Raw genomic sequence first — 55,198 nt, 5'->3', positions numbered from 1 at the left:
GTATCTGCTCAGCCTCAGTAATACTGAAATGAAATCCTGCTCTTTTCCATCCTCACCCCTATCCCCTGGCCCCTTCCCCCTCTCCTGTCATAAGTCAGGAGAGGGGGAAGGGGTTATGGGGTTGGGGGTGAGGATAGGGCAGGGACGGGGGGCTGAGGAGATACGGATTCTGATTATTCTCTTGCCCCCCAAGGCAGATGAGAAATGCTTTAGCGGAAAGAAGGATCCAGCGCATGGAAAACCCGCTTGGCACTTGGTGTGGTGCTGAATATTCCTCCTCACCCAGCGGCGGGAACAACAAGCCAAACCTGTAAATATCGGTTTGGGGCCGTGTCTCTGGAATGGGAGATCCGCCTTACGGTTTCCCCTCGACAAATAGAGCGCTTGTGATTAAAATCGCAATCATCCTTCCGGCGAATTGCCGGTGCCCCCGGAGGCTTCGAATGACCGATAAGAACAACACCCCTTCCTGGACGGTTCTGATCACCGACGGACTGCAGGCTTCCGCGGTTGCGATGCTGGAAAAATCCGCCAAGGTCCAGAACCAACCCGATATCTCGGCCGCCGACCTGCTTCCTGCGGTTGGAGCGGTCGACGCGCTGATCGTCCGGGGACGGACCAAGGTCACGGCGGAGGTCTTCGGAGCGGCCTCGAAATTGAAAGTGGTCGGGCGGGCCGGCGTCGGCGTGGACAACATCGACCTGAAAACGGCCAAAGCAAAGGGGATCGTAGTGGTCAACGCCCCGCAATCAACCAGCGTCGCGGTCGCCGAGCACACTTTCGCCTTGCTGCTTTCCCTGGCCCGGCAGGTGCCGCTGGCCGACGCGGGTCTGCGGCGCGGCGAGTGGCTGAAGAAGAAGCTTGAAGGGTTCGAACTTTCCGGGAAAACCCTCGGAGTCATCGGCATGGGCCGGATCGGCTCACTGGTCGTCGCCCGCGCCGCGGCTTTCGGGATGACCTGCCTGGGGTACGATCCCCTGATTCCCTCCGACGAGATCGCCAAACGCGGCGCCAAGCCGGCGGATTTGGAAACCCTGCTTGCCCAAGCCGACGTCGTCACCCTGCATATTCCGCTGACGGCGGACACCCGCGGGATCCTCAACGCGGACCGGATCTCGAAGATGAAGAAGGGCGCCTATATCGTGGACGCCGCGCGCGGCAACGTGGTCGACGAAACCGCTTTGCTGGCGGCGCTGGATTCTGGTCAGATCGCAGGGGCGGCGTTGGACGTATTTGCCGTGGAGCCGGTCGCGGATTCGCCCTTGGTTAAACATCCCAAGGTGGTGTGCACGCCGCACATTGCCGCCCAAACGGCGGAAGCCCAGGAACGGGCGGCCCGCGACATCGCCGAAGAGATCCTGACCGTCTTGCAAGGGAGAACTCCCCGCTGGCGGGTGGCCTGAAATAAAACAGCCGACTCCAAGGAGATGCTCTCGGAGCCGGCGTTCTTTTTCCGGCGGGGTTGGGTGCGCTTCTCCCTAAGGCACTTGGAAAACAAGCCGACCCCGGAGTATTCCGGGGCCGTTTTCAACGGTCCGGGTTCGAAATCCGTCTGCGGAGGAGGCCGCGGGGGGCTTCAGCAAGCGCTTTGCGAGTTTGCCTTGTTCGGCCCCATGCCCTGCTTGGCCGCTCCCAAGAGCAAGATGCCTGAGCCGAGCAAGCCGGCGACCTTGCCCCCGATCGTCGCCACGGCGGCGACCGTTGCTACGGCCCCCAATCCCAGCGTCGTCAAGGTGACGATCTCGCCCACGCGGTCGGCCTTTTCCAACTCGACGGGCATCCGCGGTCCGGAAAGCAGTTTTGCTTTCAGGATTCTTGCGTAGGCCTTGCGTGGGGCGACCGGGATGAGAGCCCGCCTCAGCTTGGCTTCCATGGATCGTTCCGTCGTCATTGCCGGTTTTCCTTTCACCTTATTTCTCTATTATCCACTTTTCCCTCAGGATGAGAAGAGTACGATGGTAGAGGCTTTTGATCGCGCCTTCCGAACGCCCCATGATCTTTCCGATTTCGGCGTTGGAATACCCTTCCGCGAATTTCAGAATAACCACCTGCTGTTTCTCCTCCGGCAGCTGTCGGAGGAGTCGCAACAGGGCTTCCCGTTCCAGAGTTTTTTCCGCCGAGGAACCGGTGCCCTCATCCGCGGTGTGGCGGACCGCCTCATCCAAACTTACGACTCTCCGGCGCCCTTGGTCTCGATACCAATTCGCCAGGATGTTGTGGGCGATCCTATACAGCCAAGCCGAGAAGGGCAGGCCGAGCGGTTCGTACCCCGGCAGATGCACGAACGCCTTGTGAAAAACCTTCGAAGTTAAATCCTCCGCGTCGGCATGGTTGCCTGTCCGATAGTATAGGTAGGTGTAGATCTTTTGGAGGTAGCGTTCGTACAACTCCCCGAAGGCCTGCCGATCGTATTTTGCCTTTTGGATTAATGCTTCTTCATCCTTCTCCGGACGCGGACCTTTGGGGGAACGTTTGTCCTCTGTCATGCTTAACACTTATGGCTTTCTTCCGTTCCGCGGATTCACCTTCCGGAGGGTTTTTTTAGCGCCGGAGCGACCCCCGCCGTCTTTTGAGCTTTCAGGAAGGCGCTGGTCAGGTTTTGAAAGTGCAGGTCCGGCGCCAGGCCGTTCAAGAGGATCCGGCTTTTGCCGCACTTTTCTATCGGAAGTTGGCGGAGATCTTCGAGGCTCCAATTCCAACGCACCGCATTCTGGGTTTCCTTGCGGATCCGTTCCAAATAGACCAAATGCGAAGAGATCATTTCGTCGATCTCGCCCCGCAGAATTACGTCGCCGTGGCCCTGAACGATGTTTTCCAGCCCCATACCGTTGATCGTTTTCAGGGTGGCCGCCAGGGTGTCCAAGTCGCCGTCGCGGAAAAAAGGCAGGGGCATCATAGCGTCTCCGGCAAACAGGATCCGCTCCTCCTCCAGCAAGACCCCGATCCCATCGGGCGAATGTCCGGGTAGGGGAAAAATCCGGATGGTTCGCTTGCCAACCAGAAAATATAGGGATCCGTCGCGGAAGGTCACGTTGGGCAGAATCACCTCAGCGTCGCTGAGTTCCTTGTTTTCCGACTTGGCCGATTCCAGCGCTTTTCGGCTCATGGTTTCCATTAAATTACGGCATATTTCATGCGAAATTATCTGGGCTTCCGGAAAAATGTAGTTGCCGCCGCAATGGTCGGCGTGGTAATGCGTGTTGATGACGAAGCGCACTTTGGTATTCATGCGTTGTTCGACGTATTCCCGGATTTCCCGGGTTTCCGAGGGAAGCGCCAAGGTGTCGATCAAGATCGCTCCGTCCGGTGTGCCGATCACGCCGGCGCATACCTGAGCGTATAAATCACTGGAAAAAAACGAAACATCTTCGGCAATTCTTTCTCGAAGCATGGCGCAGTTGCCTCCCAGACACCGTTCATGGCGATAAGGTCATGCGCGAGAATAGCATAGAAATAAAGAGAAATCAAGTTTTCGGACAGTTATTGTCCGATTACTTTTCCGGCTGAAACAACAAATCCCCAGGCATACTTCGGACCAGATAACTCCGAGGCCCTTGAAAGGCTTGGACCGGGTTGCTTTCTTGACGCAGGGGCGGGAAGCCGTTAGAATCTCGCGGCTTTCCCAAAAAACCTGGGAAAAATCCAAATGGAGCGAAGGGGGCCGTAAACCGGCCCGAGGCGCTCCCAGGAAGGTTGGCATGAGTGACATCGAACTTCAGGGCAATGCCCGAACCGCGGTCGGGAAAGGATTATTCGCATTGCGCAATTCCGGTAAGATTCCCGCCGTGATCTACGGGCCCGGGATTGAGGCTACCCCGATTGAATTGGACGCCAAGGCCGCATCCACCGTTTTAAACAGTCTTACCGGTTCGACCTTGGTTCGGCTGAAGGTCGGCCAAAAGGATTATTCGGTTCTTCTGCGCGATATTCAGCGGAATTCGGTACGACGTACAATCCTGCACGTGGATTTCTACGCCGTTCCGACCGACCGTGAGATCCGCGTCCACGTCCCGTTGCAATTTACGGGCATATCCGCCGCCGTCCGCGATTTCGGCGGTATTTTGGTGCCCGTGCTGAACGACCTCGAAGTGGAATGCCTTCCGAAGGATCTGGTCAACGTCATCCAGGTCGACCTCGCTCCGCTTGAAAAAATCGGGGATTCCATCGCGATTGAGAACATCGTCCTGCCCGCGGGCATCCGCGTGCTTATGGATCCCAACGAGACCGTGGTGACCGTCACGGCCCAAATGGCCGAAGAAGAAGTGGCGGCGGCGCCGGCGGCGGCCGTCCCGGCCGAAGTGGAAGTGATCGAGAAGGGCAAGAAACTGGAAGAAGGCGAAGAAGAGGAGGAAGCAAGCAAGGAGGCTCCCGCCAAGGAAGCGAAGCAGACGCAGGAGCCAAAAGAAGCCAAGAAATAGATTTCGCATTTCCCCAACAACCTCCAGCCATGTCGCCGCTAATGCAAGACCTCGAAGCGGGTCCATGGCTGGTTTTTTTTAATACTGGGTCCGCCCCGTTATTTGTAACGCCTGCAGGGGACCGATCGCTTGCGCGGATTTACGGAAAAGGGGATCGATACTATTCCTTTTTTCACTTTAAGGAGGCTTGCGGTAACCGGCAGAGTCCGTTGAATCACTCATGCTTTTCATACGTGTAAGTCATCTGTTCTTATTCCTCTATCCATATCCGGTACGGATTTCCTAGTATTCGCCATCCTTTGATGGCACCAAAGATTCGTCCCGCCATGTAGTTCGATCATTTGACTCCCCTGGGTGAGGCATAACTTATCCACAATCATTAATTTTTTAAGGTTCATGCCTTCCAAATCGGTTGATTCCGGTGTTTGCCGATGATAAAATGAAAATCTACCGGAGATGTCGGGATGAAGTTGACTGAATCCCCATTTTTGGCGTAGAATAAATGTTCTAATGCGCTGTGTTTTTTGTGGAAAGGAAGATGCAAAGGTCATTGATACCACCCATGATTCACGGGGTGGCGTCCGGCGACGCCGAGAGTGCTTGGATTGCCGACAGCGGTTTACGACATATGAAAGGCCGATCGTCTCGACGCCGTTGATCGTCAAACACGACGGCACGCGCGAAGAATTCGATCGGGAAAAGCTTTCCCGCGGGATACGCATCTCTTGCGCCAAGCGCCCCGTTCCGGCTTCGGAGATCGACCGCATCGTCGGTGAAGTGGAAGCCGCGCTGCAACAGATGAACAAACCCGAGATCTCCAGCCGCGTTATCGGGGACATGGTGATCTCCGCCCTGAAAGAGCTCGATCACATCGCCTACATTCGCTTCGCGATCGTCTACCTTCGGTTCGATGACCTGCGGTCGATCCGTGATGAAATCAACTCCTTGCTGCTGGAAAACGGTTGACGCGGCCGGGATTCACACCCTTTCCCAGGAGGAAGGCATGAGCCAAACCACCGCCGTCTCTGAAAAATCGAAGGTCAATGGAAACGGCCGTCCTTCATTGGAGCCGGTGGTTTTATCCCCCAACGCCCGGATCATCCTGGAGAAGCGTTATTTGCGCAGGGGCCCCGACGGAAAGCCGGCCGAGTCGGTCGAGGAAATGATTTGGCGCGTGGCCGGCTACGTTGCGCAGGCCGAAGCCGAATTCGGCGGCGACGTGACCGAAACGGCCAAGGCTTTTTATGAAATTCTCGCCGGCCTGCGGTTCTTTCCCAACTCCCCCACCTTCACCGGCGCCGGGACGCCGCTCGGTCAGCTGGCCGCCTGCTTTGTCCTGCCCATTTCCGACGACATGGGCCGCGAAGAATCCGGCATTTTTCAAACCCTGCGCAACGCCGCCCTTATCCAGCAGACCGGAGGCGGGAACGGTTTTTCCTTCTCGCGAATCCGGCCCAAGGGCGCGTTGGTCAATTCCTCCTCAGGCCAAGCCACCGGTCCGGTCGGATTCCTGCGGGTCTACGACAAGGCCTTCGGCGAGATCGCCCAGGGCGGAACCCGCCGCGGGGCCAATATGGCGGTGCTGCGCATCGACCATCCGGATATCGAGGAATTCATCACCTGCAAGACCGACGAAAAAGCGATCACCAACTTCAATATTTCGGTCGGCATGCTGGATTCCTTTATGGAAGCGGTAAAAAACGATGGCGATTGGTCCCTGCGGTTTCCGGACGTCTACGCGCCAGGGTACCGCACTTTCCATGGCACGCTGGAACAGGCCGAACGGGCTGGGATTCCCATCCGCACCTATAGAACCCTCCGGGCGCGCGACCTGTTCGACAAAATCGTCCATCAGGCGCATCACAACGGAGAACCCGGCGTCCTTTTCCTCGATACCGCCAACCGCGAAAACCCGGTCTCCCACCTCTACGACCTGGAAGCCACAAATCCGTGCGGCGAGCAGTGGCTCGGGCCTTACGAGAATTGCTGCCTCGGATCCCTGAACCTCTCCCGCCACTTCGGCCGGGGCCGGTCCGTCGATTGGGAAAAAATGCGCAAGGATGTCGCGCTCTCCACCCGTTTTCTCGACGACGTGGTTTCGATGAACGTCTACGTTCCGGCTGTGCCCCAATTGAAGGAAGCCGCCTTCCGGGCCCGCCGGATCGGCTTGGGGTTGATGGGCCTGGCGGACCTGATGTATCACGCCGGTATCCGCTACGGTTCCCCGGAAGGGCAGGAATTCGCTTCGCAGGTGATGGAATTCATCCGCTTCCACGCGATGAAAACCAGCATCGCCCTTGCCCGCCAGCGCGGCCCGTTTCCGGTAATCGAAGGCAGCGTGTACGATCAAACTCGCCTGCGTTGGGAGCCCCCGCGGCCTCTTACACCCCATGCGAGGGATTTCCGCCGCCCGGACCTGGATTGGGGGGAAATCACCCAGGGGATAAAAACCCACGGCCTGCGCAACGCGGCCCAGTGCACCATCGCCCCCACCGGGACGATCGCCACGGTGGCCGGCTGCGAAGGATACGGCTGCGAGCCGGTGTTCGCCCTAGCCTACATCCGCCATGTCAACGACAACGGTCAGGACCTGCAGCTGCCGTACATTTCACCCTTGTTTGAATCATCGCTCAAGGAATTGAAACTGGACGAACAAGAACGCCAGCAGGTCGTGGAAAAGGTCATCCAGCAGGGTTCCTGCCAGGACGTCCAGGAACTTCCGCAGGCGTTTCGCGATCGGTTCGTCGTCTCCCAGGATATCACCGCCGAGGAACACGTCCGCATGCAGGCTTCCCTGCAGGCTTTTGTCGACAACAGCCTTTCGAAAACGATCAATTTTCCGCCGGAGGCGGCCGAAACCGACGTCGCGCGCGCCTACCAGATGGCGTGGGAGTTGGGCTGCAAGGGAACCACCGTCTTCATCACCGGTTCGCGCCAACAGGTCGTCCTGGAAACGGCACAGACGGCGAAGAGCAAAGGCCAGGATGTCAGCATCCTCACCTCTCCCCCCGAAAGCGCCCCCCACCCCGTGACGATGATACCGACGGCGTCGCCTTCCAGCGACCAATCCATTCCTTTGTGGTACGAGACCAAGCGGCCGCGCCCGCGGCGGCTTCCGGGCTCAACCTTCCAGGTCGATACCCCGCTCGGCAAGGCATTCGTGACGGTCAATGAAAACAACGGCCTGCAGCCGTTTGAGGTGTTCATCGCCACGGCCAAGGCCGGCTCGGAAACGGCGGCCGTTTCGGAAGCCCTGGGGCGGTTGATTTCCTACATCCTGCGGCTCGGGTCTCCGGTTCCGCCCAAGGACCGCCTGCTCGAGGTTGTCCGCCAGCTGGCCGGAATCGGCGGCGGCCGCCCGCTGGGCTTCGGACCAAACCGAGTCCTGTCGCTCCCGGACGGCGTGGCCCACGTCCTGGCCGATTATTTGGAGGGCGCCATGCCGGATGGGGATTCCGAAAAGACCGGCAAACTGCCGCCCGCCGATGTGGAAACACTCGCGCCGGGCCAGATAAAAATGAAAATCGGGGATCTGTGCCCGCAGTGCGGCGAAGCCGCTGTGGTTAACGAAGAAGGCTGCCGGAAATGCTATTCCTGCGGCTACAGCGAGTGTTGATCGCCGACCGGGAAAACCCGTCGTCCGCCGCGATTCGGAACCGTTTGCCGCGCGTGAGGAAGACAGCCAACGATCCGGAAAAACCGCTTCCTGTTGGAGGCTTTCGGGGCTGTCTAAAAAGTTGGACTTTCTTATTATGGATGAGACCAGATACTTATTGAGATGACATTCCCGCGTGTTTTTAGCGGGAATCCAGGGCCTTTTCGCGGGTAAACAGGACAAAGTCTCTGGATGCCCGCTAAGAGCTCGCGGGCATGACGATCTTCCACCTGCCCTACCTATCTATTTAGACAGCCCCTTTTTTCAAGTATGGACCCAAGGACGGTTTTTTCCGGCTTCCAGACCGGATCGATTGGCGTGTCGGTCCAGGCGACCCGGGACGGGGATTTTCAATAGCCGGTATACGCGGATCGTATCTCTTCCAAGAAGGATAAATCCGGCGCGATGATCCACAAAATGTTTTTCCCGCCGCGGAAAAGGCAGGCGGTTTGTTGGTTCATCGCCCAGCATTCTCCCGGCGCCGGGCCGAGCTTCTCCCCTCGGAACCGCTCATCCAAATAATCTTGCATGGCAACCATAAAGTCGGCCGCGTCGGCGTTCGTATCCCAGGTCCATTCGGCCGCCAGCACAATTCGGTCTTCCTGCGCCGAGTCGGAATACACATAATAACGATCCCCGCCCCAGCCTGCGGCGGCGGTTTGGGCGGTTTCCGCGGGAATCTGGGCAAAGCTATCCGATCCGTAACTCAGGAGGAGAAAGGTCATGTATTCTCCCAAGCTATCGGACTTGATCAACCGCCAGCTGTCCCCGAGTTTGTTTTCAATTTTCGGATCCCGCATGGCCGCCGGTTTTTCTCCGTTGAGGTACTTCTGCGGGTGCAAAATCTGCTCCGTGCTGACGGGTAAATTTTGATACGCCTGATTGACCCGCGCCCAACTTCCTAGAGACCATAGGGTTCCCACGAAATTCAATCCGTTGTAATACGCGAACTCCACCATTTTTGAAAAGCACGGCGGCGTGTTTTGGCCCGGCGGGAGCAGGAACGGGTAGGGATAGAGTTCGATGTCGCGGATGTCGTACGGGGTCGCGTACTGCTCCAGCCACTGGACCATAATCAGCATCGAATCCCCCTCCACCAAGGCGCGGATGGCCTCGCAACGCTGTGAATCGTTTAAACAAAGAGGATCGTCGTCCATTATCCCGACTGCCGGGAAATGGTGATGCACCAAGGCATGATTGTATTCGTGGGTGAAGGTCCAGCGCTCCATGCCCGCAAAGCGGTTGCCGATGATGTAGATCGTCCGGGTGTTGGGCATATAGAAGCCCATCACCCCGTCGGCCAGGCGCGAAAGCGCGAATTCCGCCAGGTCGTAGGTGGGTTTGATGAAGCCCAGAACCGACAGGGACTTGGCCTCGTTTTGCAGGGTTTCCCGGTATCCGGTCCTGTCCAGCTCCTGTTGCAGAATCGATTCCGCCTGGGTCAGATCAACAACGTACACCGGAACGTCTTCGTCCATGTCCAATCCCCTCAGGTCCTGCACCTCCGCCATCAACCGATCGATATCCGCCTGTACGGTCGGGTCCGGCGGCGCGAGGGTCGGGGTCGTGGTGAGGGTCGGGGTTTCGGTGATGGTCGGCGTGGAGGTGATGCTCGGCACCGGCGTTTTGGTGGATTCCGGCGGAAGGATCAAACGGATGGGGGTACTGTCAGTTTCCGTGACGGCGGCGGCCGGCGGCTGGCTCTGGGGCGTCAGCCAGACGAGGATTTCGGGTGGAAGGTTGCCCGTAGCCCACAATCCGCCACCGGCTGCCGCAACCAGGAGAACCAACCCCAACAAAGCGGCTGTGCAGGTACAACCGACCCCCCTTTTCTTGGGTTGCTCCGATTTCTGTTCGGCGGTTTCGGGAGTGCCGGTTTTTGCGCGGTCTACCGGTGCAACCGGCTTTTGCAGTCCGCCGGTGCGCCGGACCGTCTTTTGGGCGGGAATTTCACCGGATTGCACAAACGGTGCAGCCGGCGGGAGTGATGAAACCGGGCTTTTCTTTTCCGTCCCCGCTTGCGATTCGGAGGGCTGTGCCTTTGGTGTGGGGCTGGTTTTGGTTTTTACGCCGGGCTCGATCACGGGAAGGAGATTGTCCGCAATCACGGATAGGTCCTCTTCCACATGGTCGATATCGACGGTAAACGGTGCGGCGTGCAGGAGGGTTTCCCGCGTTTGGGAAGCCTCCGGCGGGGTGGAGGCCGTATTCCGGACGGCGGTGGATTCACCGGGCCGGTCCGCCGCGGCGATCGGGGGAACGTCCTCGGGGGCGACGGGGGATTCATCCGGCAGCGCGCCTCGGGCGGCGGCGGATTCGGCGGGAACAATCAAAGGGGTTTCGCCGAGCAGTTCTGCGGTCCGCGGCGGCGGTTTCGGCCCTTCGTGCAGCACGTTCTCGAGCTTCTCCAGCGCGGCTTTCGCCTCCGTGTTCTGCGGATTCAGCGCCAGCACCTTGCGCAAGCAATCCGCCTTCTGCCCCGGATCCTCCAAGGTGTAGGAGAGGAACATCCAGCCGGCCTCCAATTTGGAGTCGGCGCGGACGACATCCAGAAGCAACGCCCGCGCTTCCACGATCTGTCCGGCGACATAAAATTCCATCGCCTGTTGGAGAACTTGGCTGAAGTCTCTCGCCATATCTGCGGATCTCCCCATCCGGTCAGCTGGGTTGATTTTAGCATTTTCCCGGTATCCCAGCAATAATTTTCATGCGCATCGGCAGGCAGGATCCTGCTTCGGCTTCCGAATCCGCTTGGGGCGCGGGGGATTTATGTATAATACCGTTTGAGGCCGATTGGTTGTCCCCGTCCAAATCCACAGTCGGCGGCTTCGGTCTCAAACGGCATTCCCATGCGGAAATCGCGAAGCCGGACATATACCCGAAGCTGGCGTGCCAGCCTGCGCGACACCTCCCTGCTCCTCCGGGAGTTCCGAGACCCTCTGGCGTTGTTTCTGCTGGCGATCGTCGGGTTCGGCCTGTTGTATTACCGCCTCGCGGCTTGGTGCGGCGAGCCGCTGTCCGGCCCGGTCGAGGGCGTCTTCCTCGTGCTGTCCGCCACCTTTTTGGAATCCTCGGGGGATTTTCCGCAGGCGTTCGTACTGCAGCTGTTCCACTTTCTCATGCCGGTCATCGGCGTCATCACCCTGGCTTACGGATTGGCGGATTTTGGCACGCTGTTTTTCAACCGCCGCGCGCGGGGCAAGGAGTGGGAAATGGCCGTCGCCTCCACCTTCAACAACCACATCATCCTGGTGGGTTTGGGTCACCTGGGCTTCCGCGTCGCCAGCCAGCTTCACGATATGGAGCAGGACGTCGTGGCGGTTGAGCTTTCCCCGACCGCCGACTTGGTCGCCAATACCCGCCGGCTCGACATCCCGGTGATTCCCGGCGACGGAACCAAGGAAGAAATGCTGGAGGCGGCCGGCATCCGCCGGGCGCGGACCATCATCCTCTGCACTCAAAACGACAGCCTGAACTTGCAGATGGCCGTCAAGGCCCGCGGAATCCGTCCCTCGATCCATGTCGTGATCCGGATTTTCGACGATGACTTCGCCGCCGCGCTGCAGCAACAGTTCGGATTCCAGGCGATCAGCGCCACCGGCATCGCCTCGCCGGTGTTTGCGGCCACCGCCGCCGGCGCCAACATCACCCCGCCGATCATGGTCGAGGGCATCCCGCTGTGCTTCGGGACGGTGGCGTTTCCGGACGGCTATAATTTTCGGGGCAAGACCCTGCACGATCTGGAACAGCTTTATCGGATCAGCATCGTTTTTCTAAAGCGGCAAGGCGGGATCGAGTGGCATCCCTCCGGCTTCGAGAAACTCCGTCCTGGGGATATCGTCGGGGTGTTGGGAAAACCGGATCCAATCAATCAGATCGTGCACGATTGCCGGGATCCGCAGTAGGAGAGGCGCCTCGCCGCCGGTCCAAAAGACACACCGAAAGAATCCGAACCCGCTTGGCGTTATGGCGGCGGGGTGTTGCGGTGTTAAATATCGTTGACGATGCAATCCGTCATCTGTTTTGCGGTTAGGGCGGGCTTGCCCTGCGGATACAGGTCAGCCGTCCGCCAGCCTTGCGCGAGGACGCGGTCCACCGCGCGCTCGATCGCATCCGCTTCCCGTTCCCAACCCAGGGAATAGCGGAACAGCAGCGCTCCGCTGAGGATTGCGCCGATTGGGTTGGCGATTCCCTTTCCGGCGATGTCGGGCGCTGAACCATGAATGGGTTCGTACAACCCCTTGGCCGTCTCCCCCAGCGAGGCCGACGGCAGCAGTCCCATCGATCCAGTCAGGACCGACGCTTCGTCGGTGAGGATGTCTCCGAACATGTTGTCGGTGACGATGACGTCAAACTGTTTTGGATGAGTCATCAGCCGCATCGAAGCGGTGTCCACCAGAATGTGTTCCAGCACGATATGCGGATTCGCCGCGCCCACCTCGGACGCCACCTGCCGCCACAATCGGGAAGATTCGAGGATATTCGCCTTGTCGACCGAGGCGACCTTCCGCCGGCGCCCTTCCGCCATCCGAAAGGCGACCTCCACCACCCGGCGGACTTCGTGGTCGTAATACTGGAGCGTGTCCACCGCCCGCTCCCTTCCGTCGGCGGTCCGGACTCGCTCCTTGGGCTGGGCGAAATATAAACCGCCGGTGAGCTCCCGCACGACGAGCAGATCCACGCCTTCGATCCGCTCCCGTTTCAACGGCGAGGCGTCCGTCAGCGCCGGATGCGGCCTGACCGGCCGAAGATTGGCGAACACGTCCAATCCCTTGCGCAAGTCCATCAAGCCCTGCTCCGGCCGGACCTTGGCGCGGGGGTCGTCCCACTTCGGCCCGCCGACGGCGCCCAACAACACCGCGTCCGCGGATCGGCAATCCGCCAGCGTTTCGTCGGTCAGGGCGGCACCGAAGCGGTCGATCGAACATCCGCCCACGGGCCGCTCCCGGAGCTCCAGGGTGCGGCCGCCGCCGACCGCCGCCCGCTCCATCACCCGCACCGCTTGCGCGACGACCTCGGGCCCGATGCCGTCGCCAGGCAGGAGAACGATCCCGGCCTTCATCATTGCGCTACACCAATCCGGCGATCAGGTCGCCGGTTTCCGTCGTTGAGAGACCCATTTTCCCGGCCGCCAGACTCTTGATCTTCCCGCCGGAGAGCGCTTTGATCACCGCCTGCTCGACCGCGTCGGCCGCGGCGTTTTCCCCGACCGCCTCCAGCAGCATTCCTCCGGCGCAGATCGCCGCCATCGGGTTGATCACGTTTTTGCCGGTGTACTTCGGCGCCGACCCGCCGATCGGCTCGAACATCGAGACTCCCTGCGGATTGATGTTGCCGCCGGCGGCGATCCCCATCCCGCCCTGGATCATCGCGCCCAGGTCGGTGATGATGTCGCCGAACATGTTATCGGTGACGATCACGTCGAACCAATCCGGATTTTTCACCATCCACATCGTCGTGGCGTCGACGTGCGCGTAGTCGGTCTGGATCCCGGGGTAGTCCTTGGCCACCTCGTAGAACGTGCGCTCCCACAGGTCGAAGGCGAACGTGAGGACGTTGGTTTTTCCGCACAGGGTCAGCTTCTTGCGCTTGTTGCGCTTGGCGCAGGCGTCGAAAGCGTAGCGGATGCAGCGTTCGACTCCCATCCGGGTGTTGATCGATTCCTGGACCGCCACTTCGTGCGGCGTGCCTTTGCGCAGAACGCCTCCCGCGCCGGTATACAGCCCCTCGGTGTTCTCGCGGACGACGAGGAAATCGATGTCGGCGTGGGTTTTGTCCTTGAGCGGCGTGTCGACGTTCGGGTAGAGCTTGACCGGCCGCAGGTTGATGTACTGGTCGAGTTCGAAGCGCAGGCGCAGGAGCAGTCCCTTCTCCAAGATGCCCGGCTTGACGTCCGGGTGGCCGATCGCGCCCAGGTAGATCGCGTCCAGTTGGCGGAGTTCGGCGATCACGCTGTCGGGGAGGATTTCCCCCGTGCGCTGGTAGCGTTCGCCGCCCAGGTCGTACTCCACCCAGTCGATTCCGAAAGCGTGCTTGCGCGACGCCGCTTCGAGCACCTTGCGCCCTTCGCGGATCACCTCCGGTCCGGTTCCATCCCCGCCGATCACGCCGATGCGATAGGTTTTGCCTGCCATGAAAGGTCTCCTTGAAAGAAGATATCCCTCTCACCCGCCTTGCGGGAGGGGAAGGATTGACGAGGGGTCATTTCATCGTCAATCCGAACTCGACGGCGTCGCTCAACGCGCGCCACGAGGCTTCGATGATGTTCTCGCTGGCCCCGACCGTACTCCAGCGCCGGCCGTCGGATTGGGTGTCGATCAGCACCCGGACGACGGCGCCCGTGCCGCTGGTCGAATCCAGAATGCGCACCTTGTAATCCGTCAACTCGAAGCGGCGGATTTGCGGGTAGCGCGGCTGCAGCGCCTTGCGCAACGCGCCGTCGAGCGCGTTCACCGGGCCGTTGCCCTCCGCGGCGGTGTGCATGACCTCTTGGCCGACGCGGATCTTGACGTTCGCTTCCGCCATCAGCCCGCGCCCCTGGCGGTGTTCGACAAGGCAGAAGAAATCGATCAGTTCGAACGGCGGCTTGTAATCCGATTGATGGCGCTTGAGCATCATCGCCACCGAGGCGTCGGCGGTCTCGAAGGAAAATCCGCGGGCTTCCAGGTCCTTGATCTCCTTAAGCACTTTGGCGACTGCTTTCTCGTCCGCCTCGAGGTGGTATTCCTCCAGCTTTTGAAGCAGATTGCCCTTGCCGGAGAGTTCGCTGACGACCACCCGCATCTCGTTCCCGACCAGCGCCGGTTCGACGTGCTGGTAGGCCAGCGTGTTCCGGCGCATCCCTGATACGTGTATCCCGCCCTTGTGCGCGAAGGCGGATTTGCCGACGTAAGGCAGGTATTCGTCCGGCGATAGGTTGGCGATCTCCGCCACGAAATGGGCGGTTTCATACAGCCGTCTGAGTCGGCCCTTGGGCAGGCAGGGCCGGCCGAGTTTAAGTTCGATGTCGGGGATGATCGAGCACAGGTTGGCGTTGCCGCACCGTTCGCCGTAGCCGTTGATCGTCCCCTGGACGTGGGTCGCTCCCTGCCGGACGGCCAGGAGGGAATTGGCCACGCCGCATTCTCCGTCGTTGTGGGCGTGGATTCCCAACCGGCCCGGAACAGCCTGGCGCACGGCTTGGAATGCGGCCTCCAGCTCCCACGGCATCGCGCCCCCGTTCGTCTCGCACAGCACCAGGACGTCGGCTCCGCCCCGCCGGGCGGCTTGCAGAGTTTCCAGCGCGTAGGCGGGATCCGCCTTGTAGCCGTCGAAAAAATGTTCGGCGTCGAAAAACACCTGCTCGACCTGCGCCTTGAGGAAGGCGACGCTCTCCTCGATCATCCGCAGGTTGTTCTCTTTCGAGGTCCGCAGGACATCGGTGACGTGCAGGGACCAGGATTTGCCGACGACCGTGCAGACGGGCGCCTCGGCCCGGAGCATGGCCTGGATGTTTTCGTCGTTTCCCGGTTTGCTCCCAGCGCGGCAAGTCGATCCGAACGCCGCGATGCGGGCGGTCCGCCAGCGCAGCGCTTTGGCCTTGGCAAAGAATTCCATGTCTTTGGCGTTCGACCCCGGCCAGCCGCCTTCGATGTAGGCAACGCCCAGATCGTCAAGTTTGCGGGCGATTTTAAGCTTGTCGTCGCAGGAGAGCGAGATCCCCTCGCGTTGGGATCCGTCGCGGAGGGTCGTATCATAGATTTCGATCATGACGGCCTCGCTTTTCCCATTCCGCCGCAGGCGGGATCGTGCCGGATTTCGAAGTCCCGGATCTGCGGAAGAAAACCCGCCAGATAGTCCAATTCGTCCATTCCACGCACCAGGCAGGTTTTGGAGAACGCGTCGACTGTGAAGTCCGCTTGCACGCCCCCCGGCAAGAGGACCTTCTGATTTTCCAGATCGATGGTGACCGTCGCCGACGGGGCTTCCTCGACCAGGTCGACGAGGTTCCGGTGGATCGTTTCGTCCACCACGACCGGCAGGACGCCGTTCTTCAGCGCGTTGCTGCGGAAGATGTCGGCGAATGAGGTGCTGATGATCGCGCGGATTCCTCCGGCGCGGAGGGCCCACGGGGCGTGCTCGCGCGAGGATCCACAGCCGAAATTGTCCCCCGCCAGCAGGATGCTTGCTCCGCGGTATTCCGGCCGGTTGAGCGCAAACTCCGGATTCGGCCCACCCTCCGGCAGATAGCGCCAATTGGAAAACAACCCCTCCGCCAGCCCGTCCTTGTCGGTCACCTTGAGGTAACGCGCCGGGATGATCTGGTCGGTGTCGACGTCGTTGATCAGCAGCGGGATGAGGTTCGAGGTGATCGTGCGTATCGGTTCCACTAGGCACCTTCCTGGAGCAGCGCCCGCGGATCGGCGACGGCGCCTTTCACGGCGGCGGCCGCAGCGGTGATCGGGCTGGCGAGCATCGTCCGGCCGCCCTTGCCCTGGCGGCCTTCGAAATTGCGGTTGCTGGTGCTCACCGCGTACTGGCCAGGGGAAAGCTGGTCGCCGTTCATGGCAATGCACATGCTGCAGCCCGAGTGGCGCCATTCCGCCCCGGCCTCGCGGAAGACGCGGTCCAAGCCTTCCGCTTCCGCGTCACGGCGGACTCTCTCGGAGCCCGGAACGATCAGCGCCCGGACGCTAGGGGCGACGCGTCGTCCACGGAAAATTCCCGCCGCGGCGCGCAGGTCGGAAATCCGGCCGTTGGTGCACGATCCGATGAACACAACGTCGACCTTCTTTCCGATCATCGCATCGCCGGGCGTGAAGCGCATGTAGGCCAGCGCCTTTTCCAGCGCCGAGCGCTTGAGCGGATCCGTTTCGTCGGCCGGGTCCGGTATCCTGCCCGTGACGGGCATGCCCATCGCCGGATTCGTGCCGAAGGTGATCATCGGCTGCAGCGCCGCGGCATCGACCTCGATCGTGCGGTCGAACTCCGCATCCGGATCCGAGACCAGCCCCTGCCAGCACGCCAGGGCCGCATCCCAGGCCATGCCCCGCGGCGCGAATTCCCGGCCGGCGAGGTACTGGAAGGTGGTGTCGTCCGGCGCCACCAGCCCGGCCCGCGCGCCGCCCTCGATCGACATGTTGCACAGCGTCATGCGCGCTTCCATGTCGAGCCCGCGCACCGCCGGCCCGGCGTATTCAAAGACCTGACCGGTGCCGCCCCCCACCCCGATCTGCGCGATCAGGCCGAGGATCATGTCCTTGGCGGTCACTCCCTTCCCGAGCCGTCCGCGGAAATTCACCACTGTCCGTTGCGGACGGTTCTGCAGCAGGCATTGGGTGGCGAGCACCTGTTCCACCTCGCTCGTCCCGATTCCGAAGGCCAGGGCTCCGAACGCGCCGTGGGTCGCGGTGTGGCTGTCCCCGCAGACGATCGTCATCCCGGGCTGAGTCGCGCCCAGCTCCGGGCCGATGACATGGACGATGCCCCGTCCCGGGTCGTCCATCCGCATGCAGCGGATCCCGAACTCGCGGCAATTGGCTTCCAAACGCCGCAGCTGATTCACCGCCGCGTCGTCCGCGCCTTCCAGCGTGAGGCCGGTGGTCGGGATCGAGTGGTCCATCGTCGCCAGCGTCCGGTCCGGACGGTGGACCGTCCAACCGCGGGACCGGAGGTCCGCAAACGCCTGCGGCGAGGTCACTTCGTGGACCATATGCAGGTCGATGTAGAGAATCGGAGGGTGGCCGGGTTCCTCCCGCACAAGGTGGGTCTTCCAGATTTTATCGAACAGGGTTTTTGGTCCGCTCATGATTCCTTTTCCGATGTGTCTTTACGTCCGCCGTAGACCGCGAAATTCGTCCTCTGCCAATGGCAGCCCACGTCCACGAAGCCCGCCCGGCGCATCCATTCCAGTTGTTCTTCGACGCCGGCCGGAATATCCTCTGCGTAGTAGCGTTCCATCATGGCCGCGTCGTCCTCGCCGTTCGAGCGCACGTACTCGCGCCACAACCGGATGTAGATTTCCTCCAGGCGTTTCGTCGTCCCGCGGATCACGTCGCGGTTGAGGAACATACCTCCGGGATTGAGGGCGAGGTAGGTTTTCCGGAACAACGCCTGCTTCTTCGGATTCGACAGATGGTGGATCGAAAGCCCCGAGAGGACCAGGTCGTAGCCGATACCGAACTCATCCTTGGAAAAATCGCCCTTTCGGAAGGCGGTCCGGCCGGCGAATTTGCTCAGCCGCTCACGGGCGGCTCCGATCATCTTGTCGGAGAGATCGAAGACGGTCACCTCAGCCAGCGGGTATTTGCGCAGGATACCCTCCGCCAGCACGCCGGTTCCCGCGCCGAGATCCAGACCGCGGATCCGGGCCGTTTTTTCGAAAGGGAGCAGATCCATCATCATCGCGTGTTGTTCCCTGTAGAACGGGACAAACCGGATGATGTGGTTGTCGTAGTCCGACGCGTCTTTGTCGAAATGTTCCTTCACCCGCTGCAGATTCACGCCGTCCCGATCCGGCTTTCCGCCGCGGCCTCCGGAACCCTTCCGGAGGCGACGAGGAGTTTGTTGAGCGCGCTCAGGTAGGCTTTGGCGCTGGCGACGATGATGTCGGTGTCGGCGCCGTGCCCGCCGAAGGATCGGGACCGCCTCCGGCCGTTCTGGGCCATCTCGCGGGTTGGGAGAGTTTCATCCCTCGATTCCAGGCGCACGGTCACCTCTCCGATGGCATCGATCCCTTCGGTGATGGCGCGGATCGAGAATTCCTCCAGCGAGTTGGGCGCCTGCACGATCCCATCAATTGCCTTGTAGGCCGCATCCACCGGCCCGGTGCCGATCGCCGCCTGGACCTGGAGGGCGCCGTCGGGGCCGCGCAGGCGGACCGTGGCGGTGGGCATGCCCATCGTTCCGCAAGCCACCTGCAGGCCTTCGAGGGCGAAGATTTCCTTCGGCTGGTAGATCTGGTCCGCCACCAGCGCTTCCAGGTCGGCGTCGGCGATGGTTTTTTTCTTATCCGCCAGTTCCTTGAACCGCTCGAACGCCCGGTCCAACTCCTCGGCCGAAAGCTCGTGTCCCAACTCGCTCAGCCGCGCGCGCAGCGCGTGCCGCCCGGAGTGCTTCCCCAGGACCAGGTTGGATTGCGTCAAGCCGATCATTTCCGGGCGCATGATCTCGTAGGTGGTGTGATGCTTGAGCATCCCGTCCTGGTGGATCCCCGCTTCGTGGGCGAAGGCGTTGGCCCCGACGATCGCCTTGTTGGGCTGAACCGGGATTCCGGTATAGGTCGAGACCATATGCGACACCCGCGCGATCTGGGTGGTGTCGATTCCGGTGGTCAGATGGAACAGGTTGCGGCGGGTGTGCAAGGCCATCACCACTTCCTCGATTGAGGCGTTGCCGGCCCGTTCGCCGATGCCGTTGATCGTCCCCTCCACCTGGCGCGCGCCGGCGCGCAGCCCGGCCAAGGTGTTGGCGGTGGCCATGCCCAGGTCGTTGTGGCAATGCAGCGAGACGACCGCCTTCTCGATGCCTTTGGTGTTTTTGATGATCCCCGCGATCAGCGCTCCGAATTCCTCGGGCGTGGTGTAGCCGACCGTGTCGGGGATGTTCAACGTGGTTGCACCGCATTCGATGGCCAGCGCGAGAACCTTGTAGAGGAACTCCGGATCGCTGCGACCGGCGTCCTCGGGCGAGAACTCCACGTCCCGGCACAGCGAGCGGGCGTAGGTGACCATCTCGCGGATCCGCTCGACGACTTGCTCGGGGGCCATCTTCAGCTTGTATTCCATATGAATCGGCGAGGTGGCCAGGAAGGTATGGATCCGCGGCCGGGCGGCGTGCCGGACCGCTTCCCAGGCGGCGTCGATGTCGGATTTGGTCGCACGGGCCAGGCCGCAGATGATCGGCGGCGGACGGTGGGTGGATGCCGTTTCCGAGCCGCCATCCTCGGTCCGCGAGGCGGGGCTGTTCCCGATCTCGATCGCTATCCGCCGGACGGCTTCCAGATCGTCCGGAGACGCCGCCGGAAATCCGGCTTCGATGATGTCGATCCCCAACCTGGCAAGCGCCCGGGCAATCTCCACCTTCTCGCCGGAGGTCAGGCTCGCTCCGGGCGACTGCTCGCCGTCGCGCAAGGTTGTGTCGAAAATCCGCACGTAGTTGTCCATGGCGTCCTCCTTGTTTCGGAAAATCGCACCGCCCCCCTCCTCCTCCCTTGCCCTCCCCCATTTGCGCAGCAAATGGGGGAGGGCTGGGTGGGGGTCACTTCTTCCAATTCTCCGGCCGCAACGAGCGCACCGCCGCGCCCGCGCGCCACATCTCGGAATCACGCATCGTCTTGAGCTCCTTCTCCAGCTTCTGGCGGTAATCTGCGGCGCTGTTGGCCTCGATCACGATCCGGGTCTGCTCGCCCGAAACGACGCTTTCGTACAGCCAGTCGAAGACCGGTTCGACCGCCTTGCGGAATTGGTGGCGCCAATCCAGCGCGCCGCGCTGGGCGGTGGTCGAGCAGTTGGCGTACATCCAATCCATGCCGTTTTTATCAACCAATCGGATCAGGCTTTGGGTGAGCTCCTCGACCGTCTCGTTGAAGGCTTCCGAGGGCGAATGGCCGTGCTTGCGCAGCAGGTTGTATTGCGCCTCCATGATCCCCGCCAGCGCCCCCATCAGCACCCCGCGTTCTCCGGTCAGGTCGGAGTGGACTTCGTTTTCGAACGTGGTCGGGAACAGGTAGCCGGATCCGATCGCGATGCCGAGCGCGAGGGTGCGTTCCTGCGCGCGCCCGGTGGCGTCTTGGAAGACGGCATACGAGCTGTTGATCCCCGAGCCGGCCAGGAAGTTGGTGCGGACGCTGGCGCCGGATCCCTTCGGCGCGACCATGATCACGTCCACCTCCGCCGGCGGCACCACGCCGGTCTGGTCCTTGTAGACGATCGAGAAGCCGTGCGAGAAATACAGCGCGTCGCCCGGTTTCAGCTTCGCTTTAACCTTCGGCCAGAGGATTTTTTGGGCCGCGTCCGAGACCAGGTACTGGATGATCGTTCCGCGCCGGACGGCTTCCTCGATCGGGAAGAGGTCCTTTCCGGGAACCCAGCCGTCCTTGACGGCCTTATCCCAGTAGAACTTGTCTTCCTTGGCCTGTCCGATGATGACGCGGATGCCGTTGTCCTTCATATTCATCGCTTGGGCTGGGCCCTGGACGCCGTATCCGAGGACGGCGACCGTCTCGTTTTGGAGCACCTTGCGCGCTTTTTCAAGCGGGAATTCCTCGCGCATGACGACCGTCTCGACGACGTCGCCGAACTTGATCTTGGCCATGGTGACCTCTCCTTTTCGATGGATGCCCCCCCCGCCGGAGCGAAGGAGGGATGGAATTGCGTTCCCACGGCCGCTAGGCGGCTCTGGTTTCCACGCCGGGCGTGTGCCGCACGCCGGTTGCGCCGCCGCGCAGCATCGCCACCTGTCCGGCGCGGACCATCTCCAGAATGCCGAACGGCCGCAGCAGTTCGTTCAAGCTCTCGATTTTGTCCTCGGTTCCGGTGATCTCCATGATCAGGCTTTCAGGCGCCACGTCGACCACCCGCGCTCGGAAGATATCCGCCAGGGCGGTGATCTCAGCCCGCTGGCTGGGCTGGGCTTTGACCTTGATCAGCGCCAGATCGCGGGCGATCGCCGGCTGGCCGGTAACGTCCTGGACGTCGATGATATTGATCAGTTTGACCAGGTTGGCTTCGATCCGGGCGGTTTCTTCCGGCAAAGCTTCCACGACGATCGTCATCCGCGAGATTTCCGGATTCTCGGTCCGCCCCACTGCCAGGCTTTCGATGTTGTAATTCCTACGGCGAAACAACGACGCCACCCGGTTCAGCACACCGGGGCGGTTGTCGACCAGTGCGATCAGTGTATGCTGCATGGCAACCTCCCTATTTCCTTTCTTCCGGCGCTGGACGGCGGATCATTTGGTGCAGGTCCGCCCCGGTCGGGACCATCGGATATACGGCTTCTTCCTGCTGGACGTGGAAATCGAGCAGGACGGGGCCGGGAGTCTTGCGGGCAAATTCGACGGCGGCGGGCACCTCTCCCGGCTTCTCTATCCGCCGGTATCCCGCGCCGTGGGCTTCGGCGATCTTTCCGAAATCCGGATTCCTGAGCTGGACCGCCGAATAGCGCTTCTCAAAGAAGAATTCCTGCCATTGGCGGACCATGCCCAGGAAATGGTTGTTCATCAGTGCGATTTTGATTTCAATTCCTTCCTTGACCGCCGTGATCAGATCCATTTGGGTCATTTGGAATCCGCCGTCGCCGACGATCGCCCACACCTCGCGCTCGGGCTTGGCGACCTTGGCTCCGATCGCGGCCGGCAGGCCGAACCCCATGCTTCCGGCTCCGCCGGAAGTGATGAAGCTGTAGGGTTTCTCCGGCTGGTAATACTGCGCCGCCCACATTTGGTGCTGACCCACGTCGGTAACCACCAGGGCTTCCCCTTTGGTCACTCTCCAGATGTCATTGATGATCTGTGGAACGTTCAAATATCCGTTGTTGGGCTGTGCCACAATGTCGTGGTCGTCGGTCTCCTTCCGCCACTGATTGATCTGCGCCAGCCAGTCGTCATGGCGGGCGTTAGCCACCATCGGATTGAGGTCTTTCAGCACCATTTTGACATCCCCCACCAGCGAGACATCTGACTTCACGATTTTGTTTATCTCCGCCGGATCGATGTCGACATGGATCTTGGCCGCGCCCGGGGCGTAGGTTTTCAGGTTTCCGGTCACCCGGTCGTCGAAGCGCATCCCCAGCGCAAGGATCAGATCGGCATTCTGGATCGACTGGTTGCAGTAGGCTTCCCCATGCATGCCCATCATCCCCAACGACAGCGGATGGGAGGAAGGGATTGAGCCCAAGCTGAGGAGAGTCATCGCCACCGGCATGTTGGTCCGTTCGGCGAATTCCTGCACTTCTTTTCCCGCTCCGGAGATTTCCACGCCGTGGCCGGCGAAGATGATCGGCCGTTTGGATTTGCGGATCAACTCCGCCGCCTTTTCGAGTTTTTCGGGCGCGGCGTGTTCCGGGGGATGGTACCCAAGAAGTCGAATTTCCGGCGGATCGAACTTGTCGGTCTTGGCGACCTGGGCATCCTTGCAGAAGTCGATCAACACCGGCCCCGGCCGGCCGCTGCGGGCGATGTAGAACGCCTCGCGAACCGTCTGCGCCACCTGGTCCGGCGAGGTGATCAGGAAGTTATGCTTGGTGATCGGCAGGCTGATGCCGGTCATGTCTGTTTCCTGGAAGGCATCCGAACCGAGCAGGTTGCTGGCCACCTGACCGGTGATGAACACCACCGGCGAGGAATCCATGAAGGCAACTTGAATGCCGGTGACCAGGTTGGTCGCTCCTGGGCCGGAAGTGGCGATCGCCACCCCGACCTTGCGCGAAGCGCGCGCGTACCCGTCGGCCATCATCGCCGCGCACTCTTCATGCCGGGCGAGGATGAATTTCAATTTCGGATAATTCAACATTGCATCGAACGCGGGAATAACCGCCCCGCCGGGGATGCCGAACAGCACATCCACGCCCTCGCGGATCAGGGATTCCCATAACACTTCGGCGCCTGATTTTTTCATCTCTTTATCTCCTTCGTGCCCCCTCTTATCCTCCCCCGTTTGCTTTGCACACGGGGGAGGATGGGAGGGGGTCATTCCTTCAGAACCGCGCCCTTGTTGGCGCTGGCGACGAACCTGGAGTACCGCCTCAGCCAGCGGCTGGTGGCGCGGGATTCGAACGGCGGCAGCGCGGCGATCCGACCGCGAATCTCCTCGTCGCTGAGGCGGACGTTCATCGTCCGCCGGTCGACGTCGATCTCGATCACGTCACCCTGCTTGAGCGCCGCGATCGGCCCGCCGGCGGCGGCTTCCGGGGAGACATGGCCGATACAGGCGCCGCGGGTCCCGCCGGAGAACCGCCCGTCGGTGATCAGCGCGACGCTTTCGCCCAAACCCATCCCCATGATGGCCGAGGTGGGCGAGAGCATCTCCTGCATTCCGGGTCCGCCGCGCGGCCCTTCGTAGCGGATGACCACCACCTCCCCGGCCCGAACCTCCCCGGCAAGAATGCCGGTAAGTGCCTCCTCCTGGCTTTCGTAGATGCGGGCCGGACCGACGTGCTTGCGCATTGCGTCGGTCACCCCCGCGGTTTTTATCACGGCTCCGTCCGGCGCCAGGTTGCCGAACAGGATCGCCAATCCCCCCCTTTGCGAATGCGGATTCTCCACCGGGCGGATCACTTCCGGCTTCCTGATGCCGGCCTTCTTGATGTTCTCGCGAAGGGTTTTTCCCGTCACGGTAGGCCGGTCCAGGTGCAGGAGCGATTCATCCTTGCGGGATAATTCGCGCAGGATCGCAGGAATCCCACCGGCTTTGTGAAGATCCTCGATGTGCCACGGCCCGGACGGGCTGATTTTCGTCAGATGCGGTACCTTTTCCGCAAGTTGATTGATGCGCTCCAGGGGATACTCGATGCCCGCCTCGTCGCAAAAAGCCAGCGTGTGCAGGACGGTGTTGGTGCTGCCGCCCATGGCAATATCCAGCGCAAAGGCGTCGTCGATTGTCTCGGCTGTCACCATGTCCCGCGGACGAACGTCAGCTTTTACGAGCTTCATGATGAGCGCCCCGGCCTTCTCTGCCAGCGCGTTGCGCTCGGCGGTTTTTGCCACCGCCGTTCCGTTATAGGGAAGCGCAAGCCCTAGGACTTCCAGCAGGCAGTTCATCGAATTGGCGGTAAACAGGCCGGAGCAGGAACCGCAGGACGGGCAGGCGTAGCGCTCAAGTTCTTTCAGCCGCTTTTCTCCGATCTTCCCGGCCTTATACGCACCGACACCTTCGAACACCGATATCAGATCCAGCACTTCCCCGGCAGGGGTCTTCCCGGCGCGCATCGGGCCGCCGGTGACGAAGATGGCGGGAATGTTGACCCGCAGAGCGGCCATCACCATGCCCGGGACGATCTTGTCGCAATTGGGGATGCACACCATGCCGTCAAAGGCGTGCGCTTCGAGCATCGTTTCCACGCAATCCGCGATCAACTCGCGCGAGGCCAAGCTGTATTTCATGCCTGCGTGGCCCATTGCAATCCCGTCTCCAACTCCGATGGTGTTGAATTCGAACGGCACGCCTCCCGCGGCGCGGACCGCTTCCTTCACCCGCCGGCCGAACGATTGCAGGTGCACGTGTCCTGGTACGATATCAGTATAGGAATTGGCGACGGCGATGAACGGTTTGCCGAAGTCCTTTTCCTCCACACCGATCGCCCGCAGCAAGGAACGGTGCGGAGCTTTTTCGAACCCTTTCTTGATGATGTCGGATCTCATGGCCTCTCCTTCCCCCCTCCTCTCTCCTCCTCCATGTGCGAAGCAAATGGGAAAGGAGAGGTGGGGGTAAAAAAATGGGCTGCCTTGCTTGGCAGCCCTGGTTCGCTTTGCTCCTCGTTTGTCGCGTCCTGACCGATTACGCTCTCTCTCCGAGGGCTGCCCATGCGCAAGTATGGCTCTCGATAATAACGAGAACCAGGACCGCAATAACGACAACCAGGAGAGAAATGTGGATCATAGTCTTTTTCCGTCTGACATTTTACCCTGTTATTTTTCCCCTGTCTATTAGCATCCTTCATATTTTTTACCCAAATTTATTGTACAATATGCACAAATGGGTTAATAAAACCCGATAATATTTAGAGCGTATTTGTCCGAATAGGTTTGCGGACTATGTCAATCACTATTCCGGTGTCCCTGACCACAATCCTTGAACCGCTTCCAAGCGATGACTATGAGTGGATTTGCGGAGGAGAAAAATCCGCGGCCACTTCGATTTCCTGGGTTGTCTGCAACAATTCCGAAATCCGGGATGGCGATTTGCTGCTCTTGGATGTGTCGGAAGCGCTGCAGATACGGGAAGAGGATTCGCAAGCGGGGAGGCCATCGGCGGTGGGTCTCATCGGGCCCGGGGATATCGATCCCTCCGCATGGCCGGGCAAGCCCGTCTTTCGCATTTTCACCAAGGCGGCATCGCGATCGGAGCGCGGAGCAGAACTCCGTGCGGTTCATCAAACCTTTCTCAAAGCCCTCCTGACTCAAAAGTCGCTTCTGTTGGAACGCGGCGCCGCCATCCAGACCCGGCTGACCCAGATCGCCGCCTGCGGAGAAGGACTCGCCGGCCTGGCGGCGGCAATGCGGGAAATGACCCAGCATGGAATGTTGGTCCAAGATAAGCGTCTTGCGCCGCTGGCTTCCAGTCCGAGTGCGGATCTGCGGATGGTTTGGGATGACCTGCTTGTCCAGCTGGCGGATTTTTCCGCGCTGCCCGAAACCCTGCGGGACCGGCGCCAAGCCGGCCAAGCCCCGTCGGCGATCCTCGATTCGATGCCGGGCGGATTGGAACGGGTGATCGTCCCGATCGTGGTCGGCGACGTGGCCCGCGGATACCTCTCCGCGGTCGGCGCGGTGGGCGAATTGGATCCTACCGACCGGCTGGTTGCCGAACAAGGCGCGCTGGTCTGCGCGATCGAGATGGCCAGGGCCAAAGCGGTGCGCGAGACAGAGAAGCGACTGCATGGAGATCTGCTGTCCGCCCTCCTGCACCGCAACCTCTCCGCCCGCGACGCCCACCTTTGGGCTCAGAACTTAGGCTTGGACCTTGGACAACAGCACACCGCGATGCGCCTGGCGTGGGAGGGTTCCGCTCCGACCCTTCGCCGTCTGGAAACCCTGGTCAACGGCGAAATCTCCCGCTCCGGACGGCCGGTGATCGTATCCTCTCTTAGCGGCGAAGTGATTTGCTTCTGCGAATCCCCGCGCCAATCCGGACGGCCGTCCGCGGCGATCGCCCTGGCCCAGACGGTCATCGACCTGGCGGCGAAGGAGCATCCGGAAGCGGTCATCCGCTGCGGGATTGGAACCCCCGCCGCGGAACTCGGCTCCTGGCAGCTGTCCTTCCGCCAAGCGGGCCAGGCGCTAGATATGGCCCGCCGCCTGGGGGAGCGCAAGCCGCTGTACTACATGGACCTTACGGTGTACCGCCTCCTGTTGCAGTTCGAAGACCATCCCGAACTAAACGCGTTTCTCCAGGAGACGCTCGGTCCGGTGATGAACCATGAAAATGCGGACGAATTTCTTACCTCGCTGGAGGAGTTCTTCAAACACAACGGCAACCTTTCACAGACCGCCGAGGCGCTCTTCATCCACCGCAATACCCTGACCTACCGCCTCGAGCGTCTGGCGGGCGTCGCGCAATTGGATCTTGAGAACCCCGAAACCCGGCTTGCGGTCCAATTGGCGCTGAGTATCCGTCGGATGCTGAAGGCGGCCTAAGGGATGGATCCAGGAAATCCGCCCATGCCCTTTGGACCCTCTTCAAAGCCTGATCGGCCGGATAACAAACAGGAAATCAGGTTGAGCGGCTTGGCGTGAGCCGGGCATCCGGTTAGGGGCGGATTTGGCGTCCGTCGCAAGCGCGGGTAAAAAAAATTCGGCGTTGCGCTTTCCAGGTTGTCCGTCCGCCATCCGCCGGTCCGCCGAGCATATAATACTAGTACCCGCAATCGTGTTTGCCGGTCAGGCGGCCGGATTTACGGGCGTTGATTGATTTCCAGTCCTTTCCGCTTAACCCGGCCCAAGGAGGGAGGATCCGCTTGGAGGTTCAAACCGTTCAGACAAGAAAGGATTTGGCGGAGTTCATCGCACTGCCGTACCGCCTGTACCGCCGCGATCCCATTTGGGTTCCCCCGCTTCGCAGGGAACAATGGAATCAATTCGATCCGAAACGCAACCCGATGTTGAAACACTGCGAATACGCGCTGTTCCTCCTGCGCGACGGCATCCGGACCGTCGGCCGCATCTCCGCCTTTGTGGACCGGTTGGCCGTGCGGTCGTGGAAAGAACCGATCGGATTATTCGGGGCGTTCGAATGCTCGGGCGATTTTCCCGCGGCAGAAATGCTGCTTTCGGCCGCGCAACGGTGGCTCGCCGAACGCGGGATGAAGGCCATGCGCGGCCCCTGGTCATTTGCTTCTCAGGAATGGGGATTAGTCGTTGAAGGCTTCCTCCCTTCTCCGGTTGTCATGGCCCCCTACAACCCTCCTCAATACAACGAGTTCCTGACCCAATTTGGCCTTTCCAAAATAAAAGATCTCCTCGTGTTCTACGTGGATTCAAAAGAAGGATATCAGATACCTAAAAAATACATTAGTCTAACTACAAGCCTTAAAAATAGGCTGAAAGTAAATGTGAGAACCTTGGATATGCGAAACCTGGAGAAGGAAGTCTCTATTTTTGTGAATTTGGCCAACCGATCCATAGCGGACAATTGGGGGTTCTACCCGGTTACGGAGGAAGAGGGCAAGGCCATCGCCAAGGACCTTAAGTCGGTGGTTGACCCGAAGCTTCTGCTGTTCGCCGAAGATGCGCACGGTAAAGCTATCGGCTTCATGATGGCCCTGCCGGACGTGAACACTCTGCTGAAAGGCCTGAACGGCCGGTTATTCCCGTTTGGGTGGATTAAACTGCTCGTCGGTCTTCCGCGCATCCGGCAGTTCCGCATCTGGGCTTTGGGGGTCGTGCCGGAGTACCAAGGAAAAGCCGTCGACGCCCTGATGTACAGAAAGCTCTACGAAATCCTGGCCCACCGGGACGTGCGCTTGGAGCTCAACTACATCCTGGAGGACAATTACCCGATGCTCAACGCCGTGGTCAACCTCGGCGCGAAAAGCCTGCGGCGTTACCGGGTGTATCAGAAATCCATCGCCTGACTCCGTCCGGAAAGGAATCGTCATGACCGAGGCTGATCCTCCGCCCCTGCAGAACGCCGCGCTGTGCCAAATCGGATTCGTCGCCCGGGACGGCGCCGCGACCGCCCGGAAACTGGCCCGACTCACCGGCCTGCCCCTGCCGGATCCGATCGTCACCGACGGATTCGACAAAGCCCGAACCGAGTATCGCGGCCAACCCACTCCGGCGACCGCCAAGCTGTATTTCTTCGACTTCGGGCAACTCGCCGTCGAAATCATCGAACCGGTCGGCGGGCCGAGCACTTGGCGTGAATTTCTCGACCGCCGCGGCGACGGCGTCCACCACATCGCCTTCCGCGTCGAAAACACCGGCCGGACCGCGGCCGCCCTCTCCGCACTCGGGATGCCTTCCATCCAGAAGGGCGTGTTCGAAGGGGGCAGCTACGATTACATCGATGCGGAAAAATATATCGGTACGATCCTGGAGTTGCTGGATTCTACAAATTCCGTATGAGTGGATCCCGTTCGGACCGCATTCGCGTTATCTGCCTCGGAAACCCCGCCCGGCCATGATGGGTCTTCCCCGGAAGGGGTTTCCGTACGGCGTCGCGCCTTGGCGGCATTGGTTCGACAATCACGCAGCCGGAGCATTGTGGACCGCCAGCGCTTCGGCAAACAGCGATTCATACTCCTCGACGTTCGCGCACGACACCAGCCTTGTTCGCAGTTTCCCGACGCTTTCCAAGTGGTGCACATACCGCACCGCGTGCTTTCGGAAGATGAGACATCCGAACCTCGGTCCGTACAGGTCGACCATCATTCCCAAGTGGCGCCGCGCCATGGCGATGCTCTCTGGAAGGGCCACGCTTTCCTTTTCCCGGCGCGCGAAGATCCACGGATGGCCGATCGCCGCGCGGCCGATCATCACCCCGTCGCATCCTGTTTCCCGCTTCATCGCCTCGATGTCGGCGACGGTGTGCACGTTTCCGTTTCCCAGCACCGGGATCCGGGCCCGACATTTGATTTCCGCGATCGCCAGCCGGTCGACCGGTCCGGAAAGCGCCTGCTCCTTGGTTCGACCGTGCACGGCCAGCAGAGCACAGCCGTTTTCTTCCAGGGCTTTGGCCACCTCCAGGTAGTTGCGGCTCCTTTCGTCCCAGCCCAGGCGCATCTTGGCGCTGACTGGGATTCGCAGAGCGGCGGAGAGGGATGCGAACAGCCGGCCGATCCGCATCGGGTCCTTAAGCATCCCGGCCCCCGCCCCGCGCTCTGCGATCTTTCGGATGGAGCATCCGAGGTTGATGTCGATCAGATCCGGCTCCAGGTCCTGCAACCGGCGCGCGGCCTCCACCAGCCGCCCTTCTGTGTGTCCGTAAATTTGGATCGCCACCGGCCGTTCCGCCTCGGCAAACCGCAGTTTCAACCTGACCGCGCTCTCCGCCTTGGCATGGGCGATCTCGTCGACGTTGACGAACTCGGTGTATACCATCGCCGAACCGAGGCCGCGGCAGATCTCGCGGAACGGCTGATCGGTGAATCCGTCCATGGGCGCCAGAATCAGGTCGCCGCGGACGGGTATGGACCGGATGAAAAAAAGGGGGGAAGCGGAATCGGCCACGATCCTAGCGGCGGATATGGCGGTCGATGGCAAGCAGATCGCACAGGATCGCGTAGGCGGTTTCCAGGCGGCCGGCGCCCGGCCCGATCAGGGTCACGTCGCCGAGCAGGCGGGTGGCGAAGGTGATTGCGTTGGCCGCGCCGTGGACGGACGCCAGCGGATGCGTGTGCGGCAATCGCTGCGGCCGGACGCTGGCCCGCACGCCGTCGCCGGTCCGGTCTACCCGGGCGACCAGCTTCCACACTTCGCCCGCGTCCTTCGCCGCCGCGACGTCCTTCTTGGTCAGGCGGGTGATCCCCTCGCGCTCGACATCCTCCATCCCGATCTCCGCCCCCATCAGAACGTTGGCCAGGATCACAAGCTTTCCGGCCGCATCGTACCCCTCCACGTCGCCGGTTGGATCGGCTTCGGCGTATCCCTGGTCCTGCGCCTCCTCGATCGCGGCGGAGTATGGCTTGCCCTCCTGCATCTGGGTCAGGATGTAGTTGGTGGTTCCATTGATGACGCCCTGAATGCTTTCGACCCTGGCGCCGGAGAGCAGTTCCGATCCCAGCCGCAGGGCGGGCGATCCGCTCATCACCGTACCCTCGAGCCCCAGTTCCACTCCGTGATCGGCGGCCAGCTTAGCCAGCGCCCGGTATTGCAGCGCCACCGGGCCCTTGTTGGTGGTGATCGCGTGTTTCCCGGTTTCGAAGGCGGCGCGGATGTGGCTGATGGCCGGCTCTCCGGTCGTAAGGTCGGTCGGGCTGAGCTCGACGACGACGTTGGTCTCCGTCCCCCGGATGGTTCGGTCGGAATCCCAGCCGCGATGCAGGGCGTCCACCCGGCGCAGGGATTTTTCCAGCCTAACGGCATCCAGCAGGGTTTGCGGCGCCAATCCGGCCGGATGGTACACGCTGCCCAGGCGGATGTCGCTTACGGCGGTGATCCGCACGTTCACTCCGAATTGCTGCCGCAGCAGGTCACCCTGCTCGTTCAGGATCTGCGCCAAGCCCTGGCCGACGTTGCCAAAGCCGATGATCGCAAGGCGGTAGGTCCGCATGGAAAACCTTCCGAGGAGACGGGTGGGGCCATTGTAACGCATAGGAGCGGGGCCGCGAAGCCGCCCGGCGCGCGAAGGCCCTGCGGGAATTTTTTCTCACCCGTTTCGCCGGTAAGGCCAGGAACAAGGCCGCCCCTTTTCCAAATTCCCCCGCCGTGATAGATTCCCCCCTCGGTTATTCCCAGGAGAAAACCGCATGATTGGCACCATCGCGCGCCTGGACAAGGTAACCCATTCCTACGGCGCGCAGAACATTCTGGATTCACTCAGCTGGGAGATATACCACGACGCCAGGATCGGTCTGATCGGCCCGAATGCCGCCGGCAAATCCACCCTCCTGCGCATGTTAGCCCGTGAATTGGATCCGGATTCCGGCGCGGTCCATCTCGCCCGCGGCATCCGCGTCGGGTACCTCCATCAGGAGGTCAATTTCGATCTCGACCGCTCGGTCCTCGCCGAGACCCGGGATTCCTCCCCCACCCTGGCCGCCTTGGAACAGGAGATGGAACGGACCGCCGCCCGGATGGGGGATCCGGACGTATTCGGCGATGCGAAGAAGCTGGAACGCTTCGCCACCCGCCACGAGCAGCTGCTGGAGGAGTATTCCCAGAAGGGCGGACTGAATTTCGAAGGCCGGGTCCGATCCACGCTGCGCGGGCTAGGATTCTCGGAAGCGGATTTCGACCTCCCTTTGCGGGCGCTTTCCGGCGGACAGAAAAAATTGGTCGGCCTGGCCAAACTGCTCCTGGAACAGCCGGACCTTCTGCTGCTCGACGAGCCGGACAACCACCTCGACCTGCAGGGCAAGCGCTTCTTGGAGGCGCTGATCGCCGACTACCCCGGGGCCGTCCTGATCGTTTCGCACGACCGTTACCTGCTGGACATCGTCGCCGATGAGATCGCCGAACTTGAGGACGCCCGGCTGACCCGCTTCCCCGGCAATTATTCCGAATACGCGTTTGAGAAGCGGCGCAAGCGCCTTATGCAGGAGCAGCAGTTTAAAACCCAACAGCGTGAAATCCGCCGGATGGAGTTCGCCATTCAGCGCCTGATGGGTTGGGGCGCCGGCCAGAACGAAAAACTGGTCAAGCGCGGACGGTCGATGCAGAAGCGCCTCGATAAGCTCGAGCGGATCCAGAAACCCGCCGGCGATCGGAAGACCGTCGGGCTGAACTTTTCCGCCTCGAGCCGCGGATCCAACCGCACGCTGGAGATCCGCCGGGCAAGCAAAACCTTCGACGGCAAAGAGATCCTGCGCGGCGTCGCTTTCACAATCTGGAACGGCGAGCGGGTCGGCCTCATCGGCCCCAACGGATCCGGGAAAACCGTTCTGCTGCGCTGCGTCATGGGCGAAGAGAAGCTGTCGGAGGGAGAGATCGTCATCGGACCCTCGAACACGCTGGGGTACTACGATCAGGAGCATCAGACCCTCGGATTCGAAAACACCCTGGCCGAAGAACTCACCCGGCGCGCGGCGCTGACCAACCGCGAACTGTACGGGTTGATGGGACGCTTCCTCTTCGACGCGGACGACGCCGGCAAGAAGGTCCGCGACCTCTCCGGCGGCGAAAAGGCGCGCGTGCAAATGGCCCGCCTGATGCTGCAAGGCGCCAATTTCCTGCTCCTTGACGAACCGACCAACCACCTGGATATTGCCTCGGCCGAGCAGTTGGAAGAGGCGCTTGAAGAATTCGATGGGACCCTGCTGGTGGTCTCCCACGACCGCTATTTCCTGGATAATGCTGTGAACCGGATCTTCGAACTGGAAGACGGCCGGATCCGCCAATACGACGGCAACTACACCGCATACCTCGGGCAAAAAGCGGAGCTCTCTTCAAAAAACACTCTCCCCCGTTGACGGCATTTTGGTAATCGGTCGAGTAGCACTCCACGCCGCGGTCTGAAGACTGTTCTTCCGGCGGTTTCTATCAGCCGCGGCAAGCAATTATGGCGGCACAACCAGCTTCAAACCCCTTTTTTAGGCTTGGAATCATCGGCCTCCACGGCGGTCCCGCCAAATGGAGAAGGAAGCCCGGCCTCGCAGCCGGCACGCAGCCCCCGTAATCTCACGGGATTCCTCCCTCTGGCACGCAATTTGCACAAGGATTCTTCCAGAAGAATCATTTTGGGAGGCGAACATGGTCGTCCAATACATCACCCAACCGGATCTGCAGATCGGCATCATCCTGATCCTCCTCGGTTCAGGCCTGATTTGCCTGCTGGCCGGGATTTTGATCCTTATCGGCCGCAGTTTCACCCGCGAAATGCGGACTCTGGCGGGCACGTCCACGGAATTGAGCAAACGGGCCCTCAACCACGACATGACGTCGCTGGCCGAGAGCATCACCGAGATCTTGGCTCAGGTGAACCAGTTGATGAAAACCGCCGCCGGCGTGGGCGCCTTTCTGATTTTGATCGGCGTCGGTTTGATGGCCGGCGCGTATTGGCTCACGTCCGGAGTTCTCTAAACCGCCGCTCCGCAAGCGCCCCGCCGCGAGGTAGCCGATGCTCTCCGACAACCAGGTCTTCCAATCACTCGAAACCGCCCTGCCCAGCGAGGTCCGTCCCGGGATCATCCGTCGAATCCGTCGGGTTGCGGCGCTGTGGTCCGTCCTGCACGATGAGGGCTTCCTGAAAAAAGCCGTTTCTTTCGCCGGATCGGATTCTCTCCGGTGGCGGCCCGGTTGGCTGGGTCTGCTGTCGGCATCGGAAACCGAGTACCTCCGCGCCCGTTTCGCCACAGGCGGGGCGTCCACGGTGCAGGTTCCGGATTCCAGCCTGGACCGGGGGGAGACCGCCTTTCAGGAGCTGCGCGGCGGAACGGATCCGGCGCTGGATCAGGCCGCCCTCGCGGCGCTGGCAGCAACCGGGCATCTCGACAATCCTGCAGCCATGGAAGGCTGGTCGGACGCCCCGGTCCTATTTTGGATCTGCCTCTATTCGATCGCGGCCGATACCGCGAAGGTCATCGAGCGCCTGGCGGAGTTGCTGCCCGAGTCCGCCCCGCGGCTGGTTGAGACCGTCCTTGCGAACGAGTCTTTGGAGCAAGCGGCGGAAATCCTCGAACGCTGCCTTCCGGCCGTCGGCCTCTCCTCCGCCACGGCGATTTGCGAAGGCGCGGCCGCGTCGGGCGAGCCGGAATTGGCCCGGCGTTTGGGGACCACGGCCGCCGCCAAATCGCAAGTCTTCTCGGAAGCCACCATTAACCCCGGGCAACGAATCCTCCGCGCGCGGATGCTTCGCTTGGCGGGCGAGCCGGCGGCGGCGCTTCCCGAAGCGGACGCCGCCCGGCGGGACGCCAAGCGGATGCTGATGGATACCCTGATGGAATCGGCCCGCGCCGCCGAGGAGGAGGGCAACTTCACCACCGCCCTTTCCTTCTGGCAGGAAGCGGGCGCACTCGACCCGGGCGCCGCCGGAATCCGCGCCGGGATCGCCCGTTCGCTTTCCGGTTTGGACCGTTTCGAAGAAGCCATCGAGGCCATTCCCTCCACCACCGAGGATCCCGAGGACCTCCTGCTCGTGGCCCGCATCCGGATGAAAACGGGCGCGGCGGACAAAGCCCTCGAAGCCGCACGGCAATCCTGCGCCAAGGCGTCCTCCGCTTCCGATCCGCGGCTGCAGATGGACTTGGCCGACGTCCTGGCCGAAGGCGGTGATTTGCGCGGGGCGGCGCAGATCCTCCATGCGTTAAGCCGTTCCCGGCCGAATCATCCGCAGGTTTTCGCCCGGCTGGCGGATCTGACCGCCCAGATCGGTGATTGGCAATCTTGCTCGGCGGCCGCTTCCGCCGCCTGGCACCTGAATCCCGAGGATTCCCGCTCCCTGCTTCTGTTGGCTAGGTCCGCCGAACACGAGAAGAGGCCCAAGGAAGCCGCGGAGCATTACCGCATCCTATCCGGAAAAACAGCCGACGACCCCGCCCTCCTCCTCGGTTTAGCCCGGAACAGCCATGCCGCCGGGGATGAGGGGCAAGCCCGCCAGGCTGCCGAGCGCTGTCTCGCACTCACTCCGGATTGCGGAGAAGCGTACGCCATCCTGGGATTGCTTGACCTGGCGCAGGGTAACGAAGAAGCAGCTTTCGCCGCGCTGCAGAAGGCAACCCGTCTGTCTCCGAAAGCGTCCGCTCCCTGGAAAGCGCTTGCGGATTTGCACTCCTCCAAAGGCAACCGCGAGGCGGCCGCCACCACCCTGCGCGCCGGGATCGAAGCCGCTTCCGATCCGGCGGATTTGCTTTCCGCCTTGGGATCGGGGCTGCTCATCGAAGGCCGGATTCGGGAAGCCGCCGCGCATTTGGAACGCGCGCTTTCCTCCCGCCCCAACGATATGGGGATCCTTATGTCGCTGGCGGATGCCTCCCTGGCGATTCAGGAGACCGCCGATGCGGAGGAGTATCTGAACCGGGCGCTGGCCGTCTCGCCCGGATCGGTTGCCGCCGTGAAAAAAAAGTCTGCGCTTTTGGAATCCCTCGGCCGAACCGCGGAAGCCCGGGCGGCGCTCGAACGCTCCGTGGCCGCGGAGCCGGATTCCGCGGATCTGCTCGTGGAGCTGGGCTCACTCCTGCTCCGGGAACACCGCCGCAATCCGGAACCCGATCCCGCTGCCGTGAGCCGGGCCCTCGCCCTGCTGACGCAGGCCGAGAAATTGCAATCCGGCGCCGAAGATCAGCGGCTGAAATCGCTGATCGGCTGGGCCAAGGTTTTCGACGGACGGCTTCCGGAGGCGGCCTCGGAATTCGGTTCCCTTCTGCAATCCGCGGACGGCATGACGATCGAGCAGAAGGTCGACGCGCATCTCGGATTGGCCGAGGCGATGCTGCGTTCGGGGGATCATCCCACGGCGGTCCACAATCTGCAGGCTGCGCTTCAAATTTCTCCGGCGGATTCCCGCATCCGCGGCCGGTTGGGCGAGGCGTTGGCCGCCTCCGGCCTGCATGAAGATGCGTTGGCGGCTTTCCGGAAAGTCCTCGCCGATTCTCCGGACGACGTCGCCGCACTCTCCGGTCTGGCCGAATCCTTGATTGCGATCCACCGTCCCGAGGAAGCCGTTGAAGCTTTGCGGCAGGCGTCGGAATTCTCTCCCGCCGACCCCGAACCGCCGATCCGGATGGCGGAAATCTTCCTTTCCGCCGGGGACGGCGCGCAAGCCCGTTCCGAGATCGCCCGCGCCCTCGAATTGGCCGGGCCGAAAGACGCGAGCATCGCGCTGCGCAGCGCTCGCCTTCTTTCCGCCCTGAAGGAATTCGGGGAAGCCGCGGCGGTTTTGGAATCGGCGCTGGAGCGGAATCCCGCATCCGTTCCGTTGTTGACCGAACTGGGCGCCGCCCTGCGTAGCTGCGGAAAAAACGCGCAGGCGTTCGAAATGTTCCGCCGAGCGAGCGACGCGGATCCGGAGCATTCCGGCCCCTTGGCCTCCGCCGCCGAGGCGCTGTGGGCGGACGGCAGAAAATCCGCCGCGATCGCTTTTCTGAAAAAGGCTGTCCAGTTGGATCCCAAAAATCCAGCCCTCCTCCGCCGGTTGGCTTCGAATATGGCGGCGGTCGGCCTGAGCCGGGAAGCGCTTCCGCACTACGAACGGGCGATGGCTCAGGCGCCGTCCGATTCCGGATTGGCGCTTGAAGCGGCCCAAGCCGCGTTCCGCGCCGGCGATCTGCAAAGGGCCGACGCCTGGAAAGAATCCGGCGCATCGGCAGCCGGCGCAGACGGCCTTGTCCTGCGGGCGAGGATCGAATTTGAAAAGGGCGAATTCGAAAAGGCGGTTGCGGCAAGCAAACAAGCGGCGACAGCCCATCCCGAAGACGCCCGCACCTGGGCTCTGCTGGCCTCCGCGCTTGCGTCGAAGATGGAAAATGACGCGCTGTCCGGCCGTTGGGAGGAGGCGTCTTCCGCCGCCGCGGCATCCGCCCTGGCCAAAGCCTGCGAACTCTGCGCCGAATCCTCCGAAGCGCTTGGGCTGACCGGGCGTGCGGCGCTGGCGCTGGAAGACTATCCCGCCGCTGTCCGGTGCCTGGAATCCCTCTGCGGATCCTCTCCGGACGATCCGGAGGCGCACGTCCTTCTGGCCGCCGCGATTGTGTCGCAGGCCGAATCCGAATCCCGAACCCGTATGGCATTCGCCGAAGATCGGCCGGCGGACCCCACCGCCGCGAAAACCGCCCGCGCCGCCCTCGCCCGCGCCGCCGCGCTGGGCGCGGACGAAGACGCGGTCCGGGCGCTGTCCGGGCGCGCGGGATTGATTTTCGACGAGCCCGATCCAAAGGCGATCGAATCCCTGGAACGGATCAACCAGACCCGTCCTGCTCCGGAAAACGCCGCCTCGATTGCGCAGGCCTGGCTGCGCGCCGGTCAAATCGACCGCGCCCGATCGGCCGCCCAAGCCGCGGTAAACCTTCGTCCGGGCAGGGAAACCGGCCGGGTCCTCTTGGGGATCTGCGAAAGGAAAGCCGGACGGCTCGACGCCGCCCTGGCGGAACTCGAGAATGCCAGCCGCTCGGCGCCTCACAAAGCTCTTCCGCATGCGGTCTCGGCGGCGATTTTGTACGAGATCGGTCGCCGCGGCGAAGCCACCGACAAACTGCGCCACGCCCTTAGCCTTTCGCCGAAGGCGGCTGATTGGCACTACGCACTCGGCGTATGGAACGAGGCCATGGGGGACCGCGCCGCCGCACTGCCCTGCCTCCAGCGCGCCGCCGAATTGGTTCCTTTCAACGGCGTCTACCACCGCCGGTTCGCCCAGGCATTGCTGCGCGACGGGGATCCTCAGACCGCATTGAAGCACTTCCTGAAGGCGGAATCGCTCCTCACCGATGAAAGCGGCGAACTACACGCCGAAATCGGCAAAGCGGCGATGGAATCGGGACGGCCGGCGGATGCGTACCAGGCTTTCTCCCTGGCCCTGGAGAAACCCGGCGCCGTCCTTGCTTGGAAGCTGGGCAAAGCCCGCGCGGCGTTGGCGCTTGGCCGGCGCGAGGAAGCCCGCTCCACCGCCAAAGACGTTTTCGGCGGCGAGGGGCATCCGGCCGAGGCCCGCCTTGTTCTGGCCGAAGTGGAAGAAACGGAGGGCCGTCTGCCCGAGGCGATCCGCCATCTGGATCACGCGGCCGCCGAGATGAGCGATCCGGTCGTCCCCGCCCTGCGCCTGGCGCGGCTTTGGACCGCAACCGGCGCGGCGGTCCGTTCGGCGGCTGCGATGCAGGCGCTGCTGGAGGCCCACCCGGAGATCGACGAAGCCCACTACCGTCTGGCGGAAGCGCTGCTGGAATGCGGCCGCTTGGAGGACGCCCTGCGCGCCGGACGGAAAGCCGCCGAACTCGCTCCGCGAAAAAAGGACTATTGGATCCTGCTCGGACGAATCGCCCGCAAGATGGGTCAGCTGGATCAATCCCTGGCGGCGCTCGCCAAAGCCCGCCAGATCTCTCCGCAGGATTTCCGCACCGCCCTCGAATGCGGCCTGACGTATGAGGCCGAACAGCGCTGGGATCTGGCGCTCGATTCGTACCGCGCGGCGATGAAGCTCGCGCCCGAAAATTCGGAGTTGCACTACCGGATGGGCGTCGTGCACAAGAACCTCCGGGCTTATGCGGAAGCGGCCGACGAACTGCGCAAAGCGGTCCAGATCGAGCCCGGCAACTTGGCCGCGCACAAACTGCTCTCGGGAGTGATGGCTTTGACCCTGGTGTACGGAATCGCTCCCCAATCCGTGGACGCGAGGTGACCCGTGGAGCGCTCAGTATTCCTTGCCGCCGTTGACGCCGCGCTTTCGCTTTCGGCCGCTTCTTCCGCCGCGACGGGCGCGGCATACGCAAAACGCGCCTGTTTGGAGTGGCTGGCGCGCTGGCCGGGAGATTTCCGAGTCCGCGCCCGGTTGGCCGACGCCTGCCTGCGGACGGGCGAAACCGACCAAGCCGTCCAACACCTTCGGCAGGTGATCGAAGCCGATCCGGAGTCCGGCAAAGCCTACGGCACACTCTCCGCCCTGCTCCGCAGAACCGGTTGCAGCGCGCTGTCCGCCGAAGTGGACGGATGTTTGTTCGCTTTGGGCGCCGCCGTCTCCACCGCCGCCGGTCTCCCGGATTGGGCCGATCCTCTTCAAACCTCCCTGCGCCTGTTGAAGGACGGCCGTTGGCAGGAAGCCCGCCTATCCGCCGAGACGGTCTTGTGCGCCGGGGCGGACCAGGCCCTTCCGGCGCTCGTCCATCTTCAGACTCTTTGGCGGCTTTCGGAACACGCCGTTGTACTTTCGGCCGGAGGCGAGTACCGCACCCGCTGGCCGGGATGCGCCGCCTTCCTTCTGTTGATGGCGCAATCCTGTTTTTCCACAGGGCGCAATGCCCAAGGCGTCGAACTCCTGCACGCGGTCTCGGTCGCGGATCCGGCAAGCGAAGTGGCCGACCGCTACCTGGGCGCGCTCAATCCCTACCGCTCGTTATGGCCAGCGCAGATGACGGCCGAGCTTTCCACCGCCCTGCCTGCCGAAGTGGCCGCGGCCGCCGGATGGAATCGGCTTGCCTCCGGCCCTCCCGGCCCGGAGCCGCCCGACCTTCCGGCCGACATTCCCGTCCTGAGGTTTCCCGATTTCGATGCCGAGAATCCGCCGCCGTTATCTCCGTCCGGACCGGTAGTGATCGAGCCGATCCCCGGTGAATTATTCCCCGGCCCATTCGATTCTTCCGACGAAAAAACATCCGGACCGTACAACCATGCCGGCGCGGTCCGCCAGCCGGAACCTCCGGCGCCGAAAACCCAAACGACGACGCCGACCGCCCGGCGCGAAGATTCCGGGCTGGACGATCTGCGGCGCGAATTGGACCGGGTGGCCGGCCGCTTGAGGGTGCGCAAAGGCACCCGTAAAAAGGATTCCCGCCAGCCGGCCTACCTCATCCTCACCAGCCGCAAGCGCCTGACGGCTATCTACGGCGCCGGCGCCCTTCCGCAGATCGACGACCGCCTGCAAAGTATTCTTCGCAGCAAACGCGGGATGGGCGGATGGTCCGCCTACTTGGCGGATGTCGACGACAGCGAAAACCTAAAGGCGTTCGGACTTTCGCCGGTGGATCCCGCCAACGCTTGGCAGGTAAAAACCCTCATCAGCGGGATCTGCGCTTTCCTCGAAGAAAAAAGTGAAATGCTCGGCGCGCTTCTGATCGTGGGCGGGGAAGAGGTGATTCCCTTCCACCGGCTTCCCAATCCGGCGGACGACGACGACGCCGACGTTCCCTCCGACAACCCGTATGCTGCGCGCGACGAGAATTATTTCGTCCCCGAATGGCCAGTCGGACGGATCCCCACGCCGCCGGATTCCAAGGCGGTTTTCCTGCTGGAGACGTTGGGCAGGATCGCGGAGCGGGAGTCGGCCGCCCGGAAAACCGTCATCGAATCCTTGTGGTGGGTAATTCGCACACTGCTGCGTCCCGGGACGGCGCGTTTCCGGAAGGGATCCGCCTGCACCGCCGCCGTTTGGAAGCGGGCGTCGGGGAACGTGTTCCGGCCCGTTTCCTCCACCGCCTCCCTGCTGGTCGCCCCGCCCATCCACAGCGGCACCCTTCCGAAGGAATTCCTGGCCCGACCGAAGTATTCCTACTTCAACCTGCACGGACTGGAACGCGGGCCGCAATGGCTCGGCCAGCGGGAAAGCAGCGGGAAGGGTCCGGCCGACGCCGAATTTCCGATCGTGTTGAATCCTTCCCAGGTTGTAGAAGCCGGGAACGTGCCGCAGGTCGTATTCACCGAGGCGTGCTACGGAGCCAACATCCGCGGCAAAGGGGTTCGCGACGCGCTGAGCATCGCTTTTCTGGGCGCCGGAACCCGGGCGCTGGTCGGATCGACCAAGATCTGTTACGGAGCCGCAGCGGCGCCGTTGATCGCCGCCGATCTGCTGGCGCACCTGTTTCTGCAAAACTGCCTTTCGGGCGTCCCGGCCGGCGAATCCCTGCGTCTGGCCAAACTGGCCTTCACCGAGGAAATGAACCGGCGCCAGGGATTTCTGGATCCGGAAGACCAAAAAACCCTGATCTCGTTCATTTTGCTCGGCGATCCGCTCTATGCTTCGGAAACCGGTTCTGCAAAACGGGGTCAAAGGGGCATTCCGCGCCGGCGCTTCTCCCCGGAGCGGATCAAAACCATTTTTGCCAAGGAAGACTTTGTCGAAAACGGAAGCTCACCATCGCCGAAGGTCCAGTTGGAGCTTAAAAAGGCCATGGCGCATTACCTGCCCGGGATGGGCGACAGCCGAATCCGGTTTCTCCATCCGCAGGAAGGGCAAGGAGTTCCTTCCGGGGAAGCCAAAGATGCTTCGCCCGGCCGGAAACCGCAGTCCACACCCCGCTCTCCGGCCTGGGTGGTCGCCCTTGACCGGAAATCCGAAGCCCACGGGCAGGCGATCAGACAATTTGCAAAGATCAGCCTGGACGGTTCCGGCCGCGTGGTTAAGATTGCCGTCTCCCGCTAGATTGGATTTCCTTAGAAAAAGGCGGAGCGCCCTTCGGCGCCCCGCCTTTTTCTAACGGCGTGAGTCAAGCCTGCCGGATGAACATGTTGTCGAACAAAACATCCGCCCCCGCGATGTCGAAGGTTCCGACCGCCAACGCGACCTGACCCTCCTCGAAGGAATCATCCGTCGCGCTCAGGACCAGATTTCCGTTCACGTACAATTCCAATTCTTCGCCTCGGCATACGACGGAGACCTGGTTCACCCCGTTGGGATCGATTCCGTCCACTTCTTCGAATTCGTCGCCGGATATGCCGCTGTATTCCCCGTCTTCCTTCTTCTCGATGATCGCGTACCCGTCGGCGGTCATCGCGAAGAGGTAAAAATTATTGCGGTCCACGAAGCGGGCCATGATTCCGAATTCGGTCGATTTCGGCCCACCGATTTTCTCGACTTCGACTTCGATCCGCACGTCGCCGTAATCCTCCTCGCCCGGGACGAACGACCAAGCGATCAGGTAGTCGGTTTTTATTTTCATGCGGTATCCGCCGTCTGAATACTCCAACAGCGCGTAGTCGTCCTCGTCCTCCATCCATCCGGAATCCGGATCCTCGAAATCGTCGGCGAAGAGGAAATCCGGCGTGGGGGTTAAGGTCGGCGTGAAGGTCGGCGTGTTGGTGGGCGTGTTGGTCGGGGTCGGAGTCCACATCGTCGCCGTTGCGGTTTGCATCACCGCCGTCCGGGTGGAGAAGTAGCTGGTGATCGGGTTGGAGCAGGATACGGAAACGAGGTAGATCATGGCTGCCGGAAACAGGAACAAAGCTTTTTTCATTGAGTCGTCTCCTTAAAACTTGGTGTGTTTGCGAAGATCCACTCCCATCCTTAACGAATAACCCGGTGCTCCGGAATTGCGCGAAGGATGTTAACTCCCGCCGGTTCTATTCGAATCTCACCGTCCTCAGGCAATCTTCCGCTATCTTGTCTTGTCCCTCTTCCCAGTCCTCATCCCGCCCTTACGTGGCGACGATCATGTGGCCGTCCCCGTCCGAGAAAAAGTACGAGGACAACCGAGCGGTGCCGTCCGCAAGCTCAACGATGCACGTCATCCAAGCGGATTCCACTCCGGCGTCGTTGGCAAAGGTTCCGTTGGATTTGCACTCGGCGCCGTATTCTTCTTCGTAATACTCCCCTACGAGTCCGGCGATTTCTTCCGGAGCAAACTCAAACCTTTCCCCGGAGAAACGCAACTCGGCGCCTCCAGGTCCGTTCCAGCCCATGAGTTCCCCGCCGGTATTCCACTTCCACTCCTTCGACGGCGCGGAGGAAAAGCCCACCGATCCGCCAAGTTCGATGTAGCACGGTTCCGGCGTGTTGGTCAGTGTTTTGGTCAGGGTCGAAGTTTACATCGTCTCCGTAGCCGTCTGCAGGACTGCGGTCCGGGTAGAGAAATAATTCGCGATCGGGTTGGAACAGGATACGGATATGAGAAAATACAAGGAAACGGGAAAGAGAAATCCAATTTTCTTCATCGTCTGTTTCTTGAAAAAGGGTTTTGTATAAGCGGCTTCGGGATGCCTTGCCTCATAAAAATCCCGCACAGGCGCCCAAAAACCGACCGCCTGTGCGGGACGACGATTAGACTCGTGCTGTTGTAGACAACTTAATCGAATTCAATAGACCGGATGCAATCTTCCACGACCGGATCCTGGTCTTCATCCTCTCCGTCTTCGCGCAAGTAGACGGCATCCACATATTTACCTTTCTCTGAGACGATGTACTCCTGGACCAGGGTGTTGTTCGGTAGATCGCACGTCATCCAGGCGCCGTCCAAACCGGAGTTGATCTCAAAATCGCCTTGACTCTCGCATTCGAAACCGTATTCTTCGTAATACAAAACTACGAGCACATCAACGATCTCGTTGGCCGAGGCGTTCACCCGGTTCGTATAAAAATATAATGCGGTGTTGCCGGGGCCTTCCCAGGCCATCAGATCCTCGCCGGAATTCTTTTTCCATCCCCGAGGAGGCACGTAGGAAAAATCGAACAAACCATAGGTTTCCTGATAACGTGGATCCGGGGTGGGCGTCGGTGTGTCGGTCGGGGTGGGCGTCGGCGTGTCGGTCGGGGTGGGCGTCGGCGTGTCGGTCGGGGTGGGCGTCCACATCGTCGCGGTGGCCGTCTGCTTCACCGCCGTTTGGGTGGACAGGTAATCCGTGATCGGATTGCTGCACGCCATGGAGGCGGCGAACAGCATGAGTCCTACCGCGAAGACGGATTTCTTCGAGAACATTGTGACCCTCCTTTTAATTCCTTGTGATGAGAATTTCTATGAGAGCCCAGAATTCATGATCCCCCTCATAGATTTACCAATAATAACCGCCTTTTTTCCGCTTGTCAAAGGAAGCTTATCGCTTTTTTCACGCGTAGTTTGTCACCCCGACCGCCTGCTCAATGAGGGGGTCCGGTCCAACCGCCGTCGGTCATGCTGATGTCTATCTCGGGTGTCTGGATCTCCGATTATGGGTGAAGAGCAGGCGTTCCTCTAAATTATGGTAAAACAACGCCTGGCATGTAAATTGCATCCAAAGGGGGTAGAAAAGAAAAAGGCTGCCATGAAGACCTCTCCAGGATTGGGGATCCATTATTTCCAGGACGACCGCCATTTCCGTGTCAAAGATGCGGAGTTGTGGCTCCCCGAATTGCTGTCCATGGACCTGCGGTGGCTGGTTCTCTCCACATCGATCTCGCAAGCCATCCCCGAAGGATTTATCCGGATGTTGACGGAAGCCGGAGTCGAACCCATCATCCTCCTGGACCGTGAACCGATCCAGCCTCCGCCGGCGGTCGCCTATTCCATTTTCCGGGCTTACCGGCGCGCCGGCGCGCATTTTATCGCCCCCTTCCCCGCACCCAATCTTGTATCCTCTTGGGTCGCCGGCGGCCGAAGCTTCCCATCCCCCGTGCGGCAATTCCTCTCGGTTTTCCCGCCCGTCGCCGAAGCGGTCCTTGCTGAAGGGATGACCCCGGTTTTTCCGATGCTGGATCCTTGCGGAAATTACTGGAGTTTGGCTTTTTTGGAAGCTTTCCTATCCGGTTTGGATCATTGCGGAAAGGGTGACTTGGCGAGGAACCTGGCCGTTGCGTGTGATTTTTCGGCCCGCAACCGCCCTCTCGATTGGGGCTCGGGCGGCCCCGCCCGCTGGCCGGAGGCCCGCCCCTACCTTACCACGCCTGGATCGCAGGATCATTTGGGTTTCCAGGGGTACCTTTGGACGGATGACGTCGTCCGGCGCACGCTCGGCACCAGCCTGCCGCTGATCGGATTGAAGGCGGGAGCGACGGTCGGCGATTTGACGGATCCGGAGTATCCCCCCGTCGATCCTCTGCGCCAGGCGGATGTCAACCTGCAGGCGGCCCAGATCGCCTCCGCCGGGGGATTCGCCGCGCCGGTTCTTTGCCTGTGCTTTTGGATTTTATCGGCGGACGACGGCGCCCCGGAAGCTTCCGAAGCCTGGTTTCGCAACAATGGATCCGCTCTGCCGATTGTTGATTCCCTTAAGCGGCGCGCCCTGTCCAAAAGGCTGCAGCCGGCCGAGGCCGGGCGAAAATCCCTGCGGCATTATCTGCTCCTGCCCGCCGATCCGGGAATTCTATCCGGTGCCGCCTGGGAATCGCTGCGGACCTACATGCAGGCATTTCAGCCCGTCTGCGGCTTTTCCATCGATGAAGCCAGCCAGGCGGAAAAAGTCACCATTCTCGGCGGCGCTCCCGCCGCGGCCGCCGCGCTGCGATTGCGCGACAGCGGGTGCCGCGTGGAATACCTTGCCGCCGAACGCACGTGAGAGGAGACCGCCATGATTTTTCCCAACGATTTCGAGACCCCGGAAGCGGAAAACGAATCTCATCCCAAGACGGTGATTAAAGTCGTCGGCCTCGGCGGCGGCGGCTCGAACGCCGTAAACCGGATGATCGAACTCGGCGTCTGCGGGGTGGAGTTTATCGCCTGCAATACCGACCACCAGGCGCTGAACCACTCTCAGGCGCCGCGCCAGGTGGCTCTCGGGCCGCGTACGACGCGCGGGCTGGGCGCCGGCGGGGATCCCGCCGTCGGCCGGGCTGCCGCCGAAGAAAGCTCCCGCGAACTGGCGGAGGCGCTCCAGCGCGCCGACATGGTGTTTCTGACCGCGGGGATGGGCGGCGGCACCGGGACGGGCGCCATCCCCGTGGCGGCCGAGATCGCCCGCGCCCAAGGCGCGATCGTCGTCGCGATCGTGACCCTGCCCTTCTCGTTCGAGGGCAAGCGGCGGATGCAGGCGGCGCAGGAAGGGATCGAAGCCATGCGCCCCTTCTGCAACACGCTGATCACGATTCCCAACGACCGTCTGCTTGAGGTGGCGCCCAAACAAACCACCTTCGACGTGGCGCTGCGGCTGGCGGACGATGTCCTGCGCCAGGGCGTGCAGGCGATCGCCGAGCTGATCACCCGACCGGGATTGGTGAACGTGGATTTCTCGCACGTGCGCTCGCTGATGCAGCTCGCGGGGGGCGCATGCCTGGCCGTGGGGCACGGCACCGGGCCCGACAAGGCGATCCTCGCCGTTCGGTCCGCGCTTCACAATCCGATGCTCGAGATCGGGTCGCTGGAAACGGCCGCCGGCCTGCTGGTGCACTTCACCGGCGGAGAGGATTTGGAATTGGCCGAGTTGCACCGGGCGATGCAGGAAGCGGCGGCCGACGCCGCCAATGCCGAGGTCTTCTTCGGCGCGGCGATCGATCCGGCGATGAAGGGCCGGGTGCAGGTGATCATCGTCGCCACCGGCGTCGGCGGACAGCCTCTGGGAAGCGTGATCGCCGGCGCCTCGCACATCCTGCTCAAGCATTCGAAGCCGGAAGGTTCGCCGGCTTCCGCCGCCGCGCCCGTCTCCCGGCTGGCGGCGGAACAACCCGCGGCGGCCGTCCGCCGCCCGGTGGCGCAGTTGCTTCAGCCGGCGCCGGCGCGTACGCCCAACCGGTCGCGGCCGATCGTCGGCACGGCCGCCCCCGGCCCCGCGGAGGATCCGGGTCCGGCCGCCCGCCCGGGAAGCTTCCCCGTGGAAACCGGCACGATCGTCACAGAGGAAATGACTCCCACGGCGATCTGTTCCGGCGAAGATTTGGAAATCCCCGCGTTTCTGCGGCGCCGGATGCGCCCGCCGGAATCGCCGACTGCCGGGCGTTCCTTTCATGCTGCTTCTTGACCCGCGCCTTCGGAGGAAGCCATGGGAATTGAGCCATCCGTTGTCGAAGCCGTCAACAAAAGGGTCTACCGGGAGTATCCGGAAATGCGCGGAGCCCGCCCCTCCGTTTCGCAAGCCGGAAACCGGTGCACCCTGGTGTACAAGGCGCAGGTGAAAACTCCCGCCGGTCCGATGGCGCGCGTGGTGCGAGTCGTCGCCGATGAGAAAGGCCGGATCCTGCGCATCTCCACTTCCAAATGAGAGGAGCAACATTCATGTATGCCATTCGGAAGTTCGGCTTATGGACCGCCTTGCGCTCGCTGCAAACGGCTGAATTCATGCTCGCCGGCCTTATCCGGAGCCGCCCCTATCTTCCATTTGCCGCGCTGAGCCTCTTGGGCGGGTTCGTCATCGGGTTTGCAATTACCCGTTGGTGAAATACCATTAAATAAGTTGCTGTTCATCTGGCGATCGTCATGCCGGCGCACGCCCTCGGCGTGTTCTTTGCCGGGGGTGAAATTAGCCGGCATCCAGAAAACCTTCAATAAATACCGGACCCCGGCTTCGAGCACCCCTGCTTCCCCCGCTTCGCGAGGGCAGGCGCGAGAGCAGGCGCGAGGGCGGGCGCCGGGATGACCGACAAAACCACCAACACCGGTGATGGTATGCTGTGATTATCTTGTCGAAATAATCCGCCTGCGCAGTTGCGGGAAAGAAGTATTCCAGGCGAGTCATTCTTCCCCCATCCCGGAATACTCCCGGCCGGGAGCCTGGCGCATAAGCAAACGGATTCCCTTCGATGGCTCCCGGAGGCCGGTTTAACCCGCGCCGGCATGAGCAACCCCCTTCTCGAAGTCGATGACGACCTTCCGGTACAATCTCATGAAGACGACCTCTGTCATCACGGCGCGTTTCCATACGGAAGCCTTTTCCCGTCATTCCCGCATATTTTCCGTAGTGTGACGCCCCCCACATCTTATTCCATATACTGCTTCAAGGTATTGCCCAGCCGGGACATTCCTTCGCGAATTCCGCCGTCGGTGGCGTTGGAATAATTCATCCTCAGGGTGTTCCCGCCGCCGCCGGCCGGGAAGAACGGGCTTCCGGGAACAAAGGCCACTTTATTTTCCACCGCCGCGGACAGGATTTCGGTCGAATCCATCCCTTCGGGGAGGGTCACCCACAGGAACAAACCGCCTTGCGGCCGGGTCCATTTCACGCCAGCGGGAAAGGTGTTCTGCATTCCGTCCAGCATGATGTCGCGCCGGCGGTGATACACACTGCGGATGACGTCGAGGTGGCGGTCGAGGAAGCCGTCGTAAGCGACTTGATACGCAACCATTTGGGTGAAGGTCGGGGTGTGCAGGTCGGAGCCCTGCTTCGCCTGCGCCATCCGGAAGATGACTTGCGGCGGCCCGATCACCCAAGCCAGACGCAGCCCCGGGGCGAGGATCTTCGAGAAGGTGCTCAGGTAGATGACGTTGCCGGTGTAGCACCCTTGGGATTGCCCCCGCATCTGCGCGTCCAAAGCGACCACCGAAGGGAGGTGCTGGCCCTCGAAGCGCAGCGAACCGTACGGGTCATCCTCGACGATCGGAACACCATACTTGTCGGCCAGTTCGACGAGTCGTTGGCGGCGGTCCAGGGAGAGGGTGACGCCGGTCGGATTTTGGAAGTTCGGCAGAACGTAAATCAGTTTCGGACCGGCGCGCAAAGCCGCCTCCAGGCCGTCGGTGCGGATCCCGTTCTCGTCGGCCGGGACGGCGATGTACTCCGCTCCGTAAGCGCCCCAAGCCTGCAAGGCGCCGAGATACGTCGGCGATTCGACCAGGATCTTGTCGCCGGGGTTGATCAGGATTTTGCCGATCAGATCCAACGCCTGCTGTGAGCCGGTGGTGATCATTACGTTTTCCACGGCGGTTGTCACCCCCTCACGCTCAGTCCGCCGGGCGAGAAACTCGCGCAACGGAAGGTACCCCTCGGTGATCCCGTATTGCAGGACCTCGGAGGGTTTCTCGCTGAGGACCACGTCGCAGGCCGCGGCGAACTCCTTGACCGGAAAAATTTCCGGCGCCGGCAGGCCTCCGGCGAAGGAGATCACGTCCGGCCGGGCGGTGATCTTCAGGATTTCACGGATGACCGAACTGGTCATCGCCTGCGTGCGCTGCGCAAAACGGCTGTCCCAAAGTGTTTCCATGATACGCCTCTAATCGGGGGGATTGACGGATCATTGTATCCCTCCGCCGGTGAGTGAAAGGTTTGATGAAGGACGCGAAGGAAAACCATGGAGAATCGCGCGGTGGGACTCCCTCCCGCCGATGAGCAAAAGACGGAATGCCGTCTCGGGAAAACCCGCCCGTCCGCGGGAAAGGGCGTCAACGATCCAGAATCCCCCGTTCGCGCGCCCGTGCGACCGCTTCCGTCCGATTGCCGGCTCCGATTTTTTCGAGAATATGGTTGATGTGGGTTTTCACCGTTCCGACGGTGATGACCAGCCGTTCGGCGATCTCCCGGTTGGAATTCCCCCGTGCCAACAACCTTAAAACCTCCATTTCCCTTCCGCTGAGGGAAAGCGGGGAGGGAACGCCGGGGAGGCCGTCTTCTTCGAAAGCCCTTCCCGGCCGATGCGGTGATGGAGAAATCGCGCTGAGAATTGTCCCGACGTACTCCGCGTAGATCCCGCGCCGGTAAGCTGCAGCCAGCAGACTCTGCGACTCCGGTCCCTGGTCGAAGGTGTGGATGAATCCCTCCGCCTGTCCGGCTTCCAATGCGCGTTCCAGCGCCTTCCAGACTCGCCGGTCCTCCCCCTGCCGGTGCAGGGCCTGCGCCTGCAGAAGCGACAGCTCCATAATCCGCTGCGCCAATCCGTTCGTGGCGGCCGATTCCAACTGCCGTTCCAGATACGCAAGCGCCGTTTGACTCCGTCCGGCGGCTATCGAAATCCACGTCCGGATCAGATAGGCCAAGTAATACGCTTCCGCCGCGCCCAGCGGTCCCATTCCTGGAAGAAAGTCCGCGCTGTCCAGCGATCGGGAGAACGAGCGGTCCCAGGCATCCGCCTCCGCCATCCCGCGTTTCCGCCGCTGCGGAGAGAGCCGGATCCTCAGCTCAATCCTCAATCCGCGGGAAAGGAAATCGACTTCCGGCCAAGCGTCCTCCAAACGGCTGAGAAATCCGAATGCGTCATCCTGCCGGGCTTGGATCGCCCGCAGGCGGAACAATCCCCTGCAGGCGATCATCTGGTAATAGGGATTCATCCCCCATCCGATCCGTTCCAATCCGTGTGAGAAAAACCGCTCCGCCTCATCCAACCGGTCCCGTTCCAGGAAAACCTCGCCCAGGGCAAGATCCAGGCATCCCGCCGCAGGCAGGGAAGAACCCGCTCCACCCGTCAAGTCCGCGAGGTCCGCATGCGCCTGCCGGCAGATGGCTTCGGCCTGCCGCAGGTGACCCTGCGCCTGCGCCAGACGGGCCTGATGGAAGGCGGCTTCGGCGATGCCGAAAAAATTCCGGCCGGCCGCGGACAGTTCCTTTGCCCGTTCCATCGCTTCGCTTCCGGCCCGGGCGTCCTGCAGCGCCATATGCGCATACCCAACCGTCAATCCCAACGCGGAACGGGCCGGATCGTCCTCCGCCAGCAGGTCCATTGCCGTTTGCGCCAGGTCGAATTGCCGCCTCGGATCAACCTCCGGATTCCAGGTCGTCGCTTCGAGGAAGGTTCGTGTCGTGGCCGCCTGCCCCATCAGGATCCGTGCGGTCCTCCGGTCTCCCATTTCCATCGCAGTCCGTTCGACTTGAGTCAAGCGTTCCAGGATTTTCCGCCTATCCCTCTCGCGGTATCCGAGCAGGAGCGCGTTGGATTGAATCAGGCACAATCCCGGATGATTGCGCATTTCATCTTCCGGAAACGTATCGCACCATTCACGCACAGCCGCCGTTTCGCCGCGCATCACCATATCCGCCCCGTGCCGTTCCACCATCGCCGCGGCGAATGGCCAATCTCCAGCGCGGAACGCGCAACGGACGGCCTCGCGCAGATACCCGTGTTTCGAATGCCACTCGGCGGCCGCGCGATGCAATCCGGGGATGCGGGAAGGGTGTTCCTTTTGCAACCGGTCCTGGAGGAAATCCCGGAACAGGGGGTGGTACCGGTACCACTCGCCCCGGTCGTCGAGGGCGGCGATGAACAAGTTGTCCCGCTCCAACCGCTTCAAGACTGCCGCGCTCTCATCGCTGCAGCCGGTGATCAGATCGCAAAGCGAAGCGTGCATCCGATCCAGAACGGATGTCAGGAGCAGGAATAACCGCACCGATTTCGCCTGTCGGGAAAAGACCTCTTGCCACAGATAGTCCACGAGCAAACGGCTGCTTCCGTCGAGGGATCGGATCGCGCTTTCGCCGCCGGAGGGGCCCGCCAGGGAGAGCGCGGCAAGTTGGAGACCCGCCGCCCAGCCCTCGGTCCGCTGCTCGAGGATGTCGATCCAATCGGCCGGGATCTCCATCCGCATCACATCCCTAAGAAAAAGGTCCGTTTCTTCGCGGCTGAACCGGAGTGCGTCTGCGCGCAGCTCCTTCAAGCGCCCGCGGGCGCGATGACGGGCCCAAGGCAGCGGCGGATCCGACCGGCTGCCGACGGCCAGGCACATCCGATCCGGAAGGTGCTCGAGGAGGTATCCAACAGCCTCGTGGATGGCCGGCGATTGAATCGATTGGTAATCGTCGAGCACCAAGAGCAAATCCGGCCCGTCCTGCGCAAGCGAATTCAGCAGGGGCGGCAGGACCCGCCGCAGATCGACGTCGGGTGAGGAACGCAAGAAACCGGAGATTTGTGTCCGGGTTGAGTCCGGTCCGAGCGCCCGGTCCAAACTGGCGGTCAGGTAGGAACCGAATAAAACCGGATCGTCGTCGCCGGGGTCGAGCGCATACCAGGCGACGGCTGTTCCCCGCTCCCTCCGGCGGCGGGCCCACTCGGTGAGGAAAGTCGTCTTTCCGTATCCGGCGGGAGCGCAGACGAGAAGCAGGCGGAATCCGGGATCTTCATCGCCCGGATCCAGAAGACGCGTTCGCGGGATGACTCGGGGACGGGCGGCGGGAACGGCGATTTTGGTCAGCAGCAGCGAAAAAGCTGTCAGATCGGTCATTGTCCGGGATTCTACACCTCCTATCAGGGGAAGGCATCGGCCGTCCAGTATGCCGCGGAGGTTCAATCCAACCCGGAATCCACCTTTGGATAGATGACGAAAACTTCTCCGCCGGGTAGGATGATACCGGATAAAAACATCGGAAAGGAATAATTAAAATGGAAGACAGAACCCTGATTGCGTACTCCTCGAAATACGGTTCGACCAAAAAGGCCGCCGAAGCGGTCGCCGACTCCCTGGGCGCTTGCGGCCTGCCCGCAGACTTGATGCCCGTTTCCAAGGTCACCCATCCCGCCCCGTACGCCGCTTTCATCTTGGGAGCTCCGCTCTATATCGGCCGATGGCCGGTGGCGTTCCGTCGGTTCCTCGTCCGTCACCAAGACCTGCTATCGCGGCGGACTCTGCTGATCTTCACGCTCGGCCCGACCTCTACCGATCCGTCGGCGTGGGAAGCCGCCCGCTGCCAGCTGAAAGGGGAATTGGAAAAACATCCCTGGCTTAACGTTTTGCAGGCTGAGCTGTTCGGCGGGCGATACGATCCCTCCCGGTTGCGGTTTCCTGACAACCTGTTGGCGGCGCTGCCGGCCAGTCCCCTGCATGCCATGCCGCTTTCCGATGCGCTGGATCTGGGGGCGGTCCGCACCTGGACCCGCGATCGGGCGCCCGCGCTCCATCCTGCGAGTCCCCTTTCGGAGGTAACGTGAAACAAGCGTCGCGGGTCATGGTTTCCACATTTGGCACCCTGGTCGGTTTGGCCGGGATCGAGCACGGGCTGGGGGAAATCCTCCAAGGCGGCGCGGCTCCGGCCGCGATGGTGTTTCCCTCCTGGCCGCAATCAGAGTTCTTCCGCAGTCTGAACGGTGAACCCGCCTTCAGCTTAATTCCCAACCTACTCCTGACCGGCCTTCTCGCGGTTTTCGTGTCCTTGCTGTTCATCGCGTGTTCGATCCGGCTGACTCCGCGCCGTCACTGCGCGTGGATATTGATCGGCCTCTCTGTGGTGTTGTTACTCACCGGCGGCGGGATCTTCCCTCCCGTTTTCGGCATCCTGGTCGGTGTTGGGGCCTTTCGCCTTAATTCCCGCAAGCGGGATCCCCGGATTCCCGCCTGCGGATTCCTTTCCCGGGGGTGGCCGTGGTTGTTCGCCCTGAGTCTGGTATCCTGGTTTGCCATGCTTCCCGGAGTTCCGGCGCTGGAATACTTCTTCGGCGTGGAACAACCGATCCTGACCTTCATACTTCTGGTTTGCATGTTCGGATTCCTCATCCTTTCCTGGATCGCGGCCGGGATGCGGGATCGAGATCCGTACGCCGACCGCCTCCTGCGGTCGAGCGCCGCGAAAGGACCGGGAGACTGAGCCTGAAATTTTAGCCCGCGCTTGAAGGAGATCGAAAAGCCCGCCCCGATCGTCGTGCGACGATCGGGGCGGGCTTTTTGATCTTTCCGCCGGCCGCGGCCGGGGGATTCCGCCTGCGGGGATGTGGTACCATCGTCGCGGGTTTTCACGACCATGATCCTACCCTGCGTGCACGACATAACCGAAGAGGAGCTTCTCGGATTTCTCGCGAAGATCGGAGAGCCGCCATACCGCGCCAAACAAATCCGCAGGAATCTGTATTCCGGTTTAATCGACGATCCTGACCGGATGACCGATTTGCCGGCCGGGTTGCGCGCCGTCCTTAAACGCTCCTTCCTATTTCAACCGCTGGTACTCGACCAACAGGCCGTATCCGGGGACCGCCAGACCCGCAAATACCTGTTCCATCTGCCCGACGGCGCCCCGATGGAGACGGTTTTGATGTTGTACGACCGGCGCAAGACGGCCTGCATCTCCACCCAATCCGGCTGCTCCGTTGGCTGCGCCTTTTGCGCCACCGGCCAGATGGGATTGCGCCGCTCGCTGACCGGAGGCGAGATTTCCGCCCAGGTGTTTTATTTGGAAAGGATGCTGAAGGCGGATGGGCGTGGCTTGACCAACATCGTCGTGATGGGGATGGGAGAACCGTTCCTGAACTACGAAGCCTTCCTGTCCGCGGTCCGCCAGCTCACGGCGGCTGACGGTTTTGGATTCGGGGCGCGGCGCATCACCGTCTCGACGGTGGGGATCGTCCCTGGCATCCGGCGCTTCGCCGGTGAGCACAGCCAGGTTAATCTGGCGGTTTCCCTGCACGCGGCCGATGACGATCTGCGCAGCCGGCTGATCCCGGTCAACCGCACCTATCCACTGGCGGATCTGTTCGCCGCCTGCGACGAATACATCCGGGAGACCAATCGGCGCCTGTCCTTGGAATGGGCGCTGATCGACGGCGTGAACGATTCCACCGCCCAAGCACACCGGCTGGCAGACCGGATACGAAAGCAATTGTCAAAACCGCTGGTCCACATCAACCTTATCCCCCTTAATCCGACCCGCCGATATCCGGGTTCCCCCGCGAATACCGAACGGATCGAAGCCTTTCGCGGCGTACTGGCTGAAGAAGGATTGGCCTGCACGGTCCGTCTGGCCCGCGGCGTCGACATCGCCGCCGGTTGCGGGCAACTCGCCGGCTCGGTCGATGCCGTTTCCCCAAAGCGCCCGTCGGGGTAATCCCGTCCAAATATCAAAGCTTGGAGGTCGTGTCGTCGTATACTTGGCCGGCATCCAGGGCTTGTTCGTCATGCCGGCGTATACCTAGCCGGCATCCAGGACTTGTTCGTCTTGCCGGCGTGTACCTAGCCGGCATCCAGCGGTTGTTCGTCATGCCGGCGTGTACCTAGCCGGTATCCAGCGGTTGTCCGTCATGCCGGCGTGTACCTGGCCGGCATCCAGAAACCTTCGGAGCAAATCCTTCAACCCATGCTCCTGGACCCCGGCTGAGAACACGCCGGGATGACATCGGTCTGGAAGGCCGCTATGCCGAAGAGATGCCATCATTTTCCTGAAAAAGTTCGTCAT

General features: G+C 61.8%; 41 protein-coding genes. 18 read left to right on the top strand and 23 right to left on the bottom strand.

The features are described from left to right. The first annotated feature begins 443 nt into the window (after window positions 1-443). Window positions 444-1,403: a hypothetical protein gene (locus tag JW929_03185; protein MBN1438390.1), complete on the top strand. Its 960-nt coding sequence runs from the start codon at window positions 444-446 to the stop codon at window positions 1,401-1,403. 173 nt (window positions 1,404-1,576) lie between these two features. Here JW929_03185 and JW929_03180 read toward each other — a convergent pair whose 3' ends face one another. Genes JW929_03180 through JW929_03170 form a run of 3 tightly spaced genes read right to left on the bottom strand, consistent with a single transcriptional unit; the run spans window position 1,577 to window position 3,391 of the window. Continuing rightward, window positions 1,577-1,891 (bottom strand): hypothetical protein, encoded by a 315-nt coding sequence (locus JW929_03180; GenBank protein MBN1438389.1) that lies wholly within the window; start codon window positions 1,889-1,891, stop codon window positions 1,577-1,579. Between the two features lie 19 nt (window positions 1,892-1,910). Then, on the bottom strand, window positions 1,911-2,486 hold the full coding sequence (locus JW929_03175) for a sigma-70 family RNA polymerase sigma factor (GenBank protein MBN1438388.1): 576 nt from the start codon (window positions 2,484-2,486) through the stop codon (window positions 1,911-1,913). 35 nt (window positions 2,487-2,521) lie between these two features. Beyond that, window positions 2,522-3,391: an MBL fold metallo-hydrolase gene (locus JW929_03170; GenBank protein MBN1438387.1), complete on the bottom strand. Its 870-nt coding sequence runs from the start codon at window positions 3,389-3,391 to the stop codon at window positions 2,522-2,524. Window positions 3,392-3,698: 307 nt separating this feature from the next. Between JW929_03170 and JW929_03165 the strand changes: the two genes are divergently transcribed. The 3 genes from JW929_03165 to JW929_03155 all read left to right on the top strand — a co-directional run bounded on the left by JW929_03165 (window position 3,699) and on the right by JW929_03155 (window position 8,034). After that, window positions 3,699-4,418 (top strand): 50S ribosomal protein L25, encoded by a 720-nt coding sequence (locus tag JW929_03165; GenBank protein ID MBN1438386.1) that lies wholly within the window; start codon window positions 3,699-3,701, stop codon window positions 4,416-4,418. 510 nt (window positions 4,419-4,928) lie between these two features. Next, window positions 4,929-5,384, top strand: coding sequence for a transcriptional repressor NrdR (nrdR, locus tag JW929_03160; GenBank protein ID MBN1438385.1), 456 nt, complete (start codon window positions 4,929-4,931; stop codon window positions 5,382-5,384). 37 nt (window positions 5,385-5,421) lie between these two features. Next, window positions 5,422-8,034 (top strand): adenosylcobalamin-dependent ribonucleoside-diphosphate reductase, encoded by a 2,613-nt coding sequence (locus tag JW929_03155; protein MBN1438384.1) that lies wholly within the window; start codon window positions 5,422-5,424, stop codon window positions 8,032-8,034. 389 nt (window positions 8,035-8,423) lie between these two features. Here JW929_03155 and JW929_03150 read toward each other — a convergent pair whose 3' ends face one another. Next, window positions 8,424-10,709: a hypothetical protein gene (locus JW929_03150; protein ID MBN1438383.1), complete on the bottom strand. Its 2,286-nt coding sequence runs from the start codon at window positions 10,707-10,709 to the stop codon at window positions 8,424-8,426. Between the two features lie 213 nt (window positions 10,710-10,922). On the opposite strand from JW929_03150, the gene JW929_03145 reads away from it, so the two are divergent. After that, window positions 10,923-11,978, top strand: coding sequence for a TrkA family potassium uptake protein (locus JW929_03145; GenBank protein MBN1438382.1), 1,056 nt, complete (start codon window positions 10,923-10,925; stop codon window positions 11,976-11,978). 83 nt (window positions 11,979-12,061) lie between these two features. Here JW929_03145 and leuB read toward each other — a convergent pair whose 3' ends face one another. From leuB to ilvD, 11 genes are all read right to left on the bottom strand, one after another. Continuing rightward, window positions 12,062-13,135 carry a 3-isopropylmalate dehydrogenase gene (leuB, locus tag JW929_03140; GenBank protein MBN1438381.1) on the bottom strand — a complete coding sequence of 358 codons (1,074 nt, stop codon included), beginning with the start codon at window positions 13,133-13,135 and terminating at the stop codon, window positions 12,062-12,064. 7 nt (window positions 13,136-13,142) lie between these two features. After that, window positions 13,143-14,207 (bottom strand): 3-isopropylmalate dehydrogenase, encoded by a 1,065-nt coding sequence (locus JW929_03135; GenBank protein ID MBN1438380.1) that lies wholly within the window; start codon window positions 14,205-14,207, stop codon window positions 13,143-13,145. Window positions 14,208-14,274: 67 nt separating this feature from the next. Beyond that, window positions 14,275-15,822, bottom strand: a complete 1,548-nt coding sequence (locus tag JW929_03130) for a citramalate synthase (GenBank protein MBN1438379.1) — start codon at window positions 15,820-15,822, stop codon at window positions 14,275-14,277. Continuing rightward, window positions 15,819-16,442, bottom strand: a complete 624-nt coding sequence (leuD, locus tag JW929_03125; protein MBN1438378.1) for a 3-isopropylmalate dehydratase small subunit — start codon at window positions 16,440-16,442, stop codon at window positions 15,819-15,821. Before leuD ends, JW929_03130 begins: the two co-directional genes overlap by 4 nt. Further along, on the bottom strand, window positions 16,442-17,860 hold the full coding sequence (leuC, locus tag JW929_03120) for a 3-isopropylmalate dehydratase large subunit (protein ID MBN1438377.1): 1,419 nt from the start codon (window positions 17,858-17,860) through the stop codon (window positions 16,442-16,444). The genes leuD and leuC overlap by 1 nt, the downstream gene beginning before the upstream one ends. Then, window positions 17,857-18,555: a class I SAM-dependent methyltransferase gene (locus JW929_03115; GenBank protein MBN1438376.1), complete on the bottom strand. Its 699-nt coding sequence runs from the start codon at window positions 18,553-18,555 to the stop codon at window positions 17,857-17,859. Before JW929_03115 ends, leuC begins: the two co-directional genes overlap by 4 nt. After that, window positions 18,552-20,216 carry a 2-isopropylmalate synthase gene (locus tag JW929_03110; protein MBN1438375.1) on the bottom strand — a complete coding sequence of 555 codons (1,665 nt, stop codon included), beginning with the start codon at window positions 20,214-20,216 and terminating at the stop codon, window positions 18,552-18,554. The genes JW929_03115 and JW929_03110 overlap by 4 nt, the downstream gene beginning before the upstream one ends. 94 nt (window positions 20,217-20,310) lie before the next feature. Next, a complete protein-coding gene (gene ilvC / locus JW929_03105; protein MBN1438374.1) occupies window positions 20,311-21,366 on the bottom strand; it encodes a ketol-acid reductoisomerase in 1,056 nt (351 codons plus the stop codon). A gap of 73 nt (window positions 21,367-21,439) precedes the next feature. Then, the gene (ilvN, locus tag JW929_03100) at window positions 21,440-21,961 is read right to left on the bottom strand and encodes an acetolactate synthase small subunit (protein ID MBN1438373.1); all 522 of its coding nucleotides are present in this window, start codon (window positions 21,959-21,961) and stop codon (window positions 21,440-21,442) included. Window positions 21,962-21,971: 10 nt separating this feature from the next. Beyond that, window positions 21,972-23,669, bottom strand: a complete 1,698-nt coding sequence (gene ilvB, locus JW929_03095; protein ID MBN1438372.1) for a biosynthetic-type acetolactate synthase large subunit — start codon at window positions 23,667-23,669, stop codon at window positions 21,972-21,974. A gap of 71 nt (window positions 23,670-23,740) precedes the next feature. Then, window positions 23,741-25,411, bottom strand: coding sequence for a dihydroxy-acid dehydratase (gene ilvD / locus JW929_03090; protein MBN1438371.1), 1,671 nt, complete (start codon window positions 25,409-25,411; stop codon window positions 23,741-23,743). Window positions 25,412-25,804: 393 nt separating this feature from the next. On the opposite strand from ilvD, the gene JW929_03085 reads away from it, so the two are divergent. From JW929_03085 to JW929_03075, 3 genes are all read left to right on the top strand, one after another. After that, window positions 25,805-27,406 carry a helix-turn-helix domain-containing protein gene (locus JW929_03085; GenBank protein ID MBN1438370.1) on the top strand — a complete coding sequence of 534 codons (1,602 nt, stop codon included), beginning with the start codon at window positions 25,805-25,807 and terminating at the stop codon, window positions 27,404-27,406. Between the two features lie 320 nt (window positions 27,407-27,726). After that, complete coding sequence (locus tag JW929_03080; protein ID MBN1438369.1) at window positions 27,727-28,842, top strand: hypothetical protein; 1,116 nt, start codon at window positions 27,727-27,729, stop codon at window positions 28,840-28,842. A 22-nt stretch (window positions 28,843-28,864) separates the two neighbouring features. Next, complete coding sequence (locus JW929_03075) at window positions 28,865-29,335, top strand: VOC family protein (protein MBN1438368.1); 471 nt, start codon at window positions 28,865-28,867, stop codon at window positions 29,333-29,335. 120 nt (window positions 29,336-29,455) lie between these two features. Here the strand turns inward: JW929_03075 and JW929_03070 are convergent, their stop codons facing one another. Together JW929_03070 and JW929_03065 are read right to left on the bottom strand one after the other, a co-directional pair. Further along, complete coding sequence (locus JW929_03070; protein MBN1438367.1) at window positions 29,456-30,439, bottom strand: tRNA-dihydrouridine synthase; 984 nt, start codon at window positions 30,437-30,439, stop codon at window positions 29,456-29,458. 4 nt (window positions 30,440-30,443) lie between these two features. Beyond that, window positions 30,444-31,481 carry a homoserine dehydrogenase gene (locus JW929_03065; protein ID MBN1438366.1) on the bottom strand — a complete coding sequence of 346 codons (1,038 nt, stop codon included), beginning with the start codon at window positions 31,479-31,481 and terminating at the stop codon, window positions 30,444-30,446. Between the two features lie 196 nt (window positions 31,482-31,677). On the opposite strand from JW929_03065, the gene JW929_03060 reads away from it, so the two are divergent. The 4 genes from JW929_03060 to JW929_03045 all read left to right on the top strand — a co-directional run bounded on the left by JW929_03060 (window position 31,678) and on the right by JW929_03045 (window position 41,927). Next, entirely contained in the window at window positions 31,678-33,339 is a 1,662-nt protein-coding gene (locus tag JW929_03060) for an ABC-F family ATP-binding cassette domain-containing protein (protein ID MBN1438365.1), read from the top strand. Between the two features lie 280 nt (window positions 33,340-33,619). After that, window positions 33,620-33,949 (top strand): hypothetical protein, encoded by a 330-nt coding sequence (locus JW929_03055; protein MBN1438364.1) that lies wholly within the window; start codon window positions 33,620-33,622, stop codon window positions 33,947-33,949. Between the two features lie 37 nt (window positions 33,950-33,986). Then, complete coding sequence (locus tag JW929_03050; GenBank protein ID MBN1438363.1) at window positions 33,987-39,194, top strand: tetratricopeptide repeat protein; 5,208 nt, start codon at window positions 33,987-33,989, stop codon at window positions 39,192-39,194. 3 nt (window positions 39,195-39,197) lie between these two features. Beyond that, window positions 39,198-41,927: a tetratricopeptide repeat protein gene (locus tag JW929_03045; GenBank protein MBN1438362.1), complete on the top strand. Its 2,730-nt coding sequence runs from the start codon at window positions 39,198-39,200 to the stop codon at window positions 41,925-41,927. Between the two features lie 64 nt (window positions 41,928-41,991). Here JW929_03045 and JW929_03040 read toward each other — a convergent pair whose 3' ends face one another. The 3 genes from JW929_03040 to JW929_03030 form a co-directional block, all read right to left on the bottom strand. After that, window positions 41,992-42,738 carry a hypothetical protein gene (locus tag JW929_03040; protein ID MBN1438361.1) on the bottom strand — a complete coding sequence of 249 codons (747 nt, stop codon included), beginning with the start codon at window positions 42,736-42,738 and terminating at the stop codon, window positions 41,992-41,994. Between the two features lie 181 nt (window positions 42,739-42,919). Further along, on the bottom strand, window positions 42,920-43,240 hold the full coding sequence (locus tag JW929_03035) for a hypothetical protein (GenBank protein MBN1438360.1): 321 nt from the start codon (window positions 43,238-43,240) through the stop codon (window positions 42,920-42,922). Window positions 43,241-43,566: 326 nt separating this feature from the next. Beyond that, window positions 43,567-44,196: a hypothetical protein gene (locus JW929_03030; protein MBN1438359.1), complete on the bottom strand. Its 630-nt coding sequence runs from the start codon at window positions 44,194-44,196 to the stop codon at window positions 43,567-43,569. A 322-nt stretch (window positions 44,197-44,518) separates the two neighbouring features. On the opposite strand from JW929_03030, the gene JW929_03025 reads away from it, so the two are divergent. From JW929_03025 to JW929_03015, 3 genes are read left to right on the top strand one after another with little or no spacing between them, the layout of a single operon-like run. Continuing rightward, window positions 44,519-45,748, top strand: a complete 1,230-nt coding sequence (locus JW929_03025) for a hypothetical protein (GenBank protein ID MBN1438358.1) — start codon at window positions 44,519-44,521, stop codon at window positions 45,746-45,748. Between the two features lie 12 nt (window positions 45,749-45,760). After that, window positions 45,761-47,143: a cell division protein FtsZ gene (ftsZ, locus tag JW929_03020; protein ID MBN1438357.1), complete on the top strand. Its 1,383-nt coding sequence runs from the start codon at window positions 45,761-45,763 to the stop codon at window positions 47,141-47,143. A gap of 21 nt (window positions 47,144-47,164) precedes the next feature. Then, the gene (locus tag JW929_03015) at window positions 47,165-47,383 is read left to right on the top strand and encodes a hypothetical protein (GenBank protein MBN1438356.1); all 219 of its coding nucleotides are present in this window, start codon (window positions 47,165-47,167) and stop codon (window positions 47,381-47,383) included. A 38-nt stretch (window positions 47,384-47,421) separates the two neighbouring features. Here JW929_03015 and JW929_03010 read toward each other — a convergent pair whose 3' ends face one another. From JW929_03010 to JW929_03000, 3 genes are all read right to left on the bottom strand, one after another. Then, window positions 47,422-47,694, bottom strand: a complete 273-nt coding sequence (locus JW929_03010; GenBank protein MBN1438355.1) for a hypothetical protein — start codon at window positions 47,692-47,694, stop codon at window positions 47,422-47,424. 404 nt (window positions 47,695-48,098) lie between these two features. Continuing rightward, window positions 48,099-49,319: a PLP-dependent aminotransferase family protein gene (locus tag JW929_03005; protein MBN1438354.1), complete on the bottom strand. Its 1,221-nt coding sequence runs from the start codon at window positions 49,317-49,319 to the stop codon at window positions 48,099-48,101. 178 nt (window positions 49,320-49,497) lie between these two features. Beyond that, complete coding sequence (locus tag JW929_03000) at window positions 49,498-52,263, bottom strand: hypothetical protein (protein MBN1438353.1); 2,766 nt, start codon at window positions 52,261-52,263, stop codon at window positions 49,498-49,500. A gap of 158 nt (window positions 52,264-52,421) precedes the next feature. Between JW929_03000 and JW929_02995 the strand changes: the two genes are divergently transcribed. The 3 genes from JW929_02995 (at window position 52,422) to rlmN (ending at window position 54,850) form a co-directional block, all read left to right on the top strand. Next, window positions 52,422-52,967, top strand: a complete 546-nt coding sequence (locus tag JW929_02995) for a hypothetical protein (GenBank protein MBN1438352.1) — start codon at window positions 52,422-52,424, stop codon at window positions 52,965-52,967. Next, window positions 52,964-53,620 (top strand): hypothetical protein, encoded by a 657-nt coding sequence (locus tag JW929_02990; protein MBN1438351.1) that lies wholly within the window; start codon window positions 52,964-52,966, stop codon window positions 53,618-53,620. Before JW929_02995 ends, JW929_02990 begins: the two co-directional genes overlap by 4 nt. A gap of 153 nt (window positions 53,621-53,773) precedes the next feature. Continuing rightward, window positions 53,774-54,850 carry a 23S rRNA (adenine(2503)-C(2))-methyltransferase RlmN gene (gene rlmN, locus JW929_02985; protein ID MBN1438350.1) on the top strand — a complete coding sequence of 359 codons (1,077 nt, stop codon included), beginning with the start codon at window positions 53,774-53,776 and terminating at the stop codon, window positions 54,848-54,850. Window positions 54,851-55,198 lie beyond the last annotated feature (348 nt).

It is taken from the genome of Anaerolineales bacterium, assembly GCA_016928575.1.
Taxonomy (GTDB): domain Bacteria; phylum Chloroflexota; class Anaerolineae; order Anaerolineales; family RBG-16-64-43; genus JAFGKK01.
Note: the sequence above shows the minus strand (reverse complement) of the source record. Positions and strands in the feature narration are given on the sequence as shown.

What these genes read in the sequence shown, in the direction of transcription:
- JW929_03015 (MBN1438356.1), top strand. Translation starts at nt 47,165, where the DNA reads ATGGGAATTGAGCCATCCGTTGTCGAAGCCGTCAACAAAAGGGTCTAC.
- ilvD (MBN1438371.1), bottom strand. Translation starts at nt 25,411, where the DNA reads ATGAGATCCGACATCATCAAGAAAGGGTTCGAAAAAGCTCCGCACCGT.
- ilvB (MBN1438372.1), bottom strand. Translation starts at nt 23,669, where the DNA reads ATGAAAAAATCAGGCGCCGAAGTGTTATGGGAATCCCTGATCCGCGAG.
- JW929_03055 (MBN1438364.1), top strand. Translation starts at nt 33,620, where the DNA reads ATGGTCGTCCAATACATCACCCAACCGGATCTGCAGATCGGCATCATC.
- JW929_02995 (MBN1438352.1), top strand. Translation starts at nt 52,422, where the DNA reads ATGGAAGACAGAACCCTGATTGCGTACTCCTCGAAATACGGTTCGACC.
- leuB (MBN1438381.1), bottom strand. Translation starts at nt 13,135, where the DNA reads ATGAAGGCCGGGATCGTTCTCCTGCCTGGCGACGGCATCGGGCCCGAG.
- JW929_03150 (MBN1438383.1), bottom strand. Translation starts at nt 10,709, where the DNA reads ATGGCGAGAGACTTCAGCCAAGTTCTCCAACAGGCGATGGAATTTTAT.
- JW929_03170 (MBN1438387.1), bottom strand. Translation starts at nt 3,391, where the DNA reads ATGCTTCGAGAAAGAATTGCCGAAGATGTTTCGTTTTTTTCCAGTGAT.
- rlmN (MBN1438350.1), top strand. Translation starts at nt 53,774, where the DNA reads ATGATCCTACCCTGCGTGCACGACATAACCGAAGAGGAGCTTCTCGGA.
- JW929_03060 (MBN1438365.1), top strand. Translation starts at nt 31,678, where the DNA reads ATGATTGGCACCATCGCGCGCCTGGACAAGGTAACCCATTCCTACGGC.
- JW929_03110 (MBN1438375.1), bottom strand. Translation starts at nt 20,216, where the DNA reads ATGGACAACTACGTGCGGATTTTCGACACAACCTTGCGCGACGGCGAG.
- ftsZ (MBN1438357.1), top strand. Translation starts at nt 45,761, where the DNA reads ATGATTTTTCCCAACGATTTCGAGACCCCGGAAGCGGAAAACGAATCT.
- leuC (MBN1438377.1), bottom strand. Translation starts at nt 17,860, where the DNA reads ATGAGCGGACCAAAAACCCTGTTCGATAAAATCTGGAAGACCCACCTT.
- JW929_03155 (MBN1438384.1), top strand. Translation starts at nt 5,422, where the DNA reads ATGAGCCAAACCACCGCCGTCTCTGAAAAATCGAAGGTCAATGGAAAC.
- JW929_03005 (MBN1438354.1), bottom strand. Translation starts at nt 49,319, where the DNA reads ATGGAAACACTTTGGGACAGCCGTTTTGCGCAGCGCACGCAGGCGATG.
- JW929_03130 (MBN1438379.1), bottom strand. Translation starts at nt 15,822, where the DNA reads ATGATCGAAATCTATGATACGACCCTCCGCGACGGATCCCAACGCGAG.
- JW929_03030 (MBN1438359.1), bottom strand. Translation starts at nt 44,196, where the DNA reads ATGTTCTCGAAGAAATCCGTCTTCGCGGTAGGACTCATGCTGTTCGCC.
- JW929_03175 (MBN1438388.1), bottom strand. Translation starts at nt 2,486, where the DNA reads ATGACAGAGGACAAACGTTCCCCCAAAGGTCCGCGTCCGGAGAAGGAT.
- JW929_03180 (MBN1438389.1), bottom strand. Translation starts at nt 1,891, where the DNA reads ATGACGACGGAACGATCCATGGAAGCCAAGCTGAGGCGGGCTCTCATC.
- JW929_03025 (MBN1438358.1), top strand. Translation starts at nt 44,519, where the DNA reads ATGAAGACCTCTCCAGGATTGGGGATCCATTATTTCCAGGACGACCGC.
- JW929_03075 (MBN1438368.1), top strand. Translation starts at nt 28,865, where the DNA reads ATGACCGAGGCTGATCCTCCGCCCCTGCAGAACGCCGCGCTGTGCCAA.
- JW929_03185 (MBN1438390.1), top strand. Translation starts at nt 444, where the DNA reads ATGACCGATAAGAACAACACCCCTTCCTGGACGGTTCTGATCACCGAC.
- ilvN (MBN1438373.1), bottom strand. Translation starts at nt 21,961, where the DNA reads ATGCAGCATACACTGATCGCACTGGTCGACAACCGCCCCGGTGTGCTG.
- JW929_03050 (MBN1438363.1), top strand. Translation starts at nt 33,987, where the DNA reads ATGCTCTCCGACAACCAGGTCTTCCAATCACTCGAAACCGCCCTGCCC.
- JW929_03000 (MBN1438353.1), bottom strand. Translation starts at nt 52,263, where the DNA reads ATGACCGATCTGACAGCTTTTTCGCTGCTGCTGACCAAAATCGCCGTT.
- ilvC (MBN1438374.1), bottom strand. Translation starts at nt 21,366, where the DNA reads ATGGCCAAGATCAAGTTCGGCGACGTCGTCGAGACGGTCGTCATGCGC.
- JW929_03165 (MBN1438386.1), top strand. Translation starts at nt 3,699, where the DNA reads ATGAGTGACATCGAACTTCAGGGCAATGCCCGAACCGCGGTCGGGAAA.
- nrdR (MBN1438385.1), top strand. Translation starts at nt 4,929, where the DNA reads ATGCGCTGTGTTTTTTGTGGAAAGGAAGATGCAAAGGTCATTGATACC.
- JW929_03085 (MBN1438370.1), top strand. Translation starts at nt 25,805, where the DNA reads ATGTCAATCACTATTCCGGTGTCCCTGACCACAATCCTTGAACCGCTT.
- JW929_03065 (MBN1438366.1), bottom strand. Translation starts at nt 31,481, where the DNA reads ATGCGGACCTACCGCCTTGCGATCATCGGCTTTGGCAACGTCGGCCAG.
- JW929_03145 (MBN1438382.1), top strand. Translation starts at nt 10,923, where the DNA reads ATGCGGAAATCGCGAAGCCGGACATATACCCGAAGCTGGCGTGCCAGC.
- JW929_03135 (MBN1438380.1), bottom strand. Translation starts at nt 14,207, where the DNA reads ATGGCAGGCAAAACCTATCGCATCGGCGTGATCGGCGGGGATGGAACC.
- JW929_03040 (MBN1438361.1), bottom strand. Translation starts at nt 42,738, where the DNA reads ATGAAAAAAGCTTTGTTCCTGTTTCCGGCAGCCATGATCTACCTCGTT.